The organism is Streptomyces sp. NPDC094448 (assembly GCF_044763775.1).
In the GTDB taxonomy this organism is placed as follows: domain Bacteria; phylum Actinomycetota; class Actinomycetes; order Streptomycetales; family Streptomycetaceae; genus Streptomyces.
Genome location: NZ_JBIWGU010000015.1, coordinates 168534 through 215071, shown reverse-complemented (window position 1 = coordinate 215071; position 46538 = coordinate 168534). Strand labels below are relative to the sequence as shown.

The 46538-nt window shown below is 72.3% G+C and carries 33 protein-coding genes; 23 read left to right on the top strand and 10 right to left on the bottom strand.

Going from position 1 to position 46538, the window contains the following annotated elements; genetic code table 11:
* The 5 genes from ACIQ9E_RS26845 to ACIQ9E_RS26825 form a co-directional block, all read left to right on the top strand.
* On the top strand, nt 1–1016 hold a 1016-nt coding region (locus ACIQ9E_RS26845), incomplete at its 5' end, for a phosphopantetheine-binding protein (RefSeq protein WP_403711249.1).
* Nucleotides 1013–1816: a thioesterase II family protein gene (locus ACIQ9E_RS26840; protein ID WP_403711247.1), complete on the top strand. Its 804-nt coding sequence runs from the start codon at nt 1013–1015 to the stop codon at nt 1814–1816. The genes ACIQ9E_RS26845 and ACIQ9E_RS26840, both read left to right, overlap by 4 nt.
* Before the next feature lie 60 nt (nt 1817–1876).
* Complete coding sequence (locus tag ACIQ9E_RS26835; RefSeq protein WP_403711245.1) at nt 1877–2911, top strand: TauD/TfdA family dioxygenase; 1035 nt, start codon at nt 1877–1879, stop codon at nt 2909–2911.
* 8 nt (nt 2912–2919) lie between these two features.
* On the top strand, nt 2920–4734 hold the full coding sequence (locus ACIQ9E_RS26830; protein ID WP_403711243.1) for an amino acid adenylation domain-containing protein: 1815 nt from the start codon (nt 2920–2922) through the stop codon (nt 4732–4734).
* A gap of 10 nt (nt 4735–4744) precedes the next feature.
* Complete coding sequence (locus ACIQ9E_RS26825; protein WP_403711241.1) at nt 4745–10066, top strand: condensation domain-containing protein; 5322 nt, start codon at nt 4745–4747, stop codon at nt 10064–10066.
* A gap of 162 nt (nt 10067–10228) precedes the next feature.
* Here the strand turns inward: ACIQ9E_RS26825 and ACIQ9E_RS26820 are convergent, their stop codons facing one another.
* The 3 genes from ACIQ9E_RS26820 to ACIQ9E_RS26810 all read right to left on the bottom strand — a co-directional run bounded on the left by ACIQ9E_RS26820 (nt 10229) and on the right by ACIQ9E_RS26810 (nt 16612).
* Nucleotides 10229–12355, bottom strand: coding sequence for an FG-GAP-like repeat-containing protein (locus ACIQ9E_RS26820; RefSeq protein ID WP_403711239.1), 2127 nt, complete (start codon nt 12353–12355; stop codon nt 10229–10231).
* A gap of 49 nt (nt 12356–12404) precedes the next feature.
* Nucleotides 12405–12902 carry a hypothetical protein gene (locus ACIQ9E_RS26815; RefSeq protein WP_403711237.1) on the bottom strand — a complete coding sequence of 166 codons (498 nt, stop codon included), beginning with the start codon at nt 12900–12902 and terminating at the stop codon, nt 12405–12407.
* 185 nt (nt 12903–13087) lie between these two features.
* Complete coding sequence (locus tag ACIQ9E_RS26810; RefSeq protein ID WP_403711235.1) at nt 13088–16612, bottom strand: chemotaxis protein; 3525 nt, start codon at nt 16610–16612, stop codon at nt 13088–13090.
* A gap of 425 nt (nt 16613–17037) precedes the next feature.
* Between ACIQ9E_RS26810 and ACIQ9E_RS26805 the strand changes: the two genes are divergently transcribed.
* The 11 genes from ACIQ9E_RS26805 (at nt 17038) to ACIQ9E_RS26755 (ending at nt 32141) form a co-directional block, all read left to right on the top strand.
* On the top strand, nt 17038–17457 hold the full coding sequence (locus tag ACIQ9E_RS26805) for a DUF6086 family protein (RefSeq protein ID WP_403711233.1): 420 nt from the start codon (nt 17038–17040) through the stop codon (nt 17455–17457).
* 200 nt (nt 17458–17657) lie between these two features.
* Nucleotides 17658–23588 (top strand): amino acid adenylation domain-containing protein, encoded by a 5931-nt coding sequence (locus tag ACIQ9E_RS26800; protein ID WP_403711231.1) that lies wholly within the window; start codon nt 17658–17660, stop codon nt 23586–23588.
* Nucleotides 23585–23800, top strand: a complete 216-nt coding sequence (locus tag ACIQ9E_RS26795; RefSeq protein WP_006350627.1) for an MbtH family protein — start codon at nt 23585–23587, stop codon at nt 23798–23800. Before ACIQ9E_RS26800 ends, ACIQ9E_RS26795 begins: the two co-directional genes overlap by 4 nt.
* A 238-nt stretch (nt 23801–24038) precedes the next feature.
* Entirely contained in the window at nt 24039–24488 is a 450-nt protein-coding gene (locus tag ACIQ9E_RS26790; RefSeq protein ID WP_403711269.1) for a cobalamin B12-binding domain-containing protein, read from the top strand.
* Complete coding sequence (locus ACIQ9E_RS26785) at nt 24485–25870, top strand: methylaspartate mutase (protein WP_403711229.1); 1386 nt, start codon at nt 24485–24487, stop codon at nt 25868–25870. Before ACIQ9E_RS26790 ends, ACIQ9E_RS26785 begins: the two co-directional genes overlap by 4 nt.
* Nucleotides 25871–25899: 29 nt before the next feature.
* Nucleotides 25900–26898: an asparagine synthetase A gene (locus ACIQ9E_RS26780; protein ID WP_403711227.1), complete on the top strand. Its 999-nt coding sequence runs from the start codon at nt 25900–25902 to the stop codon at nt 26896–26898.
* Nucleotides 26895–28268 carry a glutamate synthase-related protein gene (locus ACIQ9E_RS26775; RefSeq protein ID WP_403711225.1) on the top strand — a complete coding sequence of 458 codons (1374 nt, stop codon included), beginning with the start codon at nt 26895–26897 and terminating at the stop codon, nt 28266–28268. Before ACIQ9E_RS26780 ends, ACIQ9E_RS26775 begins: the two co-directional genes overlap by 4 nt.
* Nucleotides 28265–28945, top strand: a complete 681-nt coding sequence (locus ACIQ9E_RS26770) for a hypothetical protein (protein ID WP_403711223.1) — start codon at nt 28265–28267, stop codon at nt 28943–28945. The genes ACIQ9E_RS26775 and ACIQ9E_RS26770 overlap by 4 nt, the downstream gene beginning before the upstream one ends.
* Nucleotides 28942–30771: an MFS transporter gene (locus tag ACIQ9E_RS26765; protein WP_403711221.1), complete on the top strand. Its 1830-nt coding sequence runs from the start codon at nt 28942–28944 to the stop codon at nt 30769–30771. The genes ACIQ9E_RS26770 and ACIQ9E_RS26765 overlap by 4 nt, the downstream gene beginning before the upstream one ends.
* A gap of 71 nt (nt 30772–30842) precedes the next feature.
* Nucleotides 30843–31571: a 4'-phosphopantetheinyl transferase family protein gene (locus ACIQ9E_RS26760; protein WP_403711219.1), complete on the top strand. Its 729-nt coding sequence runs from the start codon at nt 30843–30845 to the stop codon at nt 31569–31571.
* A gap of 39 nt (nt 31572–31610) precedes the next feature.
* Entirely contained in the window at nt 31611–32141 is a 531-nt protein-coding gene (locus ACIQ9E_RS26755; protein WP_403711217.1) for an HAD domain-containing protein, read from the top strand.
* A gap of 120 nt (nt 32142–32261) precedes the next feature.
* On the opposite strand, the gene ACIQ9E_RS26750 is transcribed toward ACIQ9E_RS26755, so the two are convergent.
* From ACIQ9E_RS26750 to benA, 7 genes are all read right to left on the bottom strand, one after another.
* Nucleotides 32262–32819 carry a hypothetical protein gene (locus tag ACIQ9E_RS26750; RefSeq protein ID WP_403711215.1) on the bottom strand — a complete coding sequence of 186 codons (558 nt, stop codon included), beginning with the start codon at nt 32817–32819 and terminating at the stop codon, nt 32262–32264.
* Nucleotides 32820–32821: 2 nt separating this feature from the next.
* Nucleotides 32822–33046 (bottom strand): hypothetical protein, encoded by a 225-nt coding sequence (locus ACIQ9E_RS26745; protein ID WP_403711213.1) that lies wholly within the window; start codon nt 33044–33046, stop codon nt 32822–32824.
* A 128-nt stretch (nt 33047–33174) separates the two neighbouring features.
* On the bottom strand, nt 33175–35997 hold the full coding sequence (locus ACIQ9E_RS26740) for an AAA family ATPase (RefSeq protein ID WP_403711211.1): 2823 nt from the start codon (nt 35995–35997) through the stop codon (nt 33175–33177).
* Nucleotides 35998–36357: 360 nt separating this feature from the next.
* The gene (locus ACIQ9E_RS26735; RefSeq protein WP_403711209.1) at nt 36358–37134 is read right to left on the bottom strand and encodes a 1,6-dihydroxycyclohexa-2,4-diene-1-carboxylate dehydrogenase; all 777 of its coding nucleotides are present in this window, start codon (nt 37132–37134) and stop codon (nt 36358–36360) included.
* Complete coding sequence (gene benC / locus ACIQ9E_RS26730) at nt 37131–38162, bottom strand: benzoate 1,2-dioxygenase electron transfer component BenC (protein ID WP_403711207.1); 1032 nt, start codon at nt 38160–38162, stop codon at nt 37131–37133. The genes ACIQ9E_RS26735 and benC overlap by 4 nt, the downstream gene beginning before the upstream one ends.
* 110 nt (nt 38163–38272) lie before the next feature.
* A complete protein-coding gene (gene benB / locus ACIQ9E_RS26725) occupies nt 38273–38776 on the bottom strand; it encodes a benzoate 1,2-dioxygenase small subunit (RefSeq protein WP_403711267.1) in 504 nt (167 codons plus the stop codon).
* A gap of 59 nt (nt 38777–38835) precedes the next feature.
* Nucleotides 38836–40188, bottom strand: coding sequence for a benzoate 1,2-dioxygenase large subunit (gene benA / locus ACIQ9E_RS26720; protein ID WP_403711205.1), 1353 nt, complete (start codon nt 40186–40188; stop codon nt 38836–38838).
* A gap of 337 nt (nt 40189–40525) precedes the next feature.
* On the opposite strand from benA, the gene ACIQ9E_RS26715 reads away from it, so the two are divergent.
* The 7 genes from ACIQ9E_RS26715 to ACIQ9E_RS26685 are packed head-to-tail and all read left to right on the top strand — an operon-like array spanning nt 40526 to nt 46519.
* Complete coding sequence (locus ACIQ9E_RS26715) at nt 40526–41530, top strand: LysR substrate-binding domain-containing protein (RefSeq protein WP_403711203.1); 1005 nt, start codon at nt 40526–40528, stop codon at nt 41528–41530.
* Nucleotides 41527–42630: a mandelate racemase/muconate lactonizing enzyme family protein gene (locus ACIQ9E_RS26710; protein ID WP_403711201.1), complete on the top strand. Its 1104-nt coding sequence runs from the start codon at nt 41527–41529 to the stop codon at nt 42628–42630. The genes ACIQ9E_RS26715 and ACIQ9E_RS26710 overlap by 4 nt, the downstream gene beginning before the upstream one ends.
* Before the next feature lie 56 nt (nt 42631–42686).
* Nucleotides 42687–43583 carry a catechol 1,2-dioxygenase gene (gene catA, locus ACIQ9E_RS26705; protein WP_403711199.1) on the top strand — a complete coding sequence of 299 codons (897 nt, stop codon included), beginning with the start codon at nt 42687–42689 and terminating at the stop codon, nt 43581–43583.
* 5 nt (nt 43584–43588) lie between these two features.
* Entirely contained in the window at nt 43589–43873 is a 285-nt protein-coding gene (locus ACIQ9E_RS26700) for a muconolactone Delta-isomerase (RefSeq protein ID WP_403711197.1), read from the top strand.
* A complete protein-coding gene (locus ACIQ9E_RS26695) occupies nt 43873–44628 on the top strand; it encodes a CoA transferase subunit A (RefSeq protein WP_366263509.1) in 756 nt (251 codons plus the stop codon). The genes ACIQ9E_RS26700 and ACIQ9E_RS26695 overlap by 1 nt, the downstream gene beginning before the upstream one ends.
* Nucleotides 44628–45317 (top strand): CoA transferase subunit B, encoded by a 690-nt coding sequence (locus ACIQ9E_RS26690; RefSeq protein ID WP_403711195.1) that lies wholly within the window; start codon nt 44628–44630, stop codon nt 45315–45317. Before ACIQ9E_RS26695 ends, ACIQ9E_RS26690 begins: the two co-directional genes overlap by 1 nt.
* Nucleotides 45314–46519 (top strand): thiolase family protein, encoded by a 1206-nt coding sequence (locus ACIQ9E_RS26685; protein ID WP_403711193.1) that lies wholly within the window; start codon nt 45314–45316, stop codon nt 46517–46519. Before ACIQ9E_RS26690 ends, ACIQ9E_RS26685 begins: the two co-directional genes overlap by 4 nt.
* Nucleotides 46520–46538 lie beyond the last annotated feature (19 nt).

Sequence of the window (46538 nt, the reverse complement as noted above, 5' to 3'; positions counted from 1 at the left end):
CCCACCTCACCATCACCAACGGCTACGGACCCGCCGAATCCCTCGGCTTCACCACCACCCACACCATCCCCCAACCCACCACCAACACCAGCAACTCCAAAAACAACACAGAAATCCCCCCACCCACACCCATCGGCACACCCCTCACCAACAAACACGCCTACATCCTCGACCACCACCTCCAACCCGTACCCCCAGGCACCACCGGAGAGCTCTACCTCACCGGCCACGGCATCGCCCACGGCTACCTCACCCAACCCACCACCACCGCCACCCACTTCACCCCCAACCCCTACGGACCCCCCGGCACCCGCCTCTACCGCACCGGCGACCAAGCCCACTGGGACACCCACGGCAACCTCCACTACACCGGCCGCACCGACACCCAAATCAAAATCCGCGGCTTCCGCATCGAACCCACCGAAATCGAAAACACCCTCACCACCCACCCCCACATCACCCAAGCCACCACCACCCACACCAACAACCAACTCACCGCCCACATCACCACCACCCCCAACACCACCACCACACCCCACGACATCCGCACCTACCTCCGCCAACACCTCCCCGACCACCTCATCCCCACCCACATCACCACCCACCACCAACTCCCCCTCACCCCCAACGGCAAAATCGACAAACAGGCTCTGCTCGCCCTGCCGCAGCCCGGACCCGACACCACCGGGCCGGCCGGGCGGCCGCCGCGGACCCCACTGGAGCGGACCGTCTGCGCGGCCTTCGGCGAGGCCCTCGGGACCGATGTCCCGCCGGGGCCCGACGACGACTTCTTCGCCCTCGGCGGCCACTCCCTGGTCGCCGCCAGGCTCGCCAACCGGCTGGGCCGGGCCCTGGAGCTGAAGCTCACCCTCCGGGACGTGTTCCGGCATCCCACGCCCGCCCGGCTGGCCGCGCAGATCGAAAGCCGTCCGGCCGATACCGCGGCCGCCCCCGAACCGCGCCGCGCCAGGCCCGTCCTGCGCCGCCGCACCGACCAGGAACGGATCACCTCATGACCGACGGCACCTTCCCCCTCCCCCACGCCGACGACATCGTCTGGGACCTCCCCGGCGACGGACCGCAGCGGACCGCGCTGCTGGTCCTGCCGCACGCGGGCGGCAACGCCCACGCCTACTCCGACTGGCGGGACCGGCTCCCGGCGGATGTACGGCTGCTGATCGGCCAGTACCCGGGCCGGGGTGCCCGCTACTCCGAGGAACTGCCCACCACCATCGCCGATCTGGCCGGACCGGTGGCTGCGGCGCTCCCCGGCGATCTCCCGGAGGATCTGGTCGTCCTCGGCCACAGCATGGGCTCCCTGGTCGCCTTCGAGGTGGTGCGGCGGCTCGCCGCGGCCGGCCGGCCCGCGCGGGCCCTGGTGGCCTCCGCCTGCCGGGCCCCGTTCCTGCCCAACCCCAGCGCCGTGCATCCGGAGCGGCTCGACGACGACCAGCTCGTCGCCGCCATCAAGGAGCGCGGCGGTACCGACGACGGCATCCTCGACGAGCCCGAGCTGCGCGAGATCGTCATCCCGTCGATCCGCGCCGACTTCGCCATCGACGACGTCTACCGGTGCGCCGCCGACGAGGCCTCGGTCGACTGCCCGGTCACCGTCATCGGCGGCGACCAGGACCCCGTGGTGCCGGTCACGGCGCTGGGCCGCTGGGCCGAGATCACCGCAGCCGGGTTCACGGAACACGTCCTGCCCGGCGGCCACTTCTACTTCCAGCAGCAGCTGCCCGCCTTCTTCGCGCTGCTGGACACCGTACTCGGGGCCGCGCCCGCGCCCGGCCCGCTCACCGCCTCCGCCGCCTGACCGCCCCCGGCGCCGTACCGCTGAACCCCGTCCCACCAACCGATGCAGAGGACTGTTCCGATGACGACCTTCGCCGACGCCCCCGTCCTGGGCGGACTGAACGTGATCCGCGAGCCGGGCAGGCCCGCCGTCGTGATCACCCCCGGCCACGGCTCCGCCGAGGCCGCCGCCGGCTGGCTGACCGAGCACCGGGCCGCCGTCCGGGCCGAGCTGCACCGCTCCGGCGCGGTGCTGCTGCGCGGGCTGCCCATCCATGACGCGGCCTCCTTCGCCACCGCCCGCGACGCCCTCGTCGTACAGCGGGCCGGATACAAGGAGAAGGCGACCCCGCGCACCGACTTCGGCGAGGGGGTGTTCTCCTCCACCGACCTCCCGGCCGCCCAGCCGATCAGACTGCACAACGAGAACAGCTACACCCTGGACTTCCCGGGGGTGCTGCTCTTCGGCTGCGTCACCGCGCCCGAGGAGGGCGGCGCCACCACCGTCGGCGATATGCGGGAGGCCCTGAGACTGCTCCCGGACGGGCTGCGGACCAGATTCGAGGAAGCCGGCTGGCTGCTGGTGCGGAACTACTCCGAACTGGCGGGCCTGCCCTGGTACACGACCTTCGCGACCCAGGACCGGGCGGTCGCTGAGGCCTACTGCGACGAGAACACCATCGGGTACGAGTGGCTCGACGACGACTCCCTGATCACCCGGCAGCGACGCTCGGCGGTGATCACGCACCCGGTGACCGGGGAGCGGGTCTGGTTCAACCACTTCGCGTTCTGGAACAGCCGCACCCTCGACCCGGACGTCCGCGAGGTGCTGGAGGAGACGTACGGCCCGGACGGACTCCCCTTCAGCACCTATCTGGGCGACGGAACCCGGCTCACGGACGCCGAGGTCGACGCCGTCAACGAGGTCTACGACCGGGTCACGGTCCGGGAGAGCTGGCAGCAGGGCGATCTGATGCTGGTGGACAACATCCTCTGCGCCCACGGGCGGGAGGCCTTCACCGGCGACCGGAAGATCCTCGTCGCCATGGGCGAACCGGTCGCGCTCGCCGACTGCTCCCCCGCCACCCAGCCGTCCACCACCGTCCACGGGGAGTGAGCACCGCCATGACCGCCGTCCTGCCCGAACGCACCCGGTCCCTCTCCGCGCCCGCGCCGCGCGATCTGCTGGAGCGGCTCGCCGCCGCCCCCGGCGGCCGTACCGCTGTGATCGCCGCCGACCGCGAGCTGACCTTCGACGAACTCCGCGCCGGCGCCCTGCGGATCGCGGCCGGGCTCGCCGCCCATGGCGTCGGCCCCGAATCGGTCGTCGCGCTCTGCCTGCCGCGTGGCGCGGCGCTGGTCACCGCGCTGATCGGCACGCTCACCGCGGGCGCCGCCTATCTCCCCGTGGACCCGAAGCTGCCCGCCGAACGGCGCCGTTATCTGGTGGCGGACTCCGGCGCCGACGCCGTGATCACCCTCGACGGCGGGCCGGACAGCGCGCTTCCGGCCGGGGTGCCCCGGCTCGGCCTGGCGGAACTGCTCTCCGGCGGCGCCCCCGGGCCCGGCTACCGGCCGGTCCCGGTCACCGCGGACACCCTCGCGTACGTCATCTACACCTCGGGCTCGACGGGCCGCCCCAAGGGCGTCGAGATCGGCCGGGGCGCTGCGGCCCGGCTGCTGGCCGAGCTGGAGGAGGCGGGAATCGCGACGGGCGACGGCGCCCGGGTGGGCTGGAACGCCTCCCCTTCGTTCGACGCCTCCGTGCAGCAGTGGGTCCGGGTCTGCCGCGGCGACACCCTCGTCATGGTCGACGACGAGACCCGCGCCGACCCCGCCCTGCTCGCCGCGTTCGCCGATGAGCAGGCCCTCACCGATCTCGACCTGACGCCCTCGCACGCCGAACCGCTGCTGGAGCTGCTCACCGCCGACGGCGGGCCGCGTCCGCTGACCCTGCTGGTCGGCGGCGAGGCGGTCGGCCCCGCCCTCTGGTCCAGGATCGCGGAGCTGACCGCGGCGGGCACGGTCCGTGCCGTCAATCTGTACGGCCCCACCGAATGCACCGTGGACGCCACGGCCGGGTGGATCGAACCCGCCGCCGGGGGGACTCCGCATATCGGCGCTGCCCTGCCCGGCTTGCGGCTCCGGGTACTGGACGAGAAGCTGGCGCCCGTCGGCCCCGACGGGACCGGCGAACTGTATCTGGCCGGGCCCCGGGTGGGCCGCGGCTACCGCAACCGCCCCGGTCTCACCTCGGAACGGTTCACCGCCGACACCGGTCCCGATGCCGAACCCGGCGGGCGGATGTACCGCACGGGGGATCTGGTACGGCTCCTCCCCGACGGCCGGCTGGGCTATCTGGGGCGCGCCGACGGCCAGGTGAAGCTGCGGGGCTTCCGGATCGAACTCCCCGAGATCGAAGCCGCCATGACCGCCCACGGCTCGGTCGCCGAGGCCGTCGCCGTCCTCCGGGACGATGTCCACGGGGCACCCGGGATCGTCGGCTACTACCGGGCCGCGGCACCGGTCACCGAGACGGCACTCACGGAGCTGCTGGCGGCTTCGCTGCCCGCGTACATGGTGCCCGCCGTGCTGATGGCCGTGGACCGCTTCCCGACCACCGTCAACGGCAAGCTGGACCGGGCCGCGCTGCCCGCGCCGCCGTCCGGAGCCCCCGTCCCGGCCGTGGCGGATCGCGGCCTCTCGCCGTCGGAGCGGCTGATCGGGGAGGTGTGGACGACGGTCCTGCGGGCGTCGTCCGTCGGCCCCGACGACAACTTCTTCAAGCTGGGCGGCCATTCGCTGCTGGCCATCAAGCTGGTGTCGCGGGTCCGGTCCGAGCTGGGCGTGGTCCTGCCGGTGAAGGCCGTCTACGCCCATCCGCGGCTGCGGGACCTGGCCGCGCACATCGACGGGCTCGTCGCAGCCCAGGACGGATGAGGACACTTCCGTGAACCCATTGTCGTTCGCCCAGCGCCGTCTCTGGTTCCTGGGGCGGCTGGCGGGCCCCTCGGCCGCCTACAACGCCCCGCTGGTGCTCCGGCTGGACGGGGTGCCCGACCCGGCGGTGCTCGGCGCGGCCCTCGCCGACGTCGTCGAACGGCACGAGGTGCTGCGCACCGTACTGCCCGCCGGACCGGACGCCGAACCCAGGACGGAGGTACGGGACGCCTCGGAGCTGCCGCCGCCGGAGGTGGTCCGCTGCCCGGCGGCCGAGATCGAGGACCGGGTGGCCGCGTTCGTACGGGAACCCCTCGACGTCACCGCCGGACTCCCGCTGCGGGTCGCACTGTTCGTCCCGCAGGACGGGGCGGCCGGACCCGGGACCGAGGGGGCTGAACGGGCCGACGGGACCGGGTCCGTGCTGGTGCTGCTCGTGCACCACATCGCCACCGACGGCTGGTCCGTCCGCCCGCTGCTGCGCGATCTGGACACCGCCTGCACGGCCCGGCTCGCGGGCCGGGCGCCCGACTGGGAACCGCTGCCGGTCCAGTACGCCGACTACGCCCTCTGGCAGCGGGACCTGCTCGGGGACCCGGGCGATCCGGGAAGCCTCGCGGCGGAGCAGCTCGCGCACTGGCGGCGGGTCCTCGACGGGGCGCCCGGGGTGACACCGCTGCCCGTGGACCGGCCGCGGCCCGCCGAACCGTCCGGGCGCGGGGCGACCCTCACCGCGCACGTCCCGGCCGCCGACCACGGCGCGCTGCTGGCGGTGGCCCGGGAGCACGGGGCCAGTGCGCCGATGGCGGTACGGGCCGCCCTGGCGGCCGCGCTCTCCGCGGCCGGCTGCGGCTCCGACCTGGTGATCGGCACCCCGGTCGCGGGCCGCCCCGAAGAGGAGCTGAACGACCTCGTCGGATTCTTCGTCAACACCCTGGCGCTGCGGACGGACGTATCCGGCGAGCCGGCTCCGGCCACGCTCATCGAACGGGTCCGCGACGCCGATCTGATCGCGTACGAACACCAGGACCTGCCCTTCGAACTGCTGGTGGAGGAGCTGGCGCCCGAGCGGTCGCTCGGCCACCATCCGCTGTTCCAGGTGATGCTGACAGTCGACGGCGCCGAGGGCCCGGAAGGCGCCGGGTCCGCCGGTCCGGTACCGCTGGGGCCCGGGCTGACCGGTGTCCAGGGCACCGCGGATCTCGCGGCCGCCAAATTCGACCTCACTTTCTTCTGCGCCCGGCGGGCTGCCCCCGCCGGCTCCCCCGCCGGACTCGACCTGGCGCTGGGCTATGCGGTCGACCTGTTCGATAAGGCCACGGCTGAGCTGCTCCTGGACCTCTTCGTGCGGGCCCTGAAGGCCTTCGCCCACGCCCCCGGGCGGCCGCTCGGCCCGCTGTCCCTGACCACGGCGGAGGAGCGGGCCGCGCTGACGGCCCGCCACACGGCGGCGGCCCGGCGCACCGTGGTGCCGTCCACCGTCCGGTCCGGGCGGCGCGATCTCGGCGCGCCCCGGGAGGAGATCCTCCGCGGACTCTTCGCCGAGGTCCTCGGCCGCCCCCGGATCGGACCGGACGACAGCTTCTTCCGCACCGGCGGGCATTCGCTCCTCGCGGGCAGGCTGGTCAACCGGATCCGGGCCGTCCTGGGCGTGGAGGCGGGCATCCGGGATCTCTTCCTGGCCCCCACCCCGGCCGCCCTGCACCGCAGGCTCACCGAAGCCGCCCGTACGGGAGCGGGCGGCGTGCCCCGTCCCGTACCGCGGCGGATACCGGAGTCCGCACGGCCGGAGCGGCTTCCGCTCTCCGCATCGCAGCGGGCGCTCTGGCTGCTCGCCCGGATCGACGGCCCGTCCGCCGCGTACAACGCGCCGGTCGTGCTCCGTCTCGACGGTACGCCCGACCCGGCCGCACTGGGCGCGGCCCTCGCCGACATCGTCGAACGGCACGAGGTGCTGCGCACCGCCTATCCGCAGCTCGGCGGGGAGCCGTACCAGCGGATCACGGCCGGTTTCGCTCCCGCTCTCGCCACCGTCCCGTGCGCCGGACCGGAGCAACTCGACCAGCGGGTGGCCGAGTTCGGCCGGACGCCGCTCGACCCCACCGACGGGGTCCCGCTGCGGGCGGCGCTGTTCACCACCGGCGGCGGCCCCTGCGCCCTGGTCCTGCTGGTCCACCACATCGCCGTCGACGGCTGGTCCCTCGCACCGCTGCTGCACGATCTGGACACCGCCTACACGGCCCGGCTCGCGGGCCGGGCGCCCGGCTGGAAGCCGCTGCCGCTCGGCTACGCCGACTACGCCCTCTGGCAGCAGGAGGTACTGGCCGAACCGGACGCCCTCCTCGACCACTGGCGCAAGGCACTGGACGGGCTGCCGGAGCGGACCGGCCTGCCGTACGACCGGCCCCGGCCGGCCGAGCCCACCGGCCGCGGCGGCACCGTGACCGCCCGGCTCGGCCCCGAGGTGCACCGCGGGCTGGCGGCGCTCGCCCGGGAGCGGAACGCCAGTCTGTTCATGGTGGTACGGGCGGCCCTCGCCGCGGCGCTTTCGGCAGCCGGGGCGGGCACCGACCTCGCCGTCGGCACCCCGGTGTCCGGCCGCTCCGACGAGGCGTTCCACGACCTCGTCGGCTGCTTCGTCAACTCCCTGGTGCTGCGGGCCGACACCTCCGGCGATCCCACGGCCGCGGAGCTGGTCGACCGGGTCCGGGAGGTGGACCTCGCCGCCTTCGACCACCAGGATCTGCCCTTCGAACTGCTGGTGGAGGAGTTGGGCGAGGCGTCCGAACGGGCTTTGGGCGAGCACCCCTTCTTCCGGGTGATGCTGACCGTACGGACCGCGGACGCGGCGCCCGGCTCCGGCCCGGTCCGGCTCGGCCCGCTGACCGCCGACGCCGGAACCGTCGATCTGGGAGCGGCGAAGTTCGATCTGAGCTTCCACTGCGAGGAGGAGCCGGACGGCGGCCTGCGGCTGCTCCTCGGCCATGCGCGGGACGTGTTCGACGAGCCGACGGCCGCACTGCTGCTCGATGTGCACGGCAGGGCGCTCGCCGCCTTCGCCGCCGACGCGGGACGGCCGCTGTCCGCGCTCGGACTGGTCACCGCGGCGGAGTCGGCGGGGTTCGGGGCCCGCAGAGAGCGGCTCGCTGCGGGGTTCGAGGCCCGCAGGGAGCGGCTCGCCGCGGCGGAGACGGAGGTGGTGTTCTCCCGCGCGGAGGCCGGGCACCCGCGGGTGGAGCTGCTCCGCGGTCTGTTCGCGGAGATACTCGACCGGCCGCAAGTCGGCCCCGATGACAACTTCTTCCGCGTCGGCGGGCATTCACGGCTCGCGAGCAGGCTGGTCAACCGGATCCGGGCGGTCCTCGGCGTGGAGACGGGGATCCGTGATCTCTTCCTCGCGCCGACACCCCTGGCGCTGCACGGACGGCTCCCCGCGGGCCCGCAGTCCGGGAAGCGGCCGCCGCTGCGCCGTGCCGAGCGGCCCGAACGGATCCCGCTCTCCCCGGCCCAGCGGCGGCTGTGGTTCACCGACCAGCTCGACGGGCCGTCGGCGGCGTACAACATCGCGCTGGTACGGCGGCTCGACCGGCCGCTGGACCCGGCGGCCCTCGCCGCCGCCCTCGCCGACGTCGCGGAACGGCACGAGGTACTGCGGACCGTCTACCGGGCCGAGGGCGGGGAGCCGTACCAGCTCGTCCTGGACGGGGCCCGGCCGCAACTGGAGCTGGGATTCCCCGCCGATCCGGCGGCCGCCGTGGACGAGGCCGCGGGCCAGGTCTTCGACCTGTCGCGCGATCTGCCCTTCCGGGCCTGGCTGTTCCTGCCCTCCGACGCCGGCGGGCGGCAGACCCTCGTGCTGCTGCTGCACCACATCGCGGCCGACGGCTGGTCCGTCGACTGCCTGCTCACCGACCTGGCCGCCGCCTGCAGGGCCCGCGCCGCGGGCTCGGCGCCCGGCTGGGCGCCCCTGCCCGTGCAGTACGCGGACTACGCGCTCTGGCAGCGGGACCTGCTCGGCAGCGGGCAGGAGGACCGGCTCGGTTTCTGGGAGCGGACCCTCGCCGGGCTGCCGCCGCTGACGGATCTGCCCGCCGCCCGGCACCGGCCGCCGGTGCCGTCCGGGCGGGGCGCGGTCACCGGATTCACCGTGCCGGGGCCGGTGCGGGCCGGTCTCGAACGGATCGCCCGCTCAACCGGCAGCACCCTGTTCATGGTGGTCCACGCGGCCCTCGCGGCGGTGCTCGCGCGCTGCGGCGCCGGGCCCGATCTCGCGGTCGGCACGGTGGTCGCGGGCCGGGACGACCAGGCACTCGGCGGTCTCGTCGGCTTCTTCGTCAATACGCTGGTCCTGCGTACCGACACCTCGGGCGACCCGTCGTTCGAGGGGCTGGTGCGGCGGGTGCGGGAGGCCGATCTGGCGGCGTACGCCCACCAGGACGTGCCGTTCGACCTGGTCGTGGAGGAGCTGAACCCGCACCGTTCGTCGGCCCATCATCCGCTGGTGCAGGTGATGCTGCGGGTGGACCCGGAGCCGGACGGGGGTACGGGCGGCGGCGGGGCGGACGGGCCGCTGGCCGGTGAGGCGCTGCCCTTCGGATCGTCGACCGCGAAGGCGGACCTGACGTTCGCGCTGACGGGGAGCGCCGCGCACGGCGGTCTCGACGGTGTCCTGGAGTATGCGACGGATCTGTACGAGGAGGCCGGGGCGGAGCAGCTGGCCGCCCTGCTGGTCGGCGCGCTGGCCCTGTTCGCGGCGGATCCCGGGAGCCGGATCGGGGCCCTTCAGGCGGGGCCGCGGCGGCCGGGGCCTGGGCCTTGCGCGACCGTCGCGGGCTATCCGGTCGACCTCGGGCACGTCCGGGACGTCCTCGCCGCCGGGCCCGGAGTCAGCGGCGCGGAGGTCGCGGTCGAAGACGGCCGGCTGGTGGCCCGGCTGACGGGCGAGGTCACGGAGGCGGAAGCGCAGTCGTGGGCGGCGGAACGGCTGCCGGAGTACGCGGTGCCGGGGGTGGTGAAGGTCACCGGCGGCGACCGCCCGCGGGGCCCCGGGGAGCCGCCGTCCGACGACGGGCGACTCCCGCTGGTGCTGGCGCTGTTCCGGGAGGTACTCGACGGCAAGGAGGTGACGGAGGACGCGAACTTCTTCCGCTCGGGCGGGCATTCGCTGCTGGCGGTACGGCTGCTGAACCGCGTCCGCGCGGAGCTGGGGCGGGAGCTGACGCTGCGGGACGTGTTCCGGCATCCGACACCGGTGGCACTGGCGTCGCTGCTGGACGCGGCACCGGTCCCGCCGGCGGTGCCGGCGCTGAAGAGGCGGGTGCGACGGGGGTAAACGACACTCGGCGCCCCGAGGCGGAACCCTCGGGGACCACGTCGCCTATGATTCAGCGCCGCGCGCTCCGACGACTTCTGCCGGACCCACGGTAGATCCGCCCGGACCGGCAGAAGACAAGCATGAGAAACCGGGCCCGGTTCCCCGGGCCCGGTTCCGGCGTCAGCCGTTGTAGCGGTCGATCAGGTGTGTGCTTGGCCATGACCAAGCACCGCTGGTTGTGGTGGACCAGCTGGTCTTGGCAGTGCCGAAGCGGGTGTCGGCGCCGGTGAGCCAGGTGAACATCTTCACCGTACCGTTGCTGTAGCCGTACATCGCGGCGAGGTCGTCGCGGCCGTCGCCGTTGTAGTCGCCTACGACGAGCTTCATGGCGGAGTAGGTGAGGGTGCCGGCGTCGGCGGTGAGGCTGGCCCGGGGCGGCAGGAAGCTGCCGTTGGGGTTGCTGGTGCTGGTGAGGGTGTAGGCGATGTCACGGCCGTCCGGGTAGTCGAACCAGAACAGCAGGTCGTCGCGGCCGTTGCCGTCGAAGTCGCCCGAGTGGAGGTGGGTGTTGGCCCATTCTCCCCATCCTTCGTGGGTGAAGCCGGTGAAGGGGGCGTCGAATCCGCCGGACGTGTTGGCGAGGAAGGTCCACACCTTGACGCTGGTGGCGCTGTAGCGGTACAGGACGGCGAGGTCGTCGCGGCCGTCGCCGTTGTAGTCGCCGGTTGCGGCCTTGCCCATGCTGGCGGACCAGGTGGTGGAGGTCCAGCTCCTTACCGGGCCCGTGAAGTGGCCGCGGCTGTCGGCGATGAAGGAGAATAGGGTGTCCTGGCCGTTCGGGTAGTCGTACCAGGCGATCAGGTCGTCGCGGCCGTCGCCGTTGGTGTCACCGGTGTGGAGGGTGACCCGGGTCCAGTCCCACGAGGCGGCGGGTGACTCCCAGGAGGAGAACGGCGCCTGGAAGGCCCCGTTGGGCTTGCCGAGGAACGTCCAGAACTTGGTCTTGTCGGGGTACCCGTGCATCACGGCGACGTCCGCGTATCCGTCGCCGTTGAAGTCCCCGGAGACCTTCTTCATAGCACTGTGGTCCCAGAGGTCCTCCGGGGTCCGGGCGAAGGCCGAGCGGGGTGCGGCGAAGCCGCCGTCGCCGGTCCCGCCGTACAGGTGCATGGCATCAGTACCGTCGGGATAGGCGTACCAGCCGGTGATGTCGGAGTGACCGTCACCGTTGACATCGTTGCGGATCGCGCTGCCGCTGCTCCACTGCGACTGATGGCGGCCGTTGTAGACGACGAGGTTGCCGCGCTCCTGCAGGAGCGCGTATCCGTCGGCGGCAGTGGTCTTGGACTCCCACAGGACCGCGCCCGCGGAACTGCGAACGGTCAGGTTGCCTGCACTGTCGAAGGCGGCATGTGCTCCGGGGTTGCCTGCGGTCCCGGTGGACCACAGGGACTTGCCGGCGTTGGAGACGACGGTGAGGTTGCCGTCCGTGCCCATGGTCAGGCGGGCCGCTGCTGCGACGAGGGTGCTGCCCGGGAGCAGTTTCTGTCCCGGGGTCAGGCGGGTGCCGGTGGGGATGCCGTCCGCACGCAGGGCGATGGCATCGGTGCTGGTATCGGTCTCGCCCATGCAACCGCCCTGCCGGGAACGGCTGGCGATGGCGACCAGCTCGGTCTTGCCGTTCCGTTCACGCAGGAGAGGCGCTCCGGTGTCGCCCTTGCAGATGGCGTCGGAGGCCGTCTTGCCGGAGATCTTCAGGGAGCCGTCGTCGATACCGTCGACCGTGAAGGTGGCGGTGTGGGATTTGTTCGGGATCCACTGTGTCTTGGTGCGCCCGTAGCCGACTGCTGTCAGCGAGTCTCCGGCGGCGGGCGGCCCGGCGGCTATGGCAACCGGCGTGACGCCGGAGGCAGGAGCGGCGAGACGGGCCATCACCAGCCCGCTGGTCCCCTGGGAAAGGAGCTCCACAACTTCGCTGGTGTGGCCTCCGACACCGGCGAGGTCAGCGCGACCGATGGTAGCTGTGGTCCGCCACTGGGGTTTACCAGCGACCGCCGTGACGACTTGCTGAGAATCGGCGGCAAAGCACAAAGCATCCGTGAGGACCCACTGCGCATCTACCAGCGCACCCGTGCAGGCACGTGCGGTCTCGCCGTCGCCGATCCTCAGGTGAGTGGTGAAGGGGTGGGCACCGGTCTCGGTGGGGGTGCCGGTTGTGGCATGTACGCTCGCCGGAGCGAGCAGACCGGCGGCAAAAACGGCCGCTGCGGCGCCGAAGGTAGCGCCGCGAAGGCGACTTTTAGACACGTCTTAATCCTTTGAAGGCAATACTAGAAATTTATCCGAATTTGCGATCTCAGCCCGTCACACGGAGCTCGACCAGTACAGATCGAAGGCCACCCTCGATTCCTTCACCAACACTCTTCCATCCCCCCTTGGCGACCTCTACTGTCTTGGTGGCTCCATTGACAGTCAGGTCCGCACTGATCGCATGCTCGGTAGTTTCCAGTGCGAAAACACGCGACAGCTCAAGCGTCAAATGCCCAGCCGCACCCCTCACCTGGAAACAATACGCTCCCTTTCGGCCGACCGCACCGTCCTCCACCGAATGCACTTTGATCTGAGCAAGTGCAGTACCACATTCAACCAGAGTAATATTCCCATCCCCCTTCTTCAATTTAATACTCTGAGTGGCCAGAATTTGAGCGGCGCCGGGATAGCTGAAATCCTCCACCGCATGTGGAATTTCAGCCGCCACCGATTCAGACACAGTCGGCTCGGCAGCCACCGCTAGCGGAATTCCAGCCCCCACAGCAGCGACACCGGCAATGAGAGACAGAAAAATTACACGCATTCGAGTATTCAAAATACACCACCTTGTACATATAGCCAGAAAAAGACTCATTCAGGATGCCGAGCCACACCGACAGATGCAGATCCTCACGGCGTACCCGACCCTCGACGGAAGATCGAGACATCTTGGACGAGCATCACTTTCAGGCGGATCTCGCCACAACTTTTCGATTGAAAAGCAAGGGATTAATCGGCAATTTCCAGTCTGAGATCAAGATCGGGATACTTCTGCCTGAGTTGCTCGAAACGAGCCTCCAGCGCGGCCCTGAAACGAGGGTCGACCCCCGATTTGGCGAAACGGAACCCAATCGGGGCATTTTCGTACCCCGCGAGCAGCGCGCGACTTTTCAGATAAGCAGCAAGCTTCTTGTTGATATGACGGTCAAGCCAGTCTTCCTCGGCATAAGTAGCCGTCTTCAATTCCCACAAGACCCCCTTCTCAAAAAGGTCAATATCGGTGATTCTCTCCCGGGTGACTGGATCATAGACATCGTAGTCGGCCTCACCTTCAAGGCAGCCGTAGTCCCCGGGAGTCGCCGCCGCTGCCGAGAAGGACAACTTGGTCGCATTTTCTGCAAACTTGCATCCTCTTTTCAGCAGCTTAAGCTTTTCGTGGATCTTCTCCAACGCTTTAAGCTTTGCGCCGATCAGGACATCTACAGCAAGACCCGAGCATGCCTCAAAGCTCTTCTCTTCCAAGCATTTTTCATACTGCCCGAGTCCTGCTAGTTCCTTGGCTCCGTCCCAAGCCTTCTCCATGGAATCGCCGAATTCTTTACCCTTGGAAAGAATTCTGCAGTAGATCTCGTTACCCAGACACCAGCGTACAAATTCCTGCGGGTCGCAGGGAATAAAGGCCTGACCGCAGCGGTAAATTTCTCGGGCGCGAGCGCCGGCATCGTTCTGGGCTTTCTCCTTTTCCTCGACAGCAGCCTTGCGACGGGCTTCTTCCTCTTCGCGCTGCTTCGTGACGGCAACCTGAAACGCATCAGTTGCCGCTTTGAGAGCTTCTTTCGCGTCTTTGCCGGCGGCTAGTGCCGATTTCCTGGCCTCGTCCGCCGAGTGCCATGCACTGGACGCCGATACCTGGGCCATTTCCGAGGAGAGTGTGGCATCGGCCGCGGACCTAGCTGCATCGGAAGAGGCATTATCCGCACTCTTTGCGGCGCTACGGGCGGTCTTGGCAGATGTGGCAGCACGTGCAGCCGATACTTCGGCATCCTCGGAGTGTTGATGTGCCTCAGTGGCATATCTCTTGGCTTCAGCAGCGGACCCCTCCGCTCTTTTTGCCCATTGACCGGCCTCTACATCAGCCTTACGCGCAATGGCAGCTACCTTCTGGGCGTATGCCGCATTGAGTTGAGCGTTGGCGTTAGATCTCTCCGCGTCCGCTATCAGCTTCTGCACCTGGGCCACATGTGTGGCGGTGAGATGATCCCTGCGCTCCGCCTGGTACCTGCCGGAGACGATAAAGGCATGCAGTGTCTGCGGCGAGCCCTCCAAAGCGATCCGCGCCGCAGACTGAACCTCCGGCCCGCCGCTGGCAATCAGCTGAGCTGCTCGGACCCGCTCGTCCTGAGTCCGCGCTGTGAAATGGGTACTGGCCAGAAATTCACTGTACGCCTTGGGATCTCCCGTTCCCAGGGCCTTCCTGCCTGCTTCGGTCAGGATCGGCCCGGCCTCGTCGAGAACTTGCGCTATCGCGACGCGCATACCCTCGGATCCAGCAATGTACTGGCCATTGCTGATGAATTCTGTTACCGCACCGGAATCGCCCAGGAGGGCGGCCTCAGCCGCTTCACGAACCTCCTTGACTTCGCTCTCCTCGGCTAGGCGCTCAATGTATGATCGGTCACCTTGCCTCTTGGCGGTATCCCAGCCGTTGCTCAGATAGTCGACGACCACCTCGTCCGGACCGATCAGAGCGGCCTCGGCAGCAGCCCGCTCCCATGCCGTACCGCTTTTCATCACAAGAACGGCCAGTTCGCGCCCCTGTGCGGCAACAGCCTTCACATCGGCTCCGGGTGCGGCGGCCTCGACCGTCAGCCTCTTCCGCTCGACCTCCCGGGCCTGGACCGCCTGCTCCCACTCGGCCAGAGCCGCTGTTCGGACAGCGCTGCCTTCCTTATGGTCCCTTGCAATCTCGATTCCGGCCTTGGTGCGGCCCAGCAGTTCCTCAGCTTCCACCTTTCGCGAAATTGTGTACACGCGCTTCGCCTCGGCGACTGCAGCAGTGGCCGCATTGGCTGCGTCGGTGGCCGCATTGGCGTGCGCTCCGGACCGATCTGCAGCCTGAGCCGAATCACCAGCGTGCCTGGCCGCGTCGTCGGCCGCTTGAGCCGCATTGTTGGCACGTGTTGCCGCGGACCTGGCAAGACTCCCGGCATCACGCGCTGCCTGGGCCGCTGCACGGGCATGCAATTCGGCTTCGGCCGCGGCGCGGTTCGCTTCGGCTGCATGGCGCTTGGTGGCAGCGGCCGCGGCCCTGGCTTCGCTTGCAGCCTCAGCGGACTGCCCCGCGTGGTTACTTGCCTTGACCGCAGCGTCCGCCGCGAGGTCAGCGTTCGCCCCGGCGCTTGCCGCTGAAACAGCGGCGTCACCAGCAGCGTCAGCCGCCTGGGACGCCTTATCCGACGCGTCAGCGGCGAGGGTGGCATCCTTCGCTGCCTGGCGAGCCTTTTCCGCGGCCTTGCGTGCCGCGTCGGCGTCATTTGCGTCCACAGCGGCATTCGCTGCTGCGCTGCGCGCCTCAGCTGCGGCCAGCGAGGCGCCAACTGCTGCGGCGGCGGCTCTTGATGCAGCATTGGCCGCCACACGCGCCGAATTGTTCGCGGCGTGAGAGGCTTCGATCGCCTCCTGAGCGGATGCTGCGGCCTGCTCTGCAGCCTTTGCTGCACGCCCTGCCGCACGGGCCGCCTGGTTTGTGTCGTTCTTGGCTGCCTCAGCTTCAGCCGAAGCCCTCAGCGCCGCGCTCTTTGCCAGCTCGGAGGCCTTGACTGCCTTCTCCGACGCTGCCTCGGCGGCCGCTGTCTCCTTGGCCGCCTGCCGACCTGCCTCTTGCGCCTCCTTGGCAAGTTGAGCAACAGTTGCCTGTTCCTCGTCCTTTGCCCGTGCGACAAACTGACCAACCGTCAGGAACTCACGTACGTCCTCAGCGGTTCCATTCAGCGCGATCCGTGCGGCAGCCCGAACGTTCGCGCCGGCCGCATCGGCGATCTGGGCTAGTCTCACGCGCTCGTCCTGCTCGCGCTGGACGTACTGCCCCTCTCTCAGGAACTTCCGAACATCATCAACGGTTCCGTTCAGCGCGGCGCGCCCGGTGTCCTCAACGATCGGACCACCTGTGCTGACAATCTGCGCCACCCGAACCCGATTGTCCTGCTCCAACGGAGCTTCCCAGCCGTCGTCCAGGAAGTCGTTCAGTTCCTCTGCTGTTCCTGACAGTGCTCTGCGGGCCGCAGTCAGCAGCTCGGGCCCTCCGAGGGCTGCGAGCTGGGCGGCACTCACCCGCTTGTCCTGAAAATACAGTTGCTCTGCCACTGCAAGAAAGGCTTGGATGTCGGCCTCGCTGCCGGTCAGCGCCACCTCTGCCGCCGCCTTGACCCCCGGACCTCCCAGCTGCCAGTACTCCAGGACTTGGGCACGGGCAGAAGGACTGACCTGGGGCACTGCGATGATCTGGGCGGGACCATTGGAGAGTTCCTCCGCCACGGCCGTTGTAGCCCCCAGGAGGCCGGCGGTGAGCGCCATGGACACAAGGCCAGACGCAATGGTATGTAGCAGCCATGTCGCTCTTCCGGCACCATTCAACCGCGTAGATCTTCGTTTCACAAGCCACTCATCTCTCTCGGCAACAAGTCCGGCCTCCCTGGAAGACCAGACGCTGTTGGGCAGTTCATGCTCATCGGATCGTGATCTGCCTTTCTGTTCCGCCCTGTTGGACGTCGAGGATCACCTGTTGGGTCAGTATCTGTTCTTGCCGGGAGCCGACTGCGGCCGGTGCCTTCAACCTGTCCCCTCAGGCGTAGCGAAGCCGGTGGCCCGCCACCTGCATGACCCGATCCCCGTCCCAGCGGGGTGCCAATTGATCACTGTGCTAGGTTCCTCGTCAACACCGGGAAGAGGCAGAGGCCGCAGTGAGCCAGTATTTCAACATGGGCGACGAGACCGTATGGAACCCGTCCAATGGCGTTTCTCAGCTGTTCATGAGTCAAGTGGACGTGTTCTGCGGCATACTTGGCGTGCCGTCAGGGATCAGCCCCATGCATTCCGACGAATGCGAGATCGACCCCCGCGATTTCAAGGTGTTCGTTGACGCTCTGCTGAACTGGAACCGCAGGACGAAGAATGTCGTCGCCACGGCCCTGTCAGAAGGCTTCGTGATCACCGCTCTGGCACTCGCAGAAAGAGCGGGTATCGAGGTGAACCGGCCTTCAATAGAGGCAGTTCCGGATGACGCGTCTCAGCCTGTCCGGGTCTATGTAGTGGTGGAGGGTTTCGGCCAACGGGCAACGACCCTGTCGAAAGCGTCTTATGAGCTGAGTCGGCTCATGTAGTCCACGGCGGCACATCCCGCCGTCAGGAAGCGGCGCCCTCAGGCCCTTCCGTGCTCGTCTGCACGGAGGCAGTTCGGGGCGGCAGCCAGTATGCGGATGCTGCCCCGGAAGCTGCCCGCCGCTTCGGCCCCGCGCCCATAGCGTAGGAGGCGGAGTCGGGAGGAGGTCCCGGCCCAGACCCCCTGCCTGGAGGCCACGCGATGCCCTCGAACGCTCCCACCGCCTCCACCGCTCCGGGATCCGGGCCCCTCAGCGGATTCGACCGCCATGTCGCCGGGGATCCGGAGCGCATCGCGCTGGTGGAGGGGGAGCGGCGGATGACGTACGACCAGCTCGCCGTCGCGGTGGCAAAGCGTTCCGACGGATCGCCCGGCGAGGACGGCGCTTCCTGGATCGACCGGATCGTCGGGCTGCTGGCTGAGCTGCGGGCCGGAGGTGACGCGGAGGCGGACGTGCTGCGCTGGCTGCTGCCCGCCCTGGCGGCGGGTGCCGCGGTGGACCTTGTGACGGATCCGCCGGACGAGAAGCGGGTGCCGCTGTCGTACGCCCAGCGCAGGCTCTGGTTCCTCAACCGGCTGGAGGGGCCGTCCCCTACGTACAACCTGCCGCTCGTGGTCCGGCTGGACTCGGTGCCCGAGCGGGGTGCGCTGGAGGCGGCGCTCGCCGATGTGCTGGAGCGGCACGAGGTGCTGCGGACGGTGTATCCGGCCGACGGGCACGGTGAGCCGTACCAGCGGGTCCTGGACGGGGCGCGCCCCGAATTCGCCGTACGGTTCTGCCCGCCCGGTGAGGTGGCCGCCGAGGTGGCCCGGTTCACCGCGGGGACCTTCGATCCGGAGACCGGGCTGCCGCTGCGGGCGGCGCTGTTCCTGCCGGGCGGCGGGTCCGCCGTGCTGGTGCTGCTGACCCATCACATCGCGACCGACGGCTGGTCGGTGGGCCCGCTGCTGCGGGATCTCGGTACGGCCTACGACGCCAGGACCGCCGGTGCCGCGCCGCGGTGGGAGCCGCTGCCGGTGCAGTACGCGGACTACACGCTGTGGCAGCGGGAGCTGCTCGCGGACGATACGGCGCTCGCCGCCTACTGGCGGGAGGCGCTCGCCGGACTGCCGCCGCTGCTCGACCTGCCCGCCGACCGGCCGCGGCCCGTCGCGCCGAGCGGCCGGGCCCGTACCCTCACCGCCGTACTGGACCCCGCGGCGCACGCCGGGCTCTCGGCGCTGGCCGCCGGGGCCGGTGCCAGTCTGCTGATGGTGGCGCGGGCCGCGCTCGGCACGGCGCTCGACGTCTGCGGCGCAGGTCCCGATACGGCCGTCGGCACACCGGTCGCGGGACGCTCCGACGAGGCCCTGGACGACTTGGTCGGCTTCTTCGTGAACTCCCTGGTCCTGCGGGCCGATACGGCCGGCCCCGCCGGTCCGGAGGAGCTGGTGGCCCGGGCCCGGGACGCCGCGCTGGGGGCGTACGCCCATCAGGAGCTGCCGTTCGACCGGCTGGTGGAGCTGCTCAATCCGCGCCGGGCGCCGGGCGCGAACCCGCTGTTCCAGGTGACCCTGGCGGTGCAGGAGGCGGCGGATCCGGCGGCGGACGGGGTACGGATCGGTTCCGTGCTGCGCGGCCGGTTCGAGGAGACCGGTCTCGACGCGGCGAAGTTCGATCTCGCGGTGACCTGTGTCGCCCGCCCGGGGCACGGTGGCCTGGAGCTGTGGTGGACCTATGCCGAGGACCTCTTCGACGAGTCCACGGCGCGGCTGCTCCTCGATGTGTACGTACGCGCCCTCGGCCGGTTCGCCGAGGGCGGGGACGCCCCGGTGCGGGCGGAGGAGCTGCTGCCGGAGGCCGAGCGGGCCCTGCTGGCCGCCAGGCCCGCGCGGACCGGCACGGTCCCGGAGGCCGATCCGGAGACGGTGGCCGATCGGAAGACCGCGGCCGATCCGGAGACGGTGGCCGTGCTCCGCCGCCTCTTCGCCGAGATCACCCGGCGCGCGTCGGTGGGCCCGGACGACAACTTCTTCGCCGTCGGCGGGCATTCGATGGCGGGCGTCCGGCTGGTGAACCGGATCCGGTCGCTGCTGGGGGTGGAGCTGCGGCTGCGGGACCTGTTCCTGGCGCCCACCCCGGCCCGGCTCGCCGCCCGGCTCGCCGCCGGGGACACCGGGGCCCGGCCGGGGGGCGGCCGGTCCGGGCCGGTCGCCGTACCCCGGGCCGAGCGGCCCGGGCGGCTTCCTCTGTCGTACGCCCAGCGCAGGCTCTGGTTCACCGGCCGGCTGGAGGGGGCGAGCCGCTCGTACAACCTGCCCTTCGTGGTGCGGCTCGACCGACCGCTGGACCCGGCGGTCCTCGCCGACGCGCTCGCCGACGTCGCGGAACGGCACGAAGTGCTGCGCACCGTCTACCGGGCCGACGACGGGCAGCCGTACCAGGAGATACGGGAGCGGGTCCGGCCGGTGCTCCAGGTGGTGCGGGCCCGTCCGGAGGAGAAGGCGTCCGCCGTCGACGCGGCGGCCGGGCATGTCTTCGACCTGGCGGCCGAGATCCCGTTCCGGGCCTGTCTCGTCGAGACCGGCCCCGACGGCGGCGGGCAGATCCTGGTGCTGCTGGTGCACCACATCGCCGCCGACGGCTGGTCCGCGGGTCCCCTGCTGGCCGATCTCGCCGCCGCCTGCACGGCCCGCCTCGGCGGGGCGGCCCCCGGCTGGGATCCGCTGCCCGTGCAGTACGCCGACTACACCCTGTGGGAGCGGCAACTGCTGTCGGGGCCCGCGGCCGCGGCGCAGCGGGCCTACTGGCGCGACCGGCTCGCAGGGGCACCGCCCGTACTGGAACTCACCCCGGCACGCACCCGTCCCGCCGAGGCCACGCACCGGGGCGCGGCCGCCGTCGTCCCGCCCCTGGACGCGGCCGTCCACACCGCTCTCGACCGGCTGGCCCTGGCCCACGGCGCGACCCTGCTGATGGTGGTGCAGGCGGCGCTGGCCGCGGTGCTGACCCGGCACGGCGCAGGCACCGACCTGCCGCTGGGAACGGTGGTCGCGGGCCGGGACGACCAGGCCCTGGAGCCGCTGGTGGGCTTCTTCGTCAACACGCTGGTGCTGCGGACCGACACCTCGGGCAACCCGTCCTTCACGGAGCTGCTGGAACGGGTCCGGGAGACGGATCTCGCGGCCTTCGCGCATCAGCAGCTCCCCTTCGACCTGGTGGTGGAGGAGCTGAATCCGGTCCGGTCCACGGCCCACCACCCACTGGTTCAGGTGATGGTGCAGGTCCATCCGGCGGAGCGGGCGCCCGTACCGGATTCTCCGCTGTCCGGCACTCCGGTACCCGCCGCCTCCGGTTTCACCAAGTTCGACCTGACGCTGGCGCTGCGCGAGACCAGGGACGCCTCGGGTGCCCCGGCCGGTCTGGAGGGCGTACTGGAGTACGCGCTGGACCTCTTCGACGCGGAGACCGCGGCCCAGTTGGCGGCGCATACGGCGCGGCTGCTGCGGGTGGTGGCCGGTGCTCCGGACACCCGGATCGGTGATGTGCCGCTGCTCTCCGGGGAGGAGGCCGGGCGGCTGCTGGTGGAGTACAACGCCACCGAGGTGCCGCGGATGCTGCCGGGGCTGGTGCACGAACGGTTCGAGGATCAGGTCCGCCGTACGCCGCTGGCGGTCGCGGTCCGGTACGGGGACGAGACGCTGACCTTCGCCGAGCTGAACCGGCGGGCCAATGCGCTGGCGCACCGGCTGATCGGTGCGGGCACGGCGCCGCACGGTGCCGTCGGGCTGCTCCTGGACCGTACCCCGCTGCTGCTGGTGGCGGCGCTGGCGGCGCTGAAGTGCGGGGCGGCGTACATACCGCTGGACCCTCGGCTGCCGGACACCCGGATCGCGATGATCATGGAGGATACGGAAGCACGGGTGCTCGTCACCGAGGAGGCGTACGCCTCGGCGGAGCCGGTGGCCCGGCAGGTGGCGGCCGGGGTGCGGGTACTGGCGGCGGACACCCCCGTGCCCGGCGTCCTGAGCACCGGGCCGCGGGTGGCGGTGGGCGAGGACGCCCTGATGTACGTGATGTTCACCTCGGGCTCCACGGGCCGCCCCAAGGGCGTCGGGGTCACCCACCGCAATGTGGTGGAGCTGGTCACCGACCGCTGCTTCGACCACCGCAACCACCGGCGGATGCTGGTGCATTCGGCGATCGGCTTCGACGCCTCCGTGTACGAACTGTGGGTACCCCTGCTGAACGGCGGGGAGCTGGTGTTCGCGCCGGGCTCGGGTACGGATCTCGCGGAGCTGGACCATGCGATCCGCTCCCACGGGGTGACCGCCGCCTACTTCACCATGGGCCTGTTCCACATCATGGCCGACGAGGGGCTGGACACCCTCAAGCTCCTGGACGAGGTGTGGACCGGCGGGGACGTGGCCTCGCCGGCCGCCCTCCAGCGGGTGCTGGACCACTGCCCGGACACGGTCCTGGTGCACAGCTACGGCCCGACGGAGACCACGTTCGCCTCGCACCACCAGCGGCTGGACACCGGCTGCCGGGTGCTGCCGGGGGTGTTCCTGGGCGCTCCGCTGGACAACACCCGGGTGTACGTCCTGGACGGGTCGCTGCGCCCGGTTCCGGTGGGCGTCGCCGGGGAGATGTATCTCGCGGGCAGCCAGGTGGCCCGCGGCTATCTGGGCCGGCCGGGGCTGACCGCGGAGCGGTTCGTCGCCGATCCGTTCGCCGCCGACGGCGGCCGGATGTACCGCACGGGCGATCTGGTGCACTGGACGTCCGGTGGTGAACTGCGGTTCCTGGGGCGGGCGGACGGCCAGGTCAAACTCCGGGGCTTCCGTATCGAGCCCGGTGAGATCGAGGAGACCCTGGCCCGGCATCCGGAGGTGGGACGGGCCGCGGTGGTGGTCGTCGACGACGGTCCGGGCGGTAAGCGGCTGGTGGCGTACGCGGTGCCGCGCGCCGGCCGGACCCCGACCGAGCAGGGCCTGCTGCGCTGGGCGGCCGGTGAACTCCCGGAGCATATGGTGCCGTCGGCGCTGATGCTGCTGGACGATATCCCGCTGACCGTGAACGGGAAACCGGACCGCGGGGCGCTGCCCGTGCCCGCTCCGGCCGCCGCCCCCTCGGGGCGGGCGCCCAGAACACCGCGCGAGGAGCTGCTGTGCGGGCTGTTCGAGGAGATCCTCGGGGTCTCGGGCGTCGGCATCGACGACAGCTTCTTCGCCCTGGGCGGGCATTCGCTGCTGGGCGTCAGGCTGGTGAGCCGGATGCGGACCGCGCTCGGTCTCGAACTGGGCGTCCGGGACCTGTTCCGTACGCCGACGGTCGCGGGGCTGCTCGCGGACGAGCCGTCGGGCTTCGACCCGATGGGCGTACTGCTGCCGCTCCAGCCCGGCGGCACCCGGCGGCCGCTGTTCGCGCTCCACCCCGGTACCGGGGTCGGCTGGTCGTATGTGGGCCTGGCCCGGCATCTGGGCCCGGACCAGCCGCTGTACGCGATCCAGGCCAGGGCGCTGTCGGAGCTGGGGCACCGTCCGGAATCGGTCGAGGAGATGGCCCGCGAGTATCTGGAGCACATCCGGCGGGTGCAGCCGCAGGGCCCGTACCGCTTCCTCGGCTGGTCGTTCGGCGGCACCCTGGCCCATGCCCTGGCGGTGATGCTGGCGGAGCAGGGCGAGGAGACCGAACTGCTGGCGATGATGGACGTCCATCTGCTGCCGACCGAGCCCGAACGGCGCCGGATGACCCCGGCGCAGAAGCGGGAGATGCTGGTCGGCGACGCGACCGACGAGCCCGATGACGCACCCTTCGACGTGGCGGGGCTCATCGGGCTCGTCCGGGAGACCGATCCGGTGCTCGGCGGTTTCTCCGACGGCGAGATCCGTTCGGTGATCGGCGCCTCCATCGACCATGCGGAAATCATGAACCTGTACGCGCCCCGGCCGGTGAAGACACACATGCTGTTCTTCGCGGCCCGGGGAGAGGGCGCCCCGGAGAATGTCCTTTCGCAGTCCTGGATTCCCTATGTCGACGGCAGCGTGGAACAGCACACCATCGGTGTCATCCACACCAGGATGGGCGAGCCCGAACCCCTTGAAAAGATCGGCCGTATCCTTTCCGACACCTTGAGGAGCCTGTCATGACAAACTCCACCAACCCTTTCGACGACCCCGACGGCATCTTCCACGTCGTGGTCAACGACGAGGGCCAGCACGCCCTGTGGCCGGTCTTCGCGGATATTCCCGCAGGCTGGGAGGGAGTGTGGGGTCCGGGTCCGAGGGCCGGTGCGCTGGAGTACGTGGAAGCGAACTGGACCGACATCCGACCGAAGAGCCTGCTCGCCCAGTACGCCTGACCGGGCCCGGGAAAACCCTTCTGCACGACCGCCGGCCGCGGTTCGGAGACTCTCCGGACCGCGGCCCTCTCCTATGCCCCGGGGGTGCTGCGACCGGTCATTCCCTGCCGCCGGGGAATGCTTACCGCGGTCGTTTCGCACCGCTTACCGCACTCCGTGTCTCCGCCGATTCTGCCGCCTGCAACTTCCCCTTCCCGAACCGTATCGTCCCTATATTTTCGGCATGCGACGACGGAGTTTGACGATACTGCTGACCGGTACCGCATCGGATTCCCACACCTGGAATCTGGTCTACCTCCGGCTCTTTCTGGAGGAGCACGGTCACCGGGTGCTGTGCCTGGGGCCCTGTGTCCCCGACGAACTGCTGGTGTCGGCGTGCACGGAGTCGGCGCCCGAGCTGGTCGTCATCAGCAGCGTCAACGGTCACGGCTACCGCGACGGGCTCTCCGCCGTCCGGTCCCTGCGCTCCGCCGGGCTGGGCCTGCCGGTCGTCGTCGGCGGCAAGCTCGGTGTCGCGGGACGGACCGATCCGGCCCAGCGGGCCCTGCTTCTGGAGGCGGGCTGCGACGCGGTCTTCGACGACGGGGACGTCGAGGCGCTGCGGGTGTTCGCGGCGGACCTGGCCGCCGCCGCCCGGCCGGCCGTACCGGCGGTGCTCCGGACCGCGGTTCCCCGGGCCGTGGCATGAGACCCGGCGGCACGGTCCTCACCGCCCCGGAGGATCTCCGGGACGGCGGCCCGGACCCGCGGGGCCCGGAGTCGTTCGGCGGGTTCGTCGCCCGCGCCGCCCGGTCCGGCCGGCTCGTGGTCCAGCCCCGGATGGGGTTCTCCGACCCCGCCCGGATGCGGACGGGTCTGGCCGCGACCCGGTCCGCCGCCGCGGTCACCGTCGGCACGCTCACCATCGACAGCTACACCCGGGTCGGCGATCACGCCGCGGCCCGTACCGCCGTCGCCGAGGGTGCCCGGCTCAACGGCTATCCCATCACCGCCCACTCCGCCGAACGGACCCGGGCCGTCCTCGACGGAATCGCGGGGCCGGCCTTCCCGGTGCAGGTGCGGCACGGTTCGTCCCGGCCGGGGGCCATCGTCCGGGCGCTGGCCGCGGCCGGTCTGCACGCCACGGAGGGCGGCCCCGTCTCGTACTGCCTGCCCTACGGGCGCACCCCGCTCGCCGAATCGGTGGAGAACTGGGCGCGGGCCTGTGAACTCCTCGCCGAACTGGTGCCCGCCCCCGGGCTGCCGCATCTGGAGAGCTTCGGCGGCTGCATGCTCGGCCAGCTCTGCCCGCCCGGTCTGCTGGTGGCGCTCAGTCTGCTGGAGGCCCTGTTCTTCACCCGGCACGGCATCCGCAGTGTCTCTCTCAGCTTCGCCCAGCAGACGGACCCCGCGCAGGACGCCGAAGCCGTCCGGGCACTGCACCGGCTGGCCGCGGAGTTCCTGCCGCCGGATACCGACCGGCATGTGGTCCTCTACACGTACATGGGGGTGTATCCGCGGACCGAACGCGGTGCGACCCTGCTGCTGGAGGCCTCCGCACGGCTCGCGGTGGAAGCGGGTGCCCAGCGGCTGATCGTGAAGACGGCCGCGGAGGCGCACCGGATTCCGACGGTACGGGAGAACCTGCGGGCGCTGGAGACCGCAGCCGCGGCCGCGGACCTCGCCGCACGCGCCCGGCCCCGGGCACCGATCGTCCCGGACCCCGCCGCGGACGGGGGCGGTGACACCGCCGTCTACCGCGAGGCACGGGCCTTCGTGGAGGCCGTCCTCGACCTCGGCGACAACCTCGGGCGGGCGCTCCGGACCGCCTTCGCGCGGGGCGTGCTGGACGTGCCGTACTGCCTGCACCCCGACAACGCGGGCCGCAGCCGCAGCTTTCTGGACTCCGCCGGGCGGCTGCGCTGGGCGGAGACCGGCGGTATGCCGGTACCGCCCGACACGGCGCCGGACGGCGCCCCCACCCCGCTGACCTCCGACGGGCTGCTGGCCGCGCTGTACTCCGTCGCGACCCGTTACGACACCCCGGCACCGGGCGGCCGGATCCTCTCCGCCGCCCCCTCGCCTTCCTGAACCCACCCGATCGTCTGGAGTCGACCGTCATGGAACCCGCCCGCGTATCCGCTCCCGTCCTTCCGCCGCTCGGTGACCATCTGGCGTCGCCGCGGCTGCGGTCCGCGATGCTCGTCCAGCAGGAGGCGCTCTACGCGGCGCGGGAGTTCCTGCGCGGCGAAGGCTTCACCGAACTGCTGCCCCCGCTGATCGGCCCGGTCACCGACCCCGGCGGCCGGGGCGCCAAGGCCCTCGACGTCGACTACTACGGGCAGACGTACAAACTGATGACGAGCGCGATCCTCTACAAGCAGGCGTCGCTGCACGGCTTCCCGCGGCTGTTCTACATCGCCCCGAATGTGCGGGTGGAGCCGCCGGAGACCGCCGGAACGGGCCGCCATCTGGTCGAGTTCCACCAGATCGACGTGGAGATCGCGGGTGCGAGCCGCGAGGACGCGCAGGCGGTCGCCGCCGGGCTGCTGACCCGGGTGGTGGAGCACGTCTGGACGGCCGTTCCCGGCGTCCTGCGGGAACTCGGCCGCGACGAGGCCGACTTCGCCGAGCTGCGGGCCGGGAAGTTCGACAGCTGCACCCACGAGGAGGCGGTGTCCCGGCTGGCGGCGCTCGGCCATGCGCAGAGCCCGGACGCCGAGATCGACTGGGAGGCGGAGCGGATCCTGTCGCTGGACGCCGGACAGCCGTTCTTCGTCGACGACTATCCGAAGGGCTCCCGCGGCTTCTACGACCGGGAGGACCCCGAACGCCCGGGTGTGTTGCGGAACTTCGACCTCATCGCACACGGCGGCTACGGCGAACTGGTCAGCGGCAGCGAGCGCGAGGCCGACTACGCGACGATCGTCACCCGGATGCGGGAGAGCGGCGAGAACCCGGCGAAGTACGCCTGGTATCTCGATGCGGCCCGCCGCGGCCTCCCGCCGAGCGCGGGCTTCGGCATGGGGCTCCAGCGGCTGGTCCGCTTTCTGACGGGGCTGGACGCCCTCTGGCAGGTCAGCGCCTATCCGAAGCTGCCGGGGGTGATCACGCCATGAGCGGGGACACGGTGACGGCGCCCGGTTTTCCGGAGGCGGCGGTACGGGCCCGGGCCCGGTACGGCGCCGCGGAGGTCTTCCCGCCGTCCGGGGAGTACGGGGCGGCCCTGTTCGGCGCCGGGTCCCGGGGCGGAACGGGTTCGCCCGACGGGGGCGGACCCGGGAGTACGGGGGGACCCGAGGCCCGGTCCGGCGGCGGGTCCGGCGGCGGGACGGGAGGCGGGGCGGGGGCCGGCGGGCCGTCCGATGCGCTGGACGCCCTGCGCCCCGCGCCGCCGGTGTTCATGCCCCGGCGGCTGGAGAAACTCGTCGAACTCGGCCGGGAACCCGGCCACGACGATGTCGGACTGCGCTCCGTGATCGGCGGTTTCGCCTCGGCGCTGCCGGTGTACCTGTCCGCGTTCGGGTCGACCCGTGCGGGCAGCGGTGACCTCGCGGTGGCGGCGGCCCGCCAGGCCGGGCGGCTCGGTATCCCCATGGTCGTCGGGGAGAACACCGTGCCCGTCCACGGGTACCGCTCGGTGCTCCTCGCCCGGGTCGAAGCCTATGCCGAGGCTTTGGGCGACGGACCCGGAGGCGTGGTGGTGCAGCAGTCCACCGAGGACGCCGACTCGGAGGTGTGGAACCTCCTCTACAGCGACCCGGCGGTACGGGAGCTGAGGGACTCGGGCCGGCTCGGCTTCGAGCTGAAAACCGGTCAGGGCGCCAAGCCCGGCCTGGGCGGGATGACCGTGGTCGGCGCCGCGGAGGCCGAACGGCTCGCGGCGGCGGGGCTGTTCACGCTCGGAACGGAGCTGGGTCCCGACGGGTCGAGGCTGCGCTGCGCCACCCCGGGCACCTTCACCGAGGAGATCCTCCGCCAGCAGCTCCGCTTCATGCGGAACAACTTCCCGCTCGCCAGGGTCTGGGTGAAGTTCCACCCGGGCCGCGATATCGGCACGGCGGCGGCGACCGCCTGGGCCGCCGGGGCGGACGCGGTCACCGTGGACGGCGCCGAAGGCGGTACGGGCTGGGCGCCCCGGGTCTTCCTGGACGGTGTGGGGCTGCCGCTGGCCGACTGTCTCGGCCTCGTCCACCGGCCCGAGGGGGCGAGCCTGCTGGCCTCCGGCCGGATATGGGAGGGCGGCCGGGCCGTCCGGGCCCTGGCCCTCGGCGCCACCGCCGTCGGACTGGGCCGGGCCGCGCTGGTGGCCGTGGACGAGGACCCGGAGCAGGGGCTGGTACGGCTGGTGGAGGCCCTCGCCCTGGAGCTGAGGCTGCTTCTCCACGCCCTGGGCCAGTACCGGCCCGCGGACCTGACGCGGGCCGACCTGTGGCCACCGGCGGCGGACCGTCTTGTGCCCGCAGGGGCGGGGGGTGGGCGGCCGTGATCCCGCCGGCGCGGAACCGGCGCACCGGGTCCGGCACAGCTCCGCCGCAGGGCACCCCCGCGGGGGACGGCGAACGGGCCGGGGTGGGGCGGGGTTCCGCGGAGAACAGCGCGGTACGGGGCGAGAACAGCGCGGTACGGGACGCGGCCGGCCGCCTCGGGCCGGGGGCTCCCGTCCCGGCCGCGGGCGGCACCCGCAGCAGCCCGTACAACACCACCCCACCGACAAACCACACCCACATCCACACCCAGCACGCCACCACCCGGCCCGAGCCGCCCGCCCCGGCCGCGGGCGGCACCCGCAGCCCGCACACCACCACCCGGCCCCTGCCCCGGAGCCGTCCGCGCCGCGGGCCCGCACCCGGCGCCCGGGTTGCGCGGCCCGGTCCGGCCGGGCAGCGCCGTACCGTGCGGGCACGGTTCCTGCCCGACGCGACGCTGCCCGTCCTGACCGTGGTGCCGAAGACCCCGGCCGCCGCGGCCCGGTCCGCGGGACGGGCCGCCGCGCGGCGGCTCGCCCGTACCGGACGGGCCCATGTCGGCGGCGTTTTGGAACTGCGGGTGCTCGGTGCGCCCGCCGGGGCCGCCGCGCTCGCCGGGGCCGCCGAGCGGGCCGCCGTACGAGCCGTCACCGCCGCCTTTCCCCCACCAGCACCCCACCGGAGGACCGACCCATGACAGCGACCCCGACAGAGGCCGAAACGGATCCACGGGCGGAGGCGGCCGCCGTGCCCTGGGGCCGGGTCGGCGCGCTCGTCGGCGGCCAGGCCGCGGTACAGCTCGGCAGCTTCGCCCTGCTGATCGCGATGAACTGGACCGCCGTGAAAATCGGCGGCACCGGCGCGGTCACGCTGCTGATGCTGTCCGCGACCGTGCCGCGGGCCCTGATGCTCGTCTTCGGCGGGGCACTGGCCGATGTGCTGGGGCCCCGGTTCGTACTGCTGCGTACGACCGCGGCCCGCGCGGCGCTGCTCGCGTGCGGCGCGGTGGTCACCGCCACCACCCACCAGTTGTGGCCACTGATGGTGATCGCCCTGCTGGAAGGCGTCCTGCTGGGAGCGGCCGGACCGGCGTCCGGGATGCTGCTGCCCCGGTTCGCCCGCGGCGACCAGCTCGCCCGCGCGAATTCGGCCTACGCGACGGTGCTGCGGGTCGCGCCGGTGCTCGGCGCCCCCGCCGGAGCCTGGCTGATCACCGTCGGCGAGCTGTGGGTGGCGATGCTGGCGGCCGCCGTGACGGGGCTGATCTGGCTGGGCTGCCTGCTGTTCGTCACCCGCGGCTTCACCCGGCCCGCCCGGCAGCCCGGCGGCAGGTCCCTGCTGCGGCGCTCCGGCGACGGATTCGCGCTGCTGGCCCGGTATCCGCGGCTGCGCTGGATGTTCATCGCCTCCCTCTGCCTGGACATGGCGTTCAGCTGGCCGGCCGAAGTGGCGCTGCCCCTGCTCGTCCATGAACGGGGCTGGGGGGTCGGGGCGGTGGCCATGGTGCTGGCGGCGTTCAGCGTCGGCGCACTCGCGTCCAGCGCGCTGGGCGCGGCGTTCGCGCACCGTATCCCGGTGTTCGTCCGGCTGGTGGTGACCGGTGCGGGCCTCGCGGCCGGGATCACCGTGATGGCGCTGATGGGTTCGCCCGCGTCGCTGACGGCGGTGGCCGCGGGCGTCGGCCTGCTGTCGGGCCTCAACGGTCCGACGATCGTGACGCTGTATCAGCAGGCGGCGCCGGAGGGCCGGATGGGGGCCGCGATGTCGACCCTCGCGCTCGCCGGGATCGGTACGGCGCCGCTGTCGATCGCCCTGTTCAGCTCCTTGTCGCTGGTGCTCGGGGTGGAGCGGACGTGGCTGCTGTGCGGGGCGGTCGCGGCCGTGTCGCCGGTCGCCGCGGTCCTCGCCCTGCGGGCACGCCCCCCGGCGGAGCCGGACACCGCCGACGCGGACGGGCAGCGTGCCGGGGCCCCGGAGCCCTCGCCTTCGGCGGCGCCTGTGCCGCGCAGCGGGCACCGCACGGCTCCGCCGCCCCTCGCAGGCGCCCTCACCCGGCGCACGCACTCTCCGGCCGCACCCGCCACCCCTGCGGACAGGAACGGTGGGCCGGCCCCGCAGTCCGCGCCCCCGGCGGAGCCGCCCGGACCCGTCAGCCGCAGCGCGCCCCCACCGCCCGCCACTTCCGCCTCCGCCCTGCCCGCACACCGCCCGGCGGAACCCGGGGCGGGCGACCCGGGAGGGAGGCGTGCCGGGGCTCTGGAACCCGTGTGTCCGGCGACGGCCCCGGCAAGCGCGGCCGCAGCGGCGGCCGGCCGCGGGGGCGCCCCCCGGACCGGGACCGGGTCCGGTGGCCGGGAGCCGGGAGCCGTCCCCCCGGCGAGCGGACCGGCCGGATCGCGGTCGGCGCCCGCACCCGCCGCCCGTCCCGGGGAACCGCGCAGCACGGGCGATCCGGCGGACGCCCCCGCCGCCGGGGCGAGCCCGCCGCAGGCGTCCGGCGAGCCGGTTCCCCTCCGTACCTGACGTTGCCCGACCGTTCCTCCCGCTCCGCGTCCCGCCGGGCGGGCGGCCCCCCTGCGAACAGGAGGCACCCCATGGCAGCGCCGACCACCGGACAGCTGCTGGTCCCCCGCCGGCTCTCCGCCGCCGGACCCGGTACCCCGGCCGCACCCGCCGCGGCGGGGCCGGGGCTGTGGCTCGTGGACACCACCGAGTACCGGACGTACGCCGCCGGGCAGGCGCCCGGCACCCTCGATGCCCTGGAGCTGGCCCGCGCCGCGGAGTTCGTGCGCGCGGCCGACCGGGACGGCTACGTCTGCGCCCATGTGGCGCTGCGCCGGCTGCTGGGCGCTTATCTGGGCATGCCCGCCCGTGACGTGGTCGTGGAGCGTGCCCCCTGCGCGCACTGCGACGAACCGCACGGCAGGCCCGTCGTACCCGGCGGGACCCTGCACTTCTCCCTGTCGCACTGCGACGGGCTGAGCCTGCTCGCCTTCGCGGTGACGCCCGTGGGGGTGGACGTGGAGCCGGTGCCCGACGCCGCGGCGGTCGCCGAGAGCGTCGACGTACTGCATCCGCGGGAGGCCGCGGAGCTGGCCGCGCTGCCCGCCGGAGAACGCCCCGCCGCGTTCACCCGGGTGTGGACCCGTAAGGAGGCCTATCTCAAGGGGACGGGTGTGGGGCTGGCCGCCGACCCGTCCACGGACTATGTGGGCGCCGGTCCGGTGCCCGCCTCGCCGCCGGGGTGGACCCTGGGCGACGTCCTCGCCCCGGAGGGCCACCACGCCGCCCTGGCCCTGGCGGATCCGCCGGACGACCGCTGACCCCGGAGCGACCGGTGCCGCCCGCTATCCTGTGCCGCTGTGACCGGTTCCCGACGGCTCCCGCTCCTCTTCCTCGATGTCGACGGGCCCCTGATCCCCTTCGGGGAGGGGGCGCGGTATCCGCTGTACGCGACGCGTCCCGATCCGGGCGGGGGCTCCGCGAACCCGCTTCTGAGCCGGGTCGATCCCCGGCACGGCGCGGCCCTGGCCGCGCTTCCGTGCGAGCTGGTCTGGGCGACGACCTGGATGGAGGATGCCAACGAGTGCATCGCTCCGCTGCTCGGTCTCCCCCAACTGCCCCTGGTGGTCTGGCCGGAGCCTTCCGGGGCCGAGGAGCGGGACGAGCGCCATGGACTGCACTGGAAGACCCGCACGCTCGTCGAACGAGCGGCGGGGCGGCCGTTCGCCTGGGTCGACGACGAGATCACCGGCCGGGACCGGGCCTGGGTCGCCGCCCGCCATCCGGGACCGGCGCTGCTCCACCGGGTCGATGCCCGGCTGGGCCTCTCCGACGGCGATTTCAAGGCTCTCGGCTCGTGGCTGCGGCAGCCGTTCGGGGACCTGGAGTGATCAACCGTACGGAAACGGCCGGTGTGTCCGGGGAGGGTTCCCCGGGCACACCGGCCGTTCTCGGACATCCGGCCGCCGGCCGGGCCCGAGCCCGCCGCCCGGCGGCTCAGGCCCCGGTGTTCAGCCCGCGCCGCCCGGCCCGGGCCCGTCCGCGGACGGGCCGTCGGGGGACTGCGCGATCCACTCGTCGAGCTGTTCGAGCGTGGTCGCAGGATCCGCGACCAGCGTGGTGAGGACGTCCTCCTGGAGGACCGCCGTGGCCACGGCCGGGCAGCGGTGGCAGGCGGACACCCCGGTCTGCTGCCACCACTGGCACCCGGCGCGGAGATGACACCGTGGGACCGACCGGGTCTCACCGGCCGCCGGGAGCACCCCGACCCGCTCCACGAGCGTGCAGTCGTTGCCCCGCCGGTGGACGCATGCGGACACGCAGTGCGAGGCGAACCTCAGCACCCGGGTGGGTTCGACGCCTTCCGGTACGGCTCCGAGCACCTCGGCGGCCGGCATCGGCCGCTCCAGATAGACGACCTTGCCGTCCGGTCCGGAGCGGACGCCCAGCACCTGCGATTCGGGCCGGTCGGGACGCCCGCTCGGACACCAGGTGACCGGGGACTCCCCGGGGCCCGCCGCCGGGCCGGACTGCTCGGCTGCGGTCCGCGCCGCTCCCACGGTGTCCATGGTCAGGCCCCGGTCGCTTCGGGGGCGTACTGGCCGGCCGGGCAGCAGCTGATCTCGCCGGTCGTGGCGCTCTCCAGCTCTACGGCCTTCGCGAGGTGGAAGTGGAGCTGCTCGGCGGAGGCGATCCGTTCGGCGGGGGCGGCGGTCGCCGGGGCGGCGGCGCCGATCGCCATACCCGCGGCGAACACCACCGCCGCGCCGCCTGCTGCGAACCGGTTCTTCTTCATGGGCACTCCCGGTGCGAAGGGCGCAGCCACGGCCGTTCCGGAGCTGTCCGCCCGGCACGAAGGTAGGGCCGCGCGGTACGTTCCGGCGGCAGTCCCGGCGGCAGTTGGTTACGGCCGGGGCGCCGCGCTCACGTCTCCGTGGACGGTTCCCTGAACCGGGCCGCCAGTTCGCTGCGGGACCGGATGCCGAACTTTGCGTAGACGTTGGTGAGGTGGTACTGGACGGTCTTGACCGAGATGAACAGCTCCAGCGCCGTCTGCTGGTTGGTGGCCCCGGCGGCGACGAGCGCGGCGACGGCCCGCTCCTGCGGGGTGAGCCGGGCCATGCCCGGAGTGACCCGCGGGGCGTGAACGCCGCCCGCCTGGAGTTCCCGCTCGCAACGCTCCACGTAGGCGCGGGCACCGAGGGCGGCGTAGGCGTCCCGGGCGTTCTTCAGTACGGTGTCGGCCTCGCGGCGCTTCCCGGCCCGGCGCAGGGTCTGGCCGTAGGCGAAGCCGATCCGGGCGCGGTCGTACGGCAGCGGGAGCCGGTCGAGGTGGGCGAGGGAGCGGTCGAACTCCGCGCGGGCGCCGTCGATATCGCCCCGGGCCGCGGTCAGCCGGCCGCGGGCGAGCCCGAGGCGGGCCAGGGCCGAGCGGCGGCCGCGCCGGGCGGCGCGCTGTTCGTGGGGGGTGAGGAAGGCGTCGGCTTCGTCCAGGCGGCCGGTGAGGACGAGGGCGTTGGCGTAGACGTCGGCCCAGGGCCAGAAGCCGGGTTCGTCGACGGAGTCCCGGGCGGGGAGGCGGACCACGGGCGTGAGTGCCTCGACGACGCGTTCGTAGTCGCCGCGGGCCTCCGCCGCGTGGGCGCGGGCCAGGCAGGCGGGGACCAGCATCACTTCGTAGTGGTGGCCGTCGGCGGCGGCCTCGGCCGCATGGCGGTCGGCGGCCTCCCGGTCGCCGCGCAGGGCGTGGATCTGGGCGGCGGTCCAGTGGACCAGCGGGCGGACCGGTTCGATGCCGGAGTCCGCGAGCCGGACGGCGGCCCGCTGGGCGGTCTCCAGCGCCTCGGGCCAGGCGCCGAGGGCGAACTGAGTGCGGGCCAGCCAGCCCTGGGCCCACAGGGATATCCGGGTGGAGCCCATGCGGTAGCCGGTGGGTACGGCCGCCTCCAGCCGGCGGCGGGCGTCCTCGGGTGCGTCGAGGGCCAGGTCCACCCAGCCCCGGCCGAGGTGGAAGCGCTGAGGTTGGGCGCCACCGGGCGGGAGTGCCGCGGCGGCCGCGTCATAGGCGGCGAGTGCCTCGTCGGGGCGTCCGGCGGCGGCGAGGCCGAGACCGAGAACGGCCTGCGATTCGACGGCGGACGGATCGTCGGGGTCGGCGAGTTCGATCGCGCGACGGGCCCAGGTCACCAGTGCGGGGCCGTCCCAGCGGCCGAGGGCGTGCAGTACGCGGCGCTGGCAGATCCTGGCCATCAGATCGCGGTGCCGCTCGGGGTCGCAGCGCCGCCAGGCCTGGGTGAGGAAGGCGTCCGCTTCGGCCGGGCGTCCGCGCATGATGGCGAGGTAGCCGAGGACGGCGCCGCGCCGGGTGTCGGCGGGGAAGCTCTCCAGTTCGGCGGCGAAGGCGGTGGCGCGCGGTACGTCCCCGGCGCCGATCATGGCGTCGACGGCGCGCAGCAGCCGGTCCTCGCGTTCGGCCCGGCCGGGGCTCAGCCGGGCGGCGTGGACGAGGGTGTCGGCGACCTCGGACCAGGCGCCCGCGGACGCGCGTCCGGTGGCGTGCCGGTCGAGTTCCGCGGCGAGGGCGGCGTCGGTCGTGGTGGCGGCGGCGGTGCGGTGGAGCAGTCCGCGGCCCGGGTCGTCGGTGAGGCGGGCGGCGCGGGCGTGGAGTTCGGCCCGGCGGCTGAGTCCGATGCCGGTGCGGACGGCGGCGCGGATCAGAGGGTGGGCGAAGGCGAGCAGGGCGCGCCCGGGGTCGACGGCGGCGGTCAGCAGTCCGGCGGCGCGGGCTTCGTCGACGGCGGGCAGCGGGTCTCCGACGTCGGCGAGGGCGGCGGCCTCGGCGAGAGGGGCGTCGTCGCCGAGGACGGCGCAGGCTTCTGCGAGTGCCCGGGTCGCCGGATCGCAGTGGGCGAGGCGGCGGCGGACGGCGGCGGTGTAGCGGGCGGGTGCGGGGAGTTCGCCGCGGGGGTCCTGCCAGCTTTCGGGGGGCAGTTCGCGCAGGAGGCGGAGTGCGTGGCGGGGGTTGCCGCGGGTGTGCCGGCCGAGGCGGCGGGCGGTGGGCAGGTCGAGCGCGATACCGGCCGTCTCGCGGGCCAGGGCGCGCAGTTCCCGCGGGTTGAGCGGGCCGGGGCGGACGGTGCGTTCGCGGCAGTGGTCGAGGAGTTCGAGGGCGGTGAGGACGGCCGGGGGCGGTCCTGCGGGCGGTTCGGGGTTCTCGTACGGTTCGTAACCGCCGTACAGCTCACGGGGGTCGTCGCGGGCGACGAGGACGACGAGGAGCCGTTCGGTGGTGGTGCGGCGCAGTGCCGAGCCGATGGCGCGCAGGCTCTCGGGGTCGGCCCAGTGGGCGTCGTCGACGACCACGACAAGGGGTTCGCGTTCCGGCCGGCCGGCCCACTGCCGGTGGAGGAGGCGGGCGGCGCCGAGGACGTCGCGGGGTGCTTCCGGAGCGGGTGCCGGGCCGCTGCCGGGGGTGCGCAGGAGCCGGTGGACGATTCCGAACGGCAGTTCCGTCTCCCAGGAGACGCCGCGGACGTGCAGTACGGCGCCGGGCGGGTCCTGGTCCGCGGTCGGGCGGCGGGTGCGCAGGGCATGCTCGACGAGGGTGGTCTTGCCGATCCCGGCCGGTCCCTCGACGAGGACCGTGGTCGGGTTCCCGGCGCGGGCGGCCCGGAGCGCGCCGGCCAGTGCGGCCAGTTCGGCGGCCCGCCCGATCGGGCTCCCGTACGCCTCGGGACGGTCGTTCATGAGCGGACGCTAACACCCGCCCCGCCGGGGGTCTCCCGGCGGGAGCGGGGAGAGGCCGCAGGCGGGCAGCGGGCAGGCGCCGCTCTGCGCGTCGACCGGCTCCGGACGGGGCGGCGGGGTACGGGACGGCCACCCGCGGGGCGGTACGGGAGGAGCGCGCCGTCCCCGCCCGGCCGGGGACGGCGCGCGGGCGTCGGGCGGGGTCCGCACCGCCGCTCCGGCCGCCGGTGCGGGGCACGGGCCGCGCCCCGCACCGCACGGTCCCGGAACGGACCCGAGCCGCCGGTCCGGACGCGCGGGGCACGGGCGGGCCGGACCCGTACGGCACCGGGCCCCCGTCGCCGCCGCGGCAGCGGCCCGTCAGCCCTGGTCGCCGCCGCCGACCGGGAGGACCGTGCCGGTGATGTAGGACGCCTCGTCGGAGGCGAGGAAGCAGATGGCCGCCGCCTGCTCCGCCACCGTGCCGTACCGCTTCAGCAGGGTCGAGTCCACCGTCTGGTCGACGATCCCCCGGTACCACGCGCGTTCCCGGTCGTCGCGGGGCGCCGGGCCCCGGGCGATCCGGCGGGGCGGTGCGTCGGTGCCGCCCGCCGCGGCCGCGACGATCCTGATCCCGTACGGCGCGGCCTCCATCGCCAGGGACGCGGTGAGCGCGTTGACGCCGCCCTTCGCCGCCGAGTACGGGATGCGGTGGATGCCGCGGGTGGCGATGGAGGAGACGTTGACGACGGTGCCGGAGCGCCGGGCGATCAGATGGGGCAGTACGGCCCTGGTGGTCCAGAGGGTGGTGAAGAGGGAGCGCCGGATCTCGGCTTCGATCTCGTCGGGCGCGTAGTGTTCGTAGGGTTTGGCCAGGATGGTGCCGCCGACGTTGTTGACGAGGACGTCGATCCGGCCGTCCAGCCTCTCCAGCGCCCCGGCGATCGCCGTCTCGGCACCCTCGTAGGTCTCCAGATCGGCGAGGACGGCCGCGGCCCCGCATCCGGCGGCCGCCTCCCGGACAGCCGCGGCCCTGTCGACGAGGACGACGTCGGCGGATTCGGCGGCGAGCCGGCGGGCGACCTCCAGCCCGATGCCCTGCGCGGCGCCGGTGACGACGGCCTTCCGGCCCGCGAAGCGTTCGGGGTGGACGCTCATGCCGCGGCCGCCTTCCCGGCGACGGCGGCGGGCGTGAACTTCTCGTAGTGGAAGCCCGCCGGGGGCGTGCCCAGGGCCGCGATATGTCCGCGTACGGCCTCGACCATGGCGGGCGGTCCGCAGAGGTAGACGTCGGTGTCTCCGCCCTGGAGAGTGCCGGTGTCCATCAGGCCGGTGACATAGCCCTTGGTGCGGGCCGTGCTCGCGGGGTCGGCGACGCAGTGGTCGAAGGCGAAGAAGGGGAGGGCCGCGGCGTACCGCTCCAGAGTGTCGAGGTGGACGAGGTCCTCGTCGGTGGTGACTCCGTAGAGCAGCCGGACCGGCCGGCCGGCCGGATGGTCGGCGAGGTGGCCGAGCATCGACAGCAGGGGGGCGAGTCCGGTGCCGCCGGCCAGCAGCAGGGCGGGCCGGTCGATCCTGCGGAGGTAGAAGCCGCCGAGGGGTCCGGTGAACTCCAGCCGGTCGCCGGGGCGGGCGCGTCCGGTGAGATAACCGGACATCGCGCCGCCGGGCACGATCCGCACCAGGAAGGAAACCTGCCGCCGGGAGGGGGCCGAGCTGAAGGAGTACGAGCGGGTCTCGCCGGTGCCGGGGACGGCGATGTTCACGTACTGGCCGGGCAGGAAGTCCAGGGCCTGCCGGTCGTCGACGTCCAGCACGATCTCGGTGGTGGTGGCCGAGAGGTGTTCGACGGCCGCGACGGTCGCGGTGTGGGCGGCGGGGCCGGTCTTCGCCGCGGCGGACGTCGACGGGATCCGCAGGACGAGGTCGCTCTCCGGCACCATCTGGCAGGGCAGGCAGTAGCCGAGGGCGGCCTCGTCGTCGGTCAGCGCCTCGTCGATGTAGTCGCCGCCGTCGTACGTCCCGGCGTCGCAGCGGGACTTGCAGGTGCCGCAGGCGCCGTCGCGGCAGTCCAGCGGGATGTTGATCCGGGCCCGGTAGGAGGCTTCGGCGACCGTTTCACCGGGCCGGCACTCCACGAAGCGGGTGATGCCGTCCTCGAAGTTCAGGGCGACCTGGAAGGACATGTTGGGGGCTCATTTCCGACGGTTCCGGGCGGGGCGGCGGCCGGTTCGGACGTGGTGGACGCGGGCCGGTCGGCCGGTTCGGGCGTGGTGGGCGTGGGGCGGTGGCCGGTTCAGACGTGGTAGACGTCGACGACGTGGTGCACGTAGTCGTTCTTCAGGACGACCTTCTTCCGCAGGATCAGCGGCTCGGCGCCGGACAGGTCGAGCGTGAGGAAGGTGGTGCCGAAGTAGGTGTCGGTGGTCTGGTAGCGGTAGTAGAGGGTGAACCAGTTGAACCGGACGTCGGCCGTGTCGCCGTCGCGGGCGGTGATCTCGACGTCGGTGATGTTGTGGCCGGTGCGGGGTTCGGGCAGGCTCGTGGCGCTGGAGCGGTCGGTGCGGATACGGAAGACGCGGTCTTCGAGACCGGCCCGGTTCGGGTAGTAGACCAGGGAGATCTCCCGCTGCGGATCGACGGTCAGGGTGTCGTCGTCGGCCCAGGCGGGCATCCAGAACTCGGCCTCGGGGTGGTAGCACTCCAGCCACTGCTCGAAGGCGCGGTCGTCGAGATACCGGGCCTCGCGGTAGAGGAACTGCCGGATCCGCTCCAGGGTCAGCACCGTCTCGACGGTGATCTCCGGGCTCCCCTGTACCGCACCCGGGGCGGTGGTGTCGTTCGGGTCCGCCGTGGTCGTCACTGCGCCGCCTCCTCGTCCAGTGCCCGGCTCAGGGTCGAGCGCCAGTAGTTGTGCTGTACGGGGTAGAGCCCCTCGTCCTCGACCCGCACCCCGCTGGCGAGCGGATTGATGCCGATCCTCCTGGCGTCCTCGTCCGGTCCCTCGATCTGGTGCAGCGCACCGCGGCTGAGGTCGTTCCACGGCGCCGACCCGGCGAGATAGGTCTTCTGGCAGGAGCGGAACTCTTCGAGATCGTCCGGCGTGGCCATGCCCGTCGCGTTGAAGAAGTCCTCGTACTGGCGGATGCGCCGGGTCCGGTCCTCGGCGGGTTCGCCCTTGGGGGCGATGCAGTAGATGGTGACCTCGGTCCGGTCCACCGAGATCGGCCGGAAGTGCCGGATCTGGGAGCTGAACTGGTCCATCAGGTAGACGTTGGGGTAGAGGCAGAGATTGCGGGAGACGCCGATCATCCACTCGGCCTTCTCCGGGCCGAAGGACGCGGCGAGTTCGTCGCGCCGCTCGTACAGCGGCCGGTTGGCGGGGTCGAGCCACTTGGTCCAGAGCAGCAGATGGCCGTGGTCGAAGGAGTAGAAGCCGCCTTTCTGCTTCGACCAGCCGCCGGCGTCCATGGTCTTCGTCTCGTTCCTGGACTCCCCGGAGGCACGGCGGGCCTGGGTGGCCGCGTAGTTCCAGTGGGTGGCGGAGACGTGGTAGCCGTCGGCGCCGTTCTCGGCCTGGAGCTTCCAGTTGCCGTCGAAGTGGTACGTCGACGAGCCGCGGAGCACCTCCAGTCCCTCGGGTGACTGGTCGACCACCATGTCGATGACGACGGCGGCGTCCCCGAGGTGCTCCCGGAGGGGTTTGACGTCCGGGTTGAGGCTGCCGAAGAGGAAACCGCGGTAGCTCTCGAAGCGGGCGACCCGGGTCAGGTCGTGCGAGCCGTCGGTGTTGAACTGCTCGGGATAGCCGGCGTCCCGGGGGTCCTTGACCTTCAGGAGCCTGCCGTTGTTGCTGAACGTCCAGCCGTGGAAGGGGCAGGTGAAGGTAGTGCGGTTGTCGGTCTTGCGCCGGCAGAGCATCGCGCCCCGGTGACTGCACGCGTTGACCAGACAGTGCAGTTCGCCCTGTTTGTCGCGGGAGATCACCACCGGCTGGCGGCCGATATAGGTGGTGAAGTAGTCGCCGATCCCGGGAATCTGGCTTTCGTGCGCGAGATAGACCCAGTTCCCTTCGAAGATATGGGCCATCTCCAGCTCGAAGAGTTCCTCGTCGGTGAAAATGCTCCGCCGCACCCGGTACACGCCGGTGTCCGGGTCCTCCTGGAGGGCGTCGTCGAGGAGGGTGCGCGCTCGGCTGCGGTCCTCGGTCATGGCCGCCCCTTTCGCCTCTGGGCAGGGCCGCCTCTGCGGCGGCCGCGTTGCCGTTGCTTTTCAGCACGATGACAGCGGGGTGAAGATCCGGGCCCCGGGCATTCCCCCAGGGTTGACCCAGGGGGGTATTGATATCGCCCGCATCTCAATAGCCTGCGGATACATATTTGCCGGGCGCCGGACGGGCTTCCTACGCTGATGACCTGTCGAGGACCCCCGAAGCCGGGAGGACCCGGGCGACCGGGACGCCGACCGCCCGGACGGCACCGGAAATCCGGGAGCCGGAATCCGGGCGCCGGGAAATCCGGGCGACCGGACGAGAAGAAGGCAGCCCTCGATGGAATTGAGAACTCTTCGCTATTTTGCAGCCGTCGCCGCGACCTGTCATTTCGGCAGGGCCGCGGAGCAGCTCCATATGGCGCAGCCACCGCTGTCGCAGGCGATCCGCAGGCTGGAGGCGGAGCTGGGCGTCGAACTGTTCACCCGTACCACCCGGCAGGTCGCACTGACCGGCGCCGGGGAGGTCTTCCGTACCGATGTGGAGCGCATCCTCGGGGCCGTCGACGAGGCGGTCACCCGGGTCGGGCGGTTCGCCTCCGGGGTGGAGGGGGTGCTGCGGCTGGGCCTGACCGGCTCCGCCTCGTACCGGCAACTGCCCTCGCTGGCAAGGTTGTTGAAACGTACAATGCCGTATGTGGTGACGGAGGTACATACCGATATGCTCACGGCCACCCAGGAGACGGCGCTGCTGGAACGCCGCCTCGACCTCGGGGTGCTGCGCCCGCCGCTCCGCCGGGAAGGCATCGCCCACCGGGCGCTGGCGGACGAGCCGCTGCTCGTCGCCGTCCCCGAGGAGCACTGGCTCGCCGGGGCCGGCCGGATCCGCGTCGGGCAGCTGCGCCACGAGGATTTCGTCGTCTACGGGGCCGGTCTCGGATCCGTTGTCGGGGACGCCGTCGTCCGGGCCTGCCGGGACGCCGGTTTCGTCCCGCACCGCGCCTACGAGGTCACCGAGACCTCGGCCGCGCTGGCGCTGGTCGCGGCGGGCCTGGGGGTGGCCGTACTGCCGGAATCGGTGCGCTCCGCGCCGCGCGAGGGCGTGCGGTACGAGGAGATCGAGGACGCGCCGTCCGTACCGCTGGCCCTGGCCTGGCGGGCGGACGACACCTCGCCCCTGCTGCGGAACGTGCTGGCGGTGCTGGAGCGGAACGGTGTCCTCCCCCCGGCCGCCGGCCCGCCCTCCGGCCCCGGCGCCGTACCGCCGCCCGTACCGCCCGCGGGCTCAGCCGCCCGTCCCCGCCCGCCCGGCAGGACCCCGCCCCGCCCCGAAGGAGACCTGTGAAGATCACGGCGGTGGAGGCCGTTCCCTTCGCCATTCCCTATACGAAGCCGCTGGCGTTCGCGAGCGGCGTGGTGCACGGCGCCGACCACGTCCTGGTGCGGATCCACACCGACGACGGGCTGACCGGAACCGCCGAGGCCCCGCCCCGCCCCTACACCTACGGCGAGACCCAGGAGTCCATCGTCGCGGTGATCGGCAAGGTGTTCGCCCCGCAACTGCTGGGCCTCACCGCGCTGGACCGCGAAGCCGTCCACGCCGTACTGGAGCGGACCGTCGGCAATCCGACCGCCAAGGCAGCGCTGGACATGGCGCTGTGGGACATCATCGGCCAGGCCGCAGGGATGCCGGTGTCCGGGCTGCTCGGCGGCTACACGGACCGGATGCGGGTCAGCCATATGGTCGGCTTCGCACCTGCCGAGGAGATGGTCGCGGAGGCCGAGCGGATCCGGGACACGTACGGCATCACCACCTTCAAGGTGAAGGTCGGCCGGGTGCCCTACGCCCAGGACGTGGCGGCCTGCCGGGCCCTGCGCGAGGCCCTCGGCCCCGGTGTCGAGCTGTACATCGACGGCAACCGCGGCTGGACGGCTTCGGACGCGGCGCGCGTCCTCGCGGAGACCGCCGATCTCGGGCTGCTCTTCGCGGAGGAGCTGTGCCCCGCCGACGATGTGCTGGGCCGCCGCCGCCTGGTCGCGGGCAGTCCGCTGCCGTTCATCGCCGACGAGAGCGCCACCCGCCCGGCGGAGGTGACCCGTGAGCTGCTGGGCGGCTCCGCCACGGCGATCAGCATCAAGACGGCGCGGACCGGGTTCACCGGCTCGCAGCGGGTGCTGCACCTCTGCGAGGGCCTGGGCACCGAGGTGGTGATGGGCAATCAGATCGACGGCCAGATCGGCACCCTGTGCTCGGTGGCCTTCGGTGCCGCACACCGCTCCTCGTCCCGCTACGCGGGCGAACTCTCCAACTTCCTCGACATGACCGACGACCTCCTCGCCGAGCCGCTCACCATCGAGTCCGGCACGCTGCGCGTCCGCGAGGGCGCCGGGCTCGGCATCGACATCGACCCCGGGAAGCTGGCCCGCTACCGGCAGGACCGCTGACGGCCGCCCCGGCCCCCGAACCACCCTCCCCTGATCCGAAGGACGGGACCCATCCCATGACCGACACCATCACGGAATCCGACACCGCCACCGCCACCGCAGCCGGCACCGGCACCGGGCAGGCCACCGCAGCCGCGGCCGGAGCCGCCGCCACCGAACGGTTCCGCAGCCGCGAGCGGGCGGACGGCACGGCCGCCGACACCGCGCGCGTGAAGACCCTGGTCTCCGAACTCCTCACCGCCGCACACGACATCGTCCGGCGCCACCAGGTCACCTATGCCGAGTACGACGCCCTGAAGGCCTGGCTGATCCGGGTCGGCGAGGACGGCGAATGGCCGCTCTTCCTCGACGTATGGCTGGAGCACGTCGTCGAGGAGGTGGCGCACGAGGACCGGCGGGGCAGCAAGGGCACCATCGAAGGCCCGTACTACGTGCCCGGCTCCCCTTCGCTGCCCGCCGAGGCGACCCTCCCGATGCGCGACGGCGAACAGGGCACCCCCCTGACCTTCCGGGGGCAGGTGACGGACGTCGCCGGGACGCCGCTGCCCGGCGCCTCGGTGGAGATCTGGCAGGCGGACTCCGACGGCTACTACTCGCAGTTCGCGCCGGGGCTCCCGGAGTGGAACCTGCGGGGCACCGTCACCGCCGACGACGAGGGCCGCTTCCGGATAGGCACCGTCGAGCCCGCGCCGTACCGCATCCCCACCGACGGCTCCTGCGGACGGCTCATCGAGGCCGCGGGCTGGCACGCCTGGCGCCCCGCGCACCTCCATCTGAAGGTGTCCGCGCCCGGCCACCGGCTGATCACCACCCAGCTCTACTTCCGCGGCGGCGAGCACGTCGGCGACGACATCGCGTCCGCCGTCAAACCGGAACTGGTGCTGGACCCGGTCCCGGCGGACGGCGGCGAAGGCCGCACGGTCACCTACGACTTCGTGCTCGACGGGGAGTGACGGCGGTGCTGTTCGCGGTACGGATGGACGTGGCGATCCCGCCCGGTCTCGACCCCGGGGTCCGCGCGGAGCTGGTGGCCCGGGAGAAGGAGTACTGCCGGGAACTCCAGCGGTCGGGCACCTGGTTGCACATCTGGCGCTGCGCCGGGCAGTACGCCAACATCAGCGTCTTCGACGCGGCGGACAACGAGGCCCTGCACCGGATCCTGTGGGAGCTGCCGCTCTTCCCCTATCTGAGCATCGAGATCACCCCGCTGGCACAGCATCCGTCCGATCTGGCGGCGGGCTGATGGACAAGACCGTGGGTTCGGCCGCGGAAGCGGTCGCCGACGTGCCGGACGGTGCGTCACTGGCGGTCGGCGGCTTCGGCCTCAGCGGGGTGCCGCAGACACTGATCTCGGCCCTGTACGAGCGGGGCACCGGCGGTCTGCACGTGGTCTCCAACAACTGCGGGGCGCTGGACAGCGGACTGGCGGTGCTGCTGGCGGCGGGGCGGATCGCCCGGGTCACCGGCTCCTACATCGGCGCCAACAAGGAGTTCGCCCGGCAGTACCTCGCCGGTGAACTGGAGGTCGAGCTGATTCCGCAGGGCACCCTCGCGGAGCGGCTGCGGGCGGGCGGCACCGGAATCCCCGCCTTCTACACGCCCGCCGGGGTCGGCACCCAGATCGCGGAGGGCGGACTGCCCTGGCGTTACGACGGCTCAGGCGGGGTGGCAGTGGCCTCACCGCCGAAGGAGACCCGCACCTTCGACGGCACCGAATACGTCCTGGAGCACGCCGTCCGCACCGACTTCGCCCTGGTGCGGGCGGCGCGCGGGGACCGTCACGGCAATCTGGTCTTCGCGAAGTCGGCGCGGAACTTCAACCCCCTGGCGGCGATGGCCGGCCGGATCACGGTCGCCGAGGTCGAGGAGCTGGTGGAGCCCGGCGCCCTGGACCCGGACTCCGTACAGCTGCCCGGGGTCTTCGTCCAGCGGGTCGTCGCGCTGACCCCCGGTCAGGCGGCCGACAAGAGGATCGAACGGCGGACGGTGAGCGACTGATGGCCTGGACCCGGCCGGAGACGGCAGCACGGGCCGCGCGGGAACTGCGCGACGGCCAGTACGTCAACCTCGGCATCGGCCTGCCGACGCTGATCCCCAACCACCTCCCGGACGGGGTGGAGGTGGTCCTCCAGAGCGAGAACGGCATTCTGGGCACCGGCCCCTACCCCGCCCCCGACGAGGTCGACCCCGATCTGATCAACGCCGGGAAGGAGACCGTCACCGTACTGCCGGGGGCGTCCTTCTTCGACTCGTCCCTGTCGTTCGGGATGATCCGCGGCGGGCATGTCGACGTCGCCGTCCTGGGCGCGATGCAGGTGTCCGCCCGGGGCGACCTCGCCAACTGGGCCGTCCCGGGCAAGCTGGTCACCGGCATCGGCGGCGCGATGGACCTGGTCCACGGCGCCCGCCGGGTCGTCGTGGTGATGGCCCACACCGCCAAGGACGGCTCCCCGAAGATCCGTGAGGAGTGCACGCTGCCGCTGACCGGACGGGCGTGCGTCGACCGGATCATCACCGATCTCGGGGTCCTGGACATCACCGAGGACGGGCTGGTGCTGGTGGAGACCGCGCCCGGGGTGACCGCGGCCGAGGTCGCGGACCGGACGGGCGCCCCGCTGACCGTGGCGGACGGCGGTGCAGCCCGTACCCCCGCGGCGGGCGGCCCGGGCCGGGGGCGGGTGCGATGAGGGACGTGTACGTCGTGGACGCCGTCCGCACCCCGGTCGGGAAGTACAACGGCGCCCTCGCCGCCGTCCGCCCCGACGATCTGGCCGCGCACGTCCTGCGGGAGCTGCTCGCCCGGACGCCCGCTCTCGACCCGGCGCGGATCGACGACGTCGTCCTCGGCAACGCCAACGGCGCGGGCGAGGAGAACCGCAACGTCGCCCGGATGGCCGTCCTCCTCGCCGGGCTCCCGACGTCCGTACCCGGCGTCACCGTCAACCGGCTGTGCGCCTCCGGTCTGGAGGCCGTCGTCCAGGGGGCGCGCGCCATCGCCTGCGGGGACGCCTCGGTGGTCCTGGCGGGCGGGGTCGAGTCCATGACCCGGGCACCGTGGGTGCTGCCCAAAAGCGACCGGCCGTTCCCGGCGGGCCACACCGAGCTGTACTCGACCACCCTCGGCTGGCGCATGGTCAATCCGGGCCTCGACCCGCGGTGGACGATCCCCCTCGGGGAGTCCGCCGAGCTGATCGCCGAGCGGTACGGCATCGGCCGCGCCGAACAGGACGCGTTCGCCCTCGACAGCCATCGGAAGGCCGCGCGGGCCCGGGCGGCCGGACGGTTCGACGCCGAGATCGTCCCGCTGCCGGTGCCGGGCCGCCGGGGCGAGGGGCGCACCGTGACCGAGGACGAGTCCGTACGGCCGGACGCTTCCGCCGAGGCCCTGGCCGCGCTCCGGCCGGTGTTCCGGACCGGCGGCGAAGGCACGGTCACCGCGGGGAACGCCTCACCGCTCAACGACGGGGCGGCGGCGCTGCTCCTCACCGACGCGGACGGTCTGCGGAGCACCGGCCGTGAACCGCTCGCCCGGATCACCGCCACCGGAGTCTCCGGGATCGACCCCGACATCTTCGGGCTCGGCCCGGTCGAGGCCGTCGAGCGGGCCCTCGGCCGGGCGGGCCGGACCTTCGCCGCTGTGGACGTACTGGAGCTGAACGAGGCGTTCGCGGCGCAGGTACTCGGCTGTCTGGCCGCCTGGCCGGAGGCCGATCCGGCGGTGCTCAACCCCCAGGGGGGCGCCGTTGCGCTGGGCCACCCGCTCGGCGCGTCCGGGGCCCGGCTCGCCGGAACCGTCGCCCATCAGCTCGCCCGCAGGGGCTCCGGCGTCGGGGTCGCGGCCCTGTGCGTCGGGGTCGGCCAGGGGCTGGCAGTCGTCCTGGAACGCTGAACCGCTCCCGGACCGGAGG

Coding starts and splice junctions, on each gene's coding strand:
- ACIQ9E_RS26840 (WP_403711247.1), top strand. CDS start 1,013: ATGACCGACGGCACCTTCCCCCTCCCCCACGCCGACGACATCGTCTGG.
- ACIQ9E_RS26835 (WP_403711245.1), top strand. CDS start 1,877: ATGACGACCTTCGCCGACGCCCCCGTCCTGGGCGGACTGAACGTGATC.
- ACIQ9E_RS26830 (WP_403711243.1), top strand. CDS start 2,920: ATGACCGCCGTCCTGCCCGAACGCACCCGGTCCCTCTCCGCGCCCGCG.
- ACIQ9E_RS26815 (WP_403711237.1), bottom strand. CDS start 12,902: ATGCGTGTAATTTTTCTGTCTCTCATTGCCGGTGTCGCTGCTGTGGGG.
- ACIQ9E_RS26800 (WP_403711231.1), top strand. CDS start 17,658: ATGCCCTCGAACGCTCCCACCGCCTCCACCGCTCCGGGATCCGGGCCC.
- ACIQ9E_RS26795 (WP_006350627.1), top strand. CDS start 23,585: ATGACAAACTCCACCAACCCTTTCGACGACCCCGACGGCATCTTCCAC.
- ACIQ9E_RS26785 (WP_403711229.1), top strand. CDS start 24,485: ATGAGACCCGGCGGCACGGTCCTCACCGCCCCGGAGGATCTCCGGGAC.
- ACIQ9E_RS26780 (WP_403711227.1), top strand. CDS start 25,900: ATGGAACCCGCCCGCGTATCCGCTCCCGTCCTTCCGCCGCTCGGTGAC.
- ACIQ9E_RS26775 (WP_403711225.1), top strand. CDS start 26,895: ATGAGCGGGGACACGGTGACGGCGCCCGGTTTTCCGGAGGCGGCGGTA.
- ACIQ9E_RS26765 (WP_403711221.1), top strand. CDS start 28,942: ATGACAGCGACCCCGACAGAGGCCGAAACGGATCCACGGGCGGAGGCG.
- ACIQ9E_RS26760 (WP_403711219.1), top strand. CDS start 30,843: ATGGCAGCGCCGACCACCGGACAGCTGCTGGTCCCCCGCCGGCTCTCC.
- ACIQ9E_RS26750 (WP_403711215.1), bottom strand. CDS start 32,819: ATGGACACCGTGGGAGCGGCGCGGACCGCAGCCGAGCAGTCCGGCCCG.
- ACIQ9E_RS26745 (WP_403711213.1), bottom strand. CDS start 33,046: ATGAAGAAGAACCGGTTCGCAGCAGGCGGCGCGGCGGTGGTGTTCGCC.
- ACIQ9E_RS26740 (WP_403711211.1), bottom strand. CDS start 35,997: ATGAACGACCGTCCCGAGGCGTACGGGAGCCCGATCGGGCGGGCCGCC.
- ACIQ9E_RS26735 (WP_403711209.1), bottom strand. CDS start 37,134: ATGAGCGTCCACCCCGAACGCTTCGCGGGCCGGAAGGCCGTCGTCACC.
- benC (WP_403711207.1), bottom strand. CDS start 38,162: ATGTCCTTCCAGGTCGCCCTGAACTTCGAGGACGGCATCACCCGCTTC.
- benA (WP_403711205.1), bottom strand. CDS start 40,188: ATGACCGAGGACCGCAGCCGAGCGCGCACCCTCCTCGACGACGCCCTC.
- ACIQ9E_RS26715 (WP_403711203.1), top strand. CDS start 40,526: ATGGAATTGAGAACTCTTCGCTATTTTGCAGCCGTCGCCGCGACCTGT.
- catA (WP_403711199.1), top strand. CDS start 42,687: ATGACCGACACCATCACGGAATCCGACACCGCCACCGCCACCGCAGCC.
- ACIQ9E_RS26695 (WP_366263509.1), top strand. CDS start 43,873: ATGGACAAGACCGTGGGTTCGGCCGCGGAAGCGGTCGCCGACGTGCCG.
- ACIQ9E_RS26690 (WP_403711195.1), top strand. CDS start 44,628: ATGGCCTGGACCCGGCCGGAGACGGCAGCACGGGCCGCGCGGGAACTG.
- ACIQ9E_RS26685 (WP_403711193.1), top strand. CDS start 45,314: ATGAGGGACGTGTACGTCGTGGACGCCGTCCGCACCCCGGTCGGGAAG.